Annotated in this window: 49 protein-coding genes and 1 pseudogene (2 of these 50 cut by a window edge); 26 read left to right on the top strand and 24 right to left on the bottom strand. The window is 71.4% G+C overall.

The window, feature by feature from the left end; translation table 11 throughout:
• Window positions 1-1,011 carry the 3' portion of an FAD-binding oxidoreductase gene (locus tag G3I78_RS28145; protein WP_239158079.1) on the top strand. Its footprint begins 402 nt before the window's first position, so the window shows 1,011 of its 1,413 coding nt (coding positions 403-1,413); its start codon lies off the left edge, out of view; it ends in the stop codon at window positions 1,009-1,011.
• 30 nt (window positions 1,012-1,041) lie between these two features.
• Here the strand turns inward: G3I78_RS28145 and G3I78_RS28140 are convergent, their stop codons facing one another.
• The 3 genes from G3I78_RS28140 to G3I78_RS28130 all read right to left on the bottom strand — a co-directional run bounded on the left by G3I78_RS28140 (window position 1,042) and on the right by G3I78_RS28130 (window position 3,332).
• Complete coding sequence (locus G3I78_RS28140) at window positions 1,042-2,241, bottom strand: globin domain-containing protein (RefSeq protein WP_164429453.1); 1,200 nt, start codon at window positions 2,239-2,241, stop codon at window positions 1,042-1,044.
• Window positions 2,242-2,319: 78 nt separating this feature from the next.
• Window positions 2,320-2,763 (bottom strand): Rrf2 family transcriptional regulator, encoded by a 444-nt coding sequence (locus G3I78_RS28135; protein ID WP_164429452.1) that lies wholly within the window; start codon window positions 2,761-2,763, stop codon window positions 2,320-2,322.
• Window positions 2,764-2,849: 86 nt separating this feature from the next.
• A complete protein-coding gene (locus G3I78_RS28130; RefSeq protein WP_164429450.1) occupies window positions 2,850-3,332 on the bottom strand; it encodes a MarR family transcriptional regulator in 483 nt (160 codons plus the stop codon).
• A gap of 277 nt (window positions 3,333-3,609) precedes the next feature.
• Between G3I78_RS28130 and G3I78_RS28125 the strand changes: the two genes are divergently transcribed.
• The 3 genes from G3I78_RS28125 (at window position 3,610) to G3I78_RS28115 (ending at window position 6,034) form a co-directional block, all read left to right on the top strand.
• Window positions 3,610-4,827, top strand: coding sequence for a cytochrome P450 (locus G3I78_RS28125; RefSeq protein ID WP_164429448.1), 1,218 nt, complete (start codon window positions 3,610-3,612; stop codon window positions 4,825-4,827).
• Window positions 4,828-4,906: 79 nt separating this feature from the next.
• On the top strand, window positions 4,907-5,107 hold the full coding sequence (locus G3I78_RS28120) for a ferredoxin (protein ID WP_164429446.1): 201 nt from the start codon (window positions 4,907-4,909) through the stop codon (window positions 5,105-5,107).
• 51 nt (window positions 5,108-5,158) lie between these two features.
• Window positions 5,159-6,034 carry a PhzF family phenazine biosynthesis isomerase gene (locus G3I78_RS28115; protein ID WP_164429444.1) on the top strand — a complete coding sequence of 292 codons (876 nt, stop codon included), beginning with the start codon at window positions 5,159-5,161 and terminating at the stop codon, window positions 6,032-6,034.
• Window positions 6,035-6,067: 33 nt separating this feature from the next.
• On the opposite strand, the gene G3I78_RS28110 is transcribed toward G3I78_RS28115, so the two are convergent.
• Window positions 6,068-7,990, bottom strand: a complete 1,923-nt coding sequence (locus G3I78_RS28110) for a beta-L-arabinofuranosidase domain-containing protein (RefSeq protein ID WP_164429505.1) — start codon at window positions 7,988-7,990, stop codon at window positions 6,068-6,070.
• A gap of 156 nt (window positions 7,991-8,146) precedes the next feature.
• A complete protein-coding gene (locus G3I78_RS28105; protein ID WP_343243871.1) occupies window positions 8,147-9,166 on the bottom strand; it encodes a LacI family DNA-binding transcriptional regulator in 1,020 nt (339 codons plus the stop codon).
• Window positions 9,167-9,377: 211 nt separating this feature from the next.
• Between G3I78_RS28105 and G3I78_RS28100 the strand changes: the two genes are divergently transcribed.
• Together G3I78_RS28100 and G3I78_RS28095 are read left to right on the top strand one after the other, a co-directional pair.
• Window positions 9,378-11,576, top strand: a complete 2,199-nt coding sequence (locus G3I78_RS28100; protein WP_164429440.1) for an alpha-galactosidase — start codon at window positions 9,378-9,380, stop codon at window positions 11,574-11,576.
• Window positions 11,577-11,708: 132 nt separating this feature from the next.
• On the top strand, window positions 11,709-12,335 hold the full coding sequence (locus G3I78_RS28095) for a hypothetical protein (protein WP_164429438.1): 627 nt from the start codon (window positions 11,709-11,711) through the stop codon (window positions 12,333-12,335).
• A gap of 44 nt (window positions 12,336-12,379) precedes the next feature.
• On the opposite strand, the pseudogene G3I78_RS52195 reads toward G3I78_RS28095, so the two are convergent.
• Window positions 12,380-12,791 (bottom strand): annotated as a pseudogene (locus G3I78_RS52195) (hypothetical protein); the annotation flags it as partial.
• Between the two features lie 490 nt (window positions 12,792-13,281).
• On the opposite strand from G3I78_RS52195, the gene G3I78_RS28090 reads away from it, so the two are divergent.
• Window positions 13,282-14,481, top strand: a complete 1,200-nt coding sequence (locus G3I78_RS28090) for a class I SAM-dependent methyltransferase (protein WP_164429436.1) — start codon at window positions 13,282-13,284, stop codon at window positions 14,479-14,481.
• A 133-nt stretch (window positions 14,482-14,614) separates the two neighbouring features.
• Here G3I78_RS28090 and G3I78_RS28085 read toward each other — a convergent pair whose 3' ends face one another.
• Window positions 14,615-15,622: a hydroxyacid dehydrogenase gene (locus tag G3I78_RS28085; protein ID WP_164429434.1), complete on the bottom strand. Its 1,008-nt coding sequence runs from the start codon at window positions 15,620-15,622 to the stop codon at window positions 14,615-14,617.
• A 359-nt stretch (window positions 15,623-15,981) separates the two neighbouring features.
• Here G3I78_RS28085 and G3I78_RS28080 point away from each other — a divergent pair, with 359 nt between their 5' ends.
• The 5 genes from G3I78_RS28080 to G3I78_RS28060 all read left to right on the top strand — a co-directional run bounded on the left by G3I78_RS28080 (window position 15,982) and on the right by G3I78_RS28060 (window position 23,003).
• Window positions 15,982-17,307 (top strand): sugar ABC transporter substrate-binding protein, encoded by a 1,326-nt coding sequence (locus G3I78_RS28080; RefSeq protein WP_164429432.1) that lies wholly within the window; start codon window positions 15,982-15,984, stop codon window positions 17,305-17,307.
• 13 nt (window positions 17,308-17,320) lie between these two features.
• Window positions 17,321-18,274 (top strand): sugar ABC transporter permease, encoded by a 954-nt coding sequence (locus tag G3I78_RS28075; RefSeq protein WP_164429430.1) that lies wholly within the window; start codon window positions 17,321-17,323, stop codon window positions 18,272-18,274.
• Window positions 18,271-19,170: a carbohydrate ABC transporter permease gene (locus G3I78_RS28070; protein WP_203615594.1), complete on the top strand. Its 900-nt coding sequence runs from the start codon at window positions 18,271-18,273 to the stop codon at window positions 19,168-19,170. The genes G3I78_RS28075 and G3I78_RS28070 overlap by 4 nt, the downstream gene beginning before the upstream one ends.
• 9 nt (window positions 19,171-19,179) lie before the next feature.
• Window positions 19,180-22,092, top strand: coding sequence for a Tat pathway signal sequence domain protein (locus G3I78_RS28065; protein WP_164429428.1), 2,913 nt, complete (start codon window positions 19,180-19,182; stop codon window positions 22,090-22,092).
• 119 nt (window positions 22,093-22,211) lie between these two features.
• Window positions 22,212-23,003 carry an alpha/beta hydrolase gene (locus G3I78_RS28060; RefSeq protein ID WP_164429426.1) on the top strand — a complete coding sequence of 264 codons (792 nt, stop codon included), beginning with the start codon at window positions 22,212-22,214 and terminating at the stop codon, window positions 23,001-23,003.
• Between the two features lie 6 nt (window positions 23,004-23,009).
• Here G3I78_RS28060 and G3I78_RS28055 read toward each other — a convergent pair whose 3' ends face one another.
• Complete coding sequence (locus G3I78_RS28055) at window positions 23,010-24,995, bottom strand: glycoside hydrolase family 97 protein (RefSeq protein ID WP_164429424.1); 1,986 nt, start codon at window positions 24,993-24,995, stop codon at window positions 23,010-23,012.
• A 246-nt stretch (window positions 24,996-25,241) separates the two neighbouring features.
• The gene (locus G3I78_RS28050; protein WP_164429422.1) at window positions 25,242-26,609 is read right to left on the bottom strand and encodes a glutamate decarboxylase; all 1,368 of its coding nucleotides are present in this window, start codon (window positions 26,607-26,609) and stop codon (window positions 25,242-25,244) included.
• 225 nt (window positions 26,610-26,834) lie between these two features.
• Between G3I78_RS28050 and G3I78_RS28045 the strand changes: the two genes are divergently transcribed.
• Window positions 26,835-27,221 (top strand): VOC family protein, encoded by a 387-nt coding sequence (locus G3I78_RS28045; protein ID WP_164429421.1) that lies wholly within the window; start codon window positions 26,835-26,837, stop codon window positions 27,219-27,221.
• On the opposite strand, the gene G3I78_RS28040 is transcribed toward G3I78_RS28045, so the two are convergent.
• The 4 genes from G3I78_RS28040 to G3I78_RS28025 form a co-directional block, all read right to left on the bottom strand.
• Window positions 27,211-28,194 carry an aldo/keto reductase gene (locus tag G3I78_RS28040; protein ID WP_164429419.1) on the bottom strand — a complete coding sequence of 328 codons (984 nt, stop codon included), beginning with the start codon at window positions 28,192-28,194 and terminating at the stop codon, window positions 27,211-27,213. The genes G3I78_RS28045 and G3I78_RS28040 overlap by 11 nt on opposite strands.
• A gap of 238 nt (window positions 28,195-28,432) precedes the next feature.
• Window positions 28,433-29,695 carry an amidohydrolase family protein gene (locus G3I78_RS28035; RefSeq protein WP_343243870.1) on the bottom strand — a complete coding sequence of 421 codons (1,263 nt, stop codon included), beginning with the start codon at window positions 29,693-29,695 and terminating at the stop codon, window positions 28,433-28,435.
• A gap of 129 nt (window positions 29,696-29,824) precedes the next feature.
• Entirely contained in the window at window positions 29,825-31,183 is a 1,359-nt protein-coding gene (locus G3I78_RS28030) for an amidohydrolase family protein (RefSeq protein WP_164429415.1), read from the bottom strand.
• Window positions 31,177-32,199, bottom strand: coding sequence for a CoA transferase (locus G3I78_RS28025; RefSeq protein ID WP_239158078.1), 1,023 nt, complete (start codon window positions 32,197-32,199; stop codon window positions 31,177-31,179). The genes G3I78_RS28030 and G3I78_RS28025 overlap by 7 nt, the downstream gene beginning before the upstream one ends.
• 49 nt (window positions 32,200-32,248) lie before the next feature.
• Here G3I78_RS28025 and G3I78_RS28020 point away from each other — a divergent pair, with 49 nt between their 5' ends.
• Entirely contained in the window at window positions 32,249-33,187 is a 939-nt protein-coding gene (locus tag G3I78_RS28020) for an enoyl-CoA hydratase/isomerase family protein (protein WP_164429413.1), read from the top strand.
• A gap of 141 nt (window positions 33,188-33,328) precedes the next feature.
• Here the strand turns inward: G3I78_RS28020 and G3I78_RS28015 are convergent, their stop codons facing one another.
• Together G3I78_RS28015 and G3I78_RS28010 are read right to left on the bottom strand one after the other, a co-directional pair.
• Window positions 33,329-34,087, bottom strand: coding sequence for an SDR family NAD(P)-dependent oxidoreductase (locus G3I78_RS28015; RefSeq protein WP_164429411.1), 759 nt, complete (start codon window positions 34,085-34,087; stop codon window positions 33,329-33,331).
• Window positions 34,084-35,622: a long-chain fatty acid--CoA ligase gene (locus tag G3I78_RS28010; protein WP_164429409.1), complete on the bottom strand. Its 1,539-nt coding sequence runs from the start codon at window positions 35,620-35,622 to the stop codon at window positions 34,084-34,086. The genes G3I78_RS28015 and G3I78_RS28010 overlap by 4 nt, the downstream gene beginning before the upstream one ends.
• 170 nt (window positions 35,623-35,792) lie before the next feature.
• On the opposite strand from G3I78_RS28010, the gene G3I78_RS28005 reads away from it, so the two are divergent.
• The 3 genes from G3I78_RS28005 to G3I78_RS27995 all read left to right on the top strand — a co-directional run bounded on the left by G3I78_RS28005 (window position 35,793) and on the right by G3I78_RS27995 (window position 38,896).
• Window positions 35,793-36,581, top strand: coding sequence for an enoyl-CoA hydratase/isomerase family protein (locus G3I78_RS28005; protein ID WP_343243869.1), 789 nt, complete (start codon window positions 35,793-35,795; stop codon window positions 36,579-36,581).
• A gap of 100 nt (window positions 36,582-36,681) precedes the next feature.
• Window positions 36,682-37,740 carry an alcohol dehydrogenase catalytic domain-containing protein gene (locus G3I78_RS28000; RefSeq protein WP_164429404.1) on the top strand — a complete coding sequence of 353 codons (1,059 nt, stop codon included), beginning with the start codon at window positions 36,682-36,684 and terminating at the stop codon, window positions 37,738-37,740.
• 1 nt (window position 37,741) lies between these two features.
• Window positions 37,742-38,896: an acyl-CoA dehydrogenase family protein gene (locus tag G3I78_RS27995; protein ID WP_164429402.1), complete on the top strand. Its 1,155-nt coding sequence runs from the start codon at window positions 37,742-37,744 to the stop codon at window positions 38,894-38,896.
• 41 nt (window positions 38,897-38,937) lie between these two features.
• On the opposite strand, the gene G3I78_RS27990 is transcribed toward G3I78_RS27995, so the two are convergent.
• Window positions 38,938-39,645, bottom strand: a complete 708-nt coding sequence (locus G3I78_RS27990) for a TetR/AcrR family transcriptional regulator (RefSeq protein ID WP_164429400.1) — start codon at window positions 39,643-39,645, stop codon at window positions 38,938-38,940.
• 195 nt (window positions 39,646-39,840) lie between these two features.
• Here G3I78_RS27990 and G3I78_RS27985 point away from each other — a divergent pair, with 195 nt between their 5' ends.
• Window positions 39,841-41,856 (top strand): dehydrogenase E1 component subunit alpha/beta, encoded by a 2,016-nt coding sequence (locus G3I78_RS27985; RefSeq protein WP_203615593.1) that lies wholly within the window; start codon window positions 39,841-39,843, stop codon window positions 41,854-41,856.
• Between the two features lie 50 nt (window positions 41,857-41,906).
• Here G3I78_RS27985 and G3I78_RS27980 read toward each other — a convergent pair whose 3' ends face one another.
• Complete coding sequence (locus G3I78_RS27980; protein ID WP_164429398.1) at window positions 41,907-42,953, bottom strand: cyclase family protein; 1,047 nt, start codon at window positions 42,951-42,953, stop codon at window positions 41,907-41,909.
• 134 nt (window positions 42,954-43,087) lie between these two features.
• On the opposite strand from G3I78_RS27980, the gene G3I78_RS27975 reads away from it, so the two are divergent.
• Together G3I78_RS27975 and G3I78_RS27970 are read left to right on the top strand one after the other, a co-directional pair.
• Window positions 43,088-43,483: a nuclear transport factor 2 family protein gene (locus G3I78_RS27975; protein WP_164429396.1), complete on the top strand. Its 396-nt coding sequence runs from the start codon at window positions 43,088-43,090 to the stop codon at window positions 43,481-43,483.
• Between the two features lie 24 nt (window positions 43,484-43,507).
• Window positions 43,508-43,906 (top strand): nuclear transport factor 2 family protein, encoded by a 399-nt coding sequence (locus tag G3I78_RS27970; protein ID WP_164429394.1) that lies wholly within the window; start codon window positions 43,508-43,510, stop codon window positions 43,904-43,906.
• Between the two features lie 66 nt (window positions 43,907-43,972).
• Here G3I78_RS27970 and G3I78_RS27965 read toward each other — a convergent pair whose 3' ends face one another.
• Window positions 43,973-45,586, bottom strand: coding sequence for an NAD(P)/FAD-dependent oxidoreductase (locus G3I78_RS27965; protein ID WP_164429392.1), 1,614 nt, complete (start codon window positions 45,584-45,586; stop codon window positions 43,973-43,975).
• A 180-nt stretch (window positions 45,587-45,766) separates the two neighbouring features.
• Between G3I78_RS27965 and G3I78_RS27960 the strand changes: the two genes are divergently transcribed.
• From G3I78_RS27960 to G3I78_RS27935, 6 genes are all read left to right on the top strand, one after another.
• Window positions 45,767-46,168 carry a carboxymuconolactone decarboxylase family protein gene (locus tag G3I78_RS27960; protein WP_164429390.1) on the top strand — a complete coding sequence of 134 codons (402 nt, stop codon included), beginning with the start codon at window positions 45,767-45,769 and terminating at the stop codon, window positions 46,166-46,168.
• Between the two features lie 25 nt (window positions 46,169-46,193).
• On the top strand, window positions 46,194-46,934 hold the full coding sequence (locus G3I78_RS27955) for an SDR family NAD(P)-dependent oxidoreductase (RefSeq protein ID WP_164429388.1): 741 nt from the start codon (window positions 46,194-46,196) through the stop codon (window positions 46,932-46,934).
• Window positions 46,931-48,118: an FAD-dependent oxidoreductase gene (locus tag G3I78_RS27950; RefSeq protein ID WP_164429386.1), complete on the top strand. Its 1,188-nt coding sequence runs from the start codon at window positions 46,931-46,933 to the stop codon at window positions 48,116-48,118. The genes G3I78_RS27955 and G3I78_RS27950 overlap by 4 nt, the downstream gene beginning before the upstream one ends.
• 17 nt (window positions 48,119-48,135) lie before the next feature.
• Complete coding sequence (locus tag G3I78_RS27945; RefSeq protein ID WP_164429384.1) at window positions 48,136-48,330, top strand: ferredoxin; 195 nt, start codon at window positions 48,136-48,138, stop codon at window positions 48,328-48,330.
• 35 nt (window positions 48,331-48,365) lie between these two features.
• The gene (locus G3I78_RS27940) at window positions 48,366-49,604 is read left to right on the top strand and encodes a cytochrome P450 (protein ID WP_164429382.1); all 1,239 of its coding nucleotides are present in this window, start codon (window positions 48,366-48,368) and stop codon (window positions 49,602-49,604) included.
• A gap of 61 nt (window positions 49,605-49,665) precedes the next feature.
• Window positions 49,666-50,586: an SDR family NAD(P)-dependent oxidoreductase gene (locus G3I78_RS27935; protein WP_164429380.1), complete on the top strand. Its 921-nt coding sequence runs from the start codon at window positions 49,666-49,668 to the stop codon at window positions 50,584-50,586.
• 100 nt (window positions 50,587-50,686) lie between these two features.
• On the opposite strand, the gene G3I78_RS27930 is transcribed toward G3I78_RS27935, so the two are convergent.
• The 6 genes from G3I78_RS27930 to G3I78_RS27905 all read right to left on the bottom strand — a co-directional run.
• The gene (locus tag G3I78_RS27930) at window positions 50,687-52,765 is read right to left on the bottom strand and encodes a nitrate- and nitrite sensing domain-containing protein (RefSeq protein ID WP_343243868.1); all 2,079 of its coding nucleotides are present in this window, start codon (window positions 52,763-52,765) and stop codon (window positions 50,687-50,689) included.
• A 276-nt stretch (window positions 52,766-53,041) separates the two neighbouring features.
• On the bottom strand, window positions 53,042-54,163 hold the full coding sequence (locus G3I78_RS27925; protein ID WP_164429376.1) for a PP2C family protein-serine/threonine phosphatase: 1,122 nt from the start codon (window positions 54,161-54,163) through the stop codon (window positions 53,042-53,044).
• 86 nt (window positions 54,164-54,249) lie between these two features.
• The gene (locus G3I78_RS27920) at window positions 54,250-55,209 is read right to left on the bottom strand and encodes a fumarylacetoacetate hydrolase family protein (RefSeq protein WP_164429374.1); all 960 of its coding nucleotides are present in this window, start codon (window positions 55,207-55,209) and stop codon (window positions 54,250-54,252) included.
• A gap of 25 nt (window positions 55,210-55,234) precedes the next feature.
• The gene (locus G3I78_RS27915; RefSeq protein WP_164429372.1) at window positions 55,235-56,173 is read right to left on the bottom strand and encodes a VOC family protein; all 939 of its coding nucleotides are present in this window, start codon (window positions 56,171-56,173) and stop codon (window positions 55,235-55,237) included.
• Window positions 56,174-56,177: 4 nt separating this feature from the next.
• Window positions 56,178-57,179 (bottom strand): amidohydrolase family protein, encoded by a 1,002-nt coding sequence (locus G3I78_RS27910; RefSeq protein ID WP_164429370.1) that lies wholly within the window; start codon window positions 57,177-57,179, stop codon window positions 56,178-56,180.
• A protein-coding gene (locus tag G3I78_RS27905) for an FAD-dependent monooxygenase (protein ID WP_164429368.1) crosses the window boundary here: on the bottom strand, window positions 57,176-57,432 show its 3' portion. It continues 898 nt past the right edge of the window; 257 of the gene's 1,155 nt are visible here — the last part of the coding sequence; its start codon lies beyond the right edge, outside the window — the gene reads right to left on this strand; the stop codon is at window positions 57,176-57,178. Before G3I78_RS27905 ends, G3I78_RS27910 begins: the two co-directional genes overlap by 4 nt.

Raw genomic sequence — 57,432 nt, 5'->3', positions numbered from 1 at the left:
GCGGCCGTCGGGCTCGCCTACACCGTCTACCCGGGTGAGCTGTCCGCCACCGTCGGCGGCAACGTCGGCACCAACGCGGGCGGGATGCGGGCCGTCAAACACGGCGTCACCCGCAACAACGTCCTGGGCATCGAGGCGGTCCTGCCCACCGGCGAGATCGTCCGCACCGGAGGGAAGACCTCCAAGGTCTCCACCGGCTACGACCTCACCCAGCTCATCGTCGGCTCCGAGGGCACCCTCGCCCTGGTCACCGAGGTGACCGTCAGACTCGTCCCGCGCCCGCCGCACGGCGCCACCCTCCTCGTCCCGTTCGGTGACTTCGACCAGGTCATGGCCGCCGTGCCGAGGCTCGTCGCGAGCGGACTGGCCCCGAGCATCCTCGAGTACATCGACACGCCCACCATGGACGCGATCTGCCGTATCCAGGAACTCGAACTCGGCGTCCCCGACGACATCAGGAAGGCGGACCCGGCGTATCTGGTGGTGGGCCTGGAGAGCCACGACGGGGAACGGCTCCGGGGAGACATCGAGAACGCCGGCACACTGCTGGACGACCTGGGCGCGGCGGCCGTCTACGTCCTGGAAGGCGGCTCGGCCCGCAGGCTCGTCGAGGCGCGGGAGAAGGCGTTCTGGACGGTCAAGGCCATCGGCGCCCACGACCTGATCGACGTCGTCGTACCCCGCTCGCGGATGCCGGAATTCCTGGCCCGCGTCCGCGAACTCGCCGCCGCGGCCGACTCCCGCGTCCTGGGCTGCGGACACGCGGGCGACGGCAACGTCCACCTCGCCGTGTTCTGCGAGGACCCCGAGCGGCGGCACGCCCTCCTGCACGACGTCTTCGCCGCCGGAATCGCGGTCGGCGGGGCGATTTCCGGCGAGCACGGGGTCGGTCAGGCGAAGAAGGAGCACTTCCTGACGCTGGAGGACCCCGCGAAGGTGGCCCTGATGCGCCGCGTCAAGCACGCCTTCGACCCCGAGGGGATCCTCAACCCCGACGTACTGCTCGACTAGACCGGAGGCGACCCGCCGGGGCCGCTGGCGCTACTCGCCGGCGAGCCAGAGGTCAGGGCCGAACACCTCGTAGTGCACGGCGTGCGCGGGCAGTCCGTGGCGGAGCAGGTCGCCGCGGACCCCGCGCATGAACGGCAGCGGGCCGCACAGGTACGCGGTCACCCCGGCGGGCAGGTCGAGCGTGCTCACATCGGCCAGGCCGACGGATGCCTCCTCGGGCAGACCGGCGCCCGCCTCCTCGTACGACAGCCGCAGCCGGGCGTCCGGCAGGGACGCGACCAGCCGGCGCTGCTCGTCGAGGTGGGCGTGGTCGGCCGGGGTGCGGTCGGCGTGCAGGACCAGCACCTGGCGGGTCGTGCCCCGGGCCGCCAGGTGGTGGAGCATCGACAGCATCGGGGTGACGCCGATCCCGGCGGACGCCAGCAGCAACGGACCGTCGCCGTCGGGCAGTACGAGGTCGCCGAACGGGGCGGAGACGGTGAGCGTGTCACCGGGGCGGGCGTGTTCGTGCAGCCAGGAGGACACCTCGCCCGCCGGGTCCGCGCCGCCCCGGACCCGCTTGACGGTGATGCGCCAGTGCGGGTCGTCCGGCGCGCCGCACAGGCTGTACTGGCGTATCTGGCGGGCGCCGTCCGGGAGTTCGGCCTGGACGCTGACGTACTGGCCCGGCCGGAAGGCTCCCGCGGGCGTGCCGTCGGGGCCGCGCAGGAGGAGGGAGACCGCGTCCGGCGTCTCCTCGTGCCGCCCGACGATCTCCAGCTCCCGCCAGGTGCCGCCCTCGGGCGGGCCGGGCTCCTGGTAGAGCCGGGCCTCCAGGGCGATCAGGGCGTTGGCCATCAGCCAGTACACCTCGTCCCAGGCGGCGGCCACCTCGGGAGTGACCGCGTCACCCAGGACCTCACCGATCGCGGCGAACAGATGCCGGTGGACGAGCTTGTACTGGTCGGACGTGATGCCGAGCGAGGCGTGTTTGTGGGCGATCCGGGCCAGCATCGCGTCCGGCCGGGAGTCGGGGTGCTCCACCAGCAGACCCGCGAAGGCCGCGATGGAACCCGCCAGCGCCTTCTGCTGCTCGCCGTTGGCCTGGTTCCCCCGGTTGAACAGATCGCGCAGCAGCTCGGGACGGTCGGCGAAGAGCCTGCCGTAGAACACCTCGGCGATCTCGCCGATCGCGGCGCCGACGGCGGGCAGGGTGGCACGGACGACCGGGGTGGACTGCTCGGACAGCACGACGACTCCTAAGTGGTAAATGATCTGCGTATTTAAAAACATGAGTGAGCCGGGCACCGATGGGCGCCCGGGCATGGCTCACTCGGGGCGGCGGCCGACCAGTCCGACGAGTACGGGCCCGGTGGGGGAGGTCACGAGATCCGCCACGGTCAACGGGTCGAGCGTGGCGTAGAAGGCCTCCTGGGCCTCGCGCAGCGCCCGGCGCAGCCGGCACGCGGCGCGCAGGGGGCAGGGCGGATCGCCGTCGCAGGCGACGACCTCGTCCTCGCCCTCCAACTCCCGCACCAGCCAGCCGACCGAGGCGCGCCGCCCCAGCTCGGTGAGTCCCAGCCCGCCGCCCCGGCCCCGGCGGGCCTCCAGGACGCCGAGGTGCTGGAGCCTGGTGATCGCCTTCGCCATGTGGGTGGCGGGCACGTCCATCGCCTCGGCCACCTCCCGGGTGGTCAGGGACTCGTCCTGCTCGGAGACCGCCAGACGCATCACGGCACGCAGCGCCAGGTCGGTGAACTTCGTCAACCGCACGCCACGACACTAACAAATACACATCTTGGATACCTGTTTGAGTGGGTGCGGCTTGCGTCACAGACCGCAAGGGTGATCGGAACGGCTCAGCTCTCCGGGGCGGGGCGTTCCGGTCGTGGCCACGGGCGGCCGGTGAGCCGTTCGATGTCGGTGTTGAACTGGTTCAGGTCGTCGATGAAGCGCTGGAGACGCTCGGGCGTCCAGTCGCCGACCACGCGGACGAGGCCGGTCACCACCTCCTCGCGCTGCTCGGTGAGACGCTTCCTGCCCTCCTCGGTGATCCGGTACTTGCGGGCCACCCCGCCCTGCGGATCGAGCATGCGCTCCACGAGTCCGTGGCGCAGCAGCCCCGAGGTCTGGCGGGTGAAGGTGGAGGGGGCCAGCCCGAACGCCTCGACGAAGTCCGGGATGGACATGGGGCCTTGCACCTCCAGCCGGCTGAGCAGGACATAGGCGCTGCGGTCCAGCAGATCCCCGCCGCGCGCGCCCCTCGGCGCCCTCATCTCCTGGTGCCGCGCCAGGATCAGCATCTCCCGCTCGATGCGCCGGCCCGCCTCTTGGGCATCCACGCCGCGCTCTCCTTCGTACCTCGGTGTCCGGACGACGATGTCGCCCCACCCTACGGTCGGAATGCGCCATTCCGGCGAAGTGCACGATGCACTCTTGTTGCATGATGCACGACGTCGATAGCGTCGTCGGGGTCGGCGTCGGTGCGGGTTCTCGGGGCACGCGGCGCCCTGCCCGCCCCTGCCCCCGCCCCCGCCGACGTGACCGGTCCCCCCACCGGCTCCGACCCCCACCGACTTCCGCCCCCCATCAGCTCCGACCCCCATGAGGAGACGTCACATGACCGACGGCGAACAGGTCCTGCGACTGCCCATGCCCAGCGACAGCCCTCTGGAGCCCCCGGCCGAATGGGAGGGGCTGCGCCGCCGGTGTCCGGTCGCCACCGTCGAACTCCCCAGCGGAGACCGCGCGAAGCTCCTGACCCGGTACGACGACGTCAAGGCCCTCCTCTCCGACCCCCGTTTCTCCCGCCCCAACGCGGCGGACGGCGCCGCCCGCATCGCGCCCAGGGGAGCGGGCGGACCCGCCGCCGACGGGGACGGCGCTCTGAACCTCCCGGACAAGGGCGAGCCGCACCAGCGCTGGCGCCGGCAGGTGGGCAAGTACTTCACCGCCCGCCGTATGACCGCGCTGCGCCCCGGGATGACCCGCACGGCGGAGGACCTCGTCGACGCCATGGTCGCGCACGGACAGCCCGGCGACCTCAAGGCCGCCGTCGGCTTCCCCCTTCCCGTCTACGTCATCTGCGACATCCTCGGCGTCCCCGCCACCGACCGCGACCGCTTCTCCCACTGGTCGGACGCCTTCCTCAACGTCACCCGGTACACCGGCGAGCAGAGCGCCGCCTCCCAGGCCGAGTTCATGGAGTACCTGTCGGCACACATCGCCGCGACCCGCGAACACCCCGGTGACGACCTGATCAGCATGCTGATCAAGGAGAGCGAGGGGGAGGGCGAGGGGCTGTCCGACACCGAACTGCTGGGCACCGCCATGGGGTTGCTGGTCGCCGGACACGAGACCACCGCGAACATGATCGGCAAGATGGTGGCCATGCTGCTGGCCCACCGCGACCGCTGGGAGCGCCTTCTGGCCGACCCCGCCCTGGTACGCACCGCGGTCGAGGAGGCACTGCGCTTCGACACCAACCTCGGCTTCGGCATGCGGCGTTACCTCACCGAGGACGTCGAGGTCGGCGGCGAGACCCTGCCCGGTGGCACCACCGTCGTGTGCAGCATGCCCGCCGCCAACCGCGACGAGGACGCCTTCACCGGCGCCGACGAGATGGACCTCACCCGCTCGCCCAACCCACACCTCACCTTCGGCGCGGGCCCGCACTCCTGTCTCGGCCAGGCACTGGCCCGCACCGAGCTCCAGATCGTCCTGGAAGTCCTGCTGCGCAAACTCCCCGGGCTCGAACTGGCCGTACCCGCCGAGGAGTTGCAGCTCATCGAGGGCCTTCTGGTGGGCGGCCTGACCACCGTGCCCGTCCGGTGGTGACGGCAACCGCAGGGGCCGTAGAAGCAGAAGCAGAAGCAGGATCAGGATCAGAAGGAGAAGGGGAGGCAGGAGGATGACGATGAGGATCGACGTGGACGCCGACAGGTGCTGCGGTGCCGGGCAGTGCGTCCTGACCGCGCCCGAGGTCTTCGACCAGCGCGAGGACGACGGCACGGTCGTACTGCTCGCCGCCGAACCGGCCCCCGACCAGGCGAACGGCGCCCGTGAGGCGGCGGCGATGTGTCCGGCCGGGGCCATCGCGGTCCACGAGGACGGGTGAACCGGGCCGCCGCCCAGGAATAGCTCGCGGCGCGGGCCGCGTTGCCCGGCCATGACGACGAACGCGCCGCGCCCCGAAGTACTGCGTTACACCGCCTTCTCCGATTCCCCGGAGGGCGGGAACCCCGCCGGTGTCGTCCTCGACGCCACCGGCCTGGACGACGGCGACATGCTGGCCGTCGCCGCCGAACTCGGCTACTCGGAGTCCGCGTTCCTGACCGCGCCGCCGGAAGACCTCGACGGCCCGGCCGGACGGGTGTTCACCATCCGGTACTTCAGCCCCAAGGCCGAGGTCCCCTTCTGCGGCCACGCGACCGTCGCCACCGCGGTCGCCCTCGCCGAGCGGATCGGCCCCGGGGAGCTGGTGTTCGCCACGCGCGCCGGGACCGTCCCGGTGGCGGTGACCGAGGAGGGCGGGACGGTCAGGGCCACGCTCACCAGTGTCGAGCCGCACACCGAGGGGATCGCCGACACCGACCTCGCGGAGGCGCTCGCCGCGCTCGGCTGGCCCGCCGCCGATCTCGCCCCGGCCTTCCCGCCCCGTGTCGCGTTCGCGGGCGCCCGCCATCTCGTGCTCGCGGCGGCGACCCGCGCCCGGCTCGCCGACCTCTCCTACGACTTCGCACGCCTCGAAGCCCTGATGCACCGACTCGACCTGACCACGGTCCAGTTGGTGTGGCGGGAGTCGGCCACGGTCTTCCACGTCCGCGACCCGTTCCCCGTCGGCGGTGTCGTCGAGGACCCGGCGACCGGCGCCGCGGCCGCCGCCTTCGGCGCGTACGCCAGGGAGCTCGGCCTGGTCCCCGAGGACACCGTCCTCACCCTGCACCAGGGTGAGGACCTGGGCCGCCCCGGCGAACTCACCGTGACCCTGCGGACCGGCGACCCGCGTGTCCGGGTCGGGGGTGCGGGAGCGCGGATCGCCTGACGGCTGTTGGGCGGCGGGTGACGGTGATCGGCGTCAGTGCTGCCGCGGTATCCACACGCGCATGGCGCCGGCATCACGGTTCGCCCAGGCGTAGTAGGGCACCGCGGTCAGCTCGACGGGCAGGTCCACGCGCCGGGCAGGCGCCGAGCCCGTCCGATAGGGCCACCACCCGCCGTCGTCCGTCACGAGACGCCGGCCCGGTACGACCACGGTCGTGACACCGCCGAGGAGATCGGGGCGTTCGCGCACCTCGGGCGCCGCGGAGGCGTCCAGTACGACACCGTCGAGATCGCCGCCGTTGTCGGCCCCCTCCAGGCAGTACACCAGCGGCCCGCGCTCCAGTGCCACGCATCCGCGCACCGCGTCGACATACGGGTGCGGGTGGGTCCGGCGCACGGGCAGGGCGAGTTCGAGCCGCACGGTGTCGCCGGGCCGGAAGATCCGGCGGACACGCAGCCAGCCGTGCTCCGGCAGCTCCGCGGCGGGCAGGCCGTTCACGCTCAGCCGGAACTGCTCGCACCACGCCGGCACCCGGAGCGACAGGACGCGCTCCTGGCCGGAAGCCTCCTCGACGGTGACGGTCACCGTGCCGTGCCACGGGTACTCCGTGGCCACCCGGACCGTGAGACCGCCGCCCGCGTACTGGCCGGTCGCGTACTGGTGGAGTTGCAGTCCGCCGTCGTCGGCGCTCGCGAAGAAGTGCGGCAGGGCGGCCAGCAGCCGCATCGCGTTGGGCGGGCAGCAGGCACAGCGGAACCAGGGCGTGCGCCGCGAGGTCTGGTCGCCGGGGCGCTCGTGCGCGTGGGCGCGCCGTTGCAGCGGATTGACGTACAGCCAGGTGCGCCCGTCGAGCCCCACGCCACCGAGGAAGCCGTTGAACAGGGTGCGTTCGACGAGGTCCGAGTAGCGGGTCTCGCCGGTGAGCAGCGCCATCCGCCAGCTGAAGTGGACCGAGGCGATGGCGGCGCACGTCTCGGTGTACGCCCGGTCGGACGGCAGCTCGTAGGAGTCCCCGAAGGCCTCCCAGTCGTGGCGCGAGCCCATCCCGCCGGTGACGTACGTCTTCGTGGCGACCGCGTCCGCCCACAGCCGCTCCAGCGCCTGGCGCAGCTCCGCGTCCCCGGTCTCGGTCGCCAGGTCGGCGGCTCCCGCGAGGAGGTAGAGCTGGCGTACGGCGTGCCCGGTCACCTCCTGGGCTTCCCGCACCGGGGTGTGGTCCTGCCAGTACTCCGGCCCGGGGTCCCGGTCGTGGCCGCGGTCGGCGCCCGAGGCCAGCAGACCGTGCCCGCGCCGCTCCACGAAATAGCGGGCCAGCTCCAGATGACGCCGGTCGTCGGTGGTGCGGTACAGCTCGACGAGCGCCGTCTCCACCTCGGGGTGCCCGCACACCGCGTCGACCTGCTTGCCGGGCCCGAAGACGGACTCGATGTGATCGGCGAACCGGACCGCCACGTCCAGCAGTTCACGGCCGCCGGTCGCCCGGTGATGGGCCACCGCGGCCTGGATCAGGTGCCCCGCGCAGTACAGCTCGTGCCCCCAGCCCAGCTCCGTCCACGGCTTGCCGCCGCCGAGCTGGTAGTACGTCTGGAGATAGCCGTTCTCCAACTGGGCCGCCGCGACGAGCCGGACGATCCGCGCCACCTCCTCGGCGAGAGCCGGGTCGGGAGCGTCGGCCAGCTGCCAGGAAGCCGCCTCCAGCCACTTGTGGACGTCGGAGTCCTGGAACTGGAAGTCCCCCGAGAACTCCGGCGCCGCGCCCACATCCGCGGCCGCCCTCAGATTGGCGAGGTTCCCGGCCTCCTCCAGCCGCCGTGGGCCCTCCGGGACGGACACTTCGGCGTTGGTCCTGCGGCGCGCCGCCCAGAAACCACCCGTGACACGGGCGACGGAGACGGGCCGGAGCGCTGCGGCGGAGTCCGCGCGGGGACGGACCGGCCCGGTGAATGGTGTGGACAGGGGAGCCTCCGGGAGGGAGAGAGGAGCGGGGCAGGGGAGTGCCGGGGCGTAGTAAACGATTACTGCCACGGTACGGCGATCCCGCGCCCTCGTGCAAGAGGTTCCGCGTGTGCCGGACCCGCCCGCCCTCAGCCGCCCGCCCTCAGCCGCCCGCCCTCATCCGAGCGGCCGCACCGATTCCCGGATCACCAGCTGGGTGCTCAGCACGACGTGATTGTCGGACCCGAACCCGACCTCCCGCTCCAGGGCGAGGCGTACGGCGGTGCGCCCCAGTTCCTCGTACGGGACACGGACCGTGGTGAGGGCCGGGGTCAGATCGGCCGCGAACGGCACGTCGTCGAAGCCGACCACCGACACGTCCTGCGGGACGCGCAGCCCGGCCTCGCGGAGGGCGGCCAGCGCCCCCAGCGCGACCACGTCCGACCCCGCGAACACCGCCGTGAACTCGACCCTGGCGCGCAGCGCCTCCCGGGTGCGCAGATAGCCCGACTTGCGGGTGTAGTCCCCGGTCGTGTCCAGCTCCGCGGTGCACGGCACGGCGTGGGCGCGCAGGGCGTCCTGATAGCCCAGGTGACGCTGGACCGCGCTGCTGAAGCCCGGGGCGCCGCCGAGGAACAGGACGTGCCGGTGGCCCGCGGTCAGCAGGTGCGCGGTGGCCTGGAAGGCGCCGCCGCGGTTGTCGTAGTCGACGACCGTCGCCGGTACGCCGTCCGGCAGCGGCGGCCGGCCGCACAGCACCAGCCGGGAGCCGGCGGAGTCCAGCGCCTTGGCGTAGCCCGCCATACGGCGGTGATAGGCGTCGTCCGTCATGGTGCCGCCGACGAGCACGACCGCCGCCGCGTGCTGTTCCCGCATCAGCTGGACGAGGTCGTCCTCCCGGCCGATGTCGCCTTTGGTCGAGCAGACCAGGCTGAGCCGGCCCCGGCTGCCCGCCTCCTCCTCGACTCCCGCGGCGACATGGGCGAGTGACGGGCCGGTGATGTCCCGCAGGACGAGGGCGACGGGTCCGGCCACCCGCCCGGAGAGCGCCTTGGCGTGGACGTTCACGACGTAGTGCAGGGAGTCGACGGCGGCCATGACCCGCTGCCGGGTCTCCGCGGACACCGGGTAGTTGCCTGCCAGCGTGCGGGAAACGGTTGCTACGGAAACACCGGCCTTCGCGGCGACGTCCCGGATAGTGCTGGGCCTGTCGGCGGCAGTTCGCTTCCGCTTCGGCCGCTTCTTCTCCGGGGCGCTGGAGGGGCCCGCTTCCTCGTCCGTCACGGCTCCGACGTTACTGCACGGTCCTGTCTTGTGAGTCCACGGGTGCGAAAAGTACGCTCTCGAGAGTCAGTAAACGTTTACTGAATGCTGTATCCCCCCCGCCCTCTCACGCCCCGGAGCCGCCATGTCCGCCACCCACCTGCGCTGGGGCAACGACGAGCTGTCGCTGCTCATCGCCCACGACCCGGCGCAGCCGCCCCGACTCCTCGCCGTGGGAGAGACGTCCGCCCTCCCCGACCCGGAGCGGGAGCCGGACCTCTGTGCGCGCCTCGCCCGGTCAGCGCTGCCGCTCGTCGAGATACAGGCCACGGGCAGCGGTCGGCTGGGCACGTCCGGCAAACGCCATGTGGACGGAGCCGTGGCACGAGACCTCCGGTACGCCGGGCACGAGGAGCGACGGGAAGGCGGGGCGAGCACCCTGCTCGTTCACCTGTCGGACGCCACCACCACCGCCACCGGCCTGCGCGCCACCGTCTCCTACACCCTGCGCGACCGCGTCCCCGTCCTCCACACCGAGGTCCGCGTCGAGAACACCGGGGACGGCCCGATCACGCTCGAATACGTCTCCTCCCTCACCCTGGCCAACTTCGCCCGCCTGCTCCCCGAAGGGACCCGCTGGGAGGACGGGCTGTCCCTGTGGCTTGCCGCCAACCCCTGGAGCGGGGAGTTCCGCTGGTCGCGGGCCACGCTCGGCGCGCGCGGTCTGTACGACGTGGGCATGGTCCGCTTCGGGCAGACCGGCTCCAAGAACCGGATCGCCGTCACCAGCACGGGGTCCTGGTCCACGTCCGAGCAGCTGCCGATGGGCTGCGTGGAGGACACGGCGACCGGCCGTGCCCTGCTGTGGCAGATCGAGCACAACGGCTCCTGGCACGCCGAACTCGCCGACCGCTTCGACGACGTGTACCTGGCCCTGTCCGGACCGACGGACCGCGAACACCAGTGGCGCCGCGGTCTCGCCCCCGGCGACTCCTTCCGCACGGTCCCGGTCGCGGTGGCCCTGGTGCCCGAGGGCGGCTTCGGGGCGGCACTGCGGGCGATGACCGACCACCGCCGTGCCACCCGCCGCGCCCACCCCGACCATGACCGACTCCCCGTCGTCTTCAACGACTTCATGAACAGCCTGATGGGCGAGCCGAGCACGGACGCTCTCCTGCCCCTGGTCGACACCGCCGCCGCGCTGGGCGCCGAGGTGTTCTGCGTCGACGCCGGCTGGTACGACAACGAGCCGCCCGGCACCGTCGGCCCCGGTGGGGTGCCGGGGTGGTGGGACGCGGTGGGGGAGTGGGAGGAGTCGGCGACCCGCTTCCCCCGGGGACTGCGGGAAGTGCTGGACCGGGTCCGCGAGGTGGGCATGGTGCCGGGGCTGTGGCTGGAACCGGAGGTGGTCGGTGTACGCAGTCCGGTCGCCGCCTCGCTCCCAGAGGAGGCGTTCTTCCGCCGGGGCGGTGTACGGGTCGTGGAGTGGGGCCGTCATCAGCTCGATCTGACGCACCCGGCGGCGCGGGCCCATCTCGACGTGGTCGTGGACCGGCTGGTGCGTGACCACGGGGTGGGGTATCTGAAGCTCGACTACAACATCGACATCGGCGCGGGCACGGACGGCGAAGGGACGGCCAGCCCGGGCGACGGTCTGCTCCGCCACAACCGTGCCTACCTCGACTGGCTCGACGGAGTCCTCGACCGGCATCCCGGCCTGGTCCTGGAGAGCTGCGCGGCGGGCGGCAGCCGTACTGACCACGCGACCCTGTGCCGGCTGCCCGTCCACTCGGTCACCGACCAGCAGGACTTCCGGCTGCTGCCCGCCATCGCCGCCGCCGCACCGACGGCCGTGACACCGGAACAGGGCGCGATCTGGGCCTACCCGCTGCCCGAGCACACCGACGCCGACCTCGGCACGGTCATGACGTCGGCCCTGCTCGGCCGCGTCCACCTCAGCGGCCGTCCCGACCTGCTCGACGAGGGGCAACTGGGCGTCGTACGACAGGCGTTGGACACGTACAGGACCTACCGCCACCTCCTCCCCACGGCACACCCGCACTGGCCCCTGGGCCTCCCCGGCTGGCGCGACGGCTGGACCGCCCTCGCGCTGACCCTGGCAGACGACTCGACCCTCCTGGCTCTGTGCCGCCGCGAGGGGGCGCCGGACGAGGTGACAGTGCCGCTGCCCTGGATACCGGAGGGCCGGGGACCGAGGACGCTGTTCGCCACAGGCACCGGACCGTCGCTCGACTGGGACGACCGGGCACGGGTCCTTCGCGTGGGCCTGTCCTGCGCGACGGGAGTGCTGGTGGCTTTTGCGGGCGCCGCTGGAGAGGGCTGACGTGGCCGGCCACCACGGAGGCAGGTTCCTCCGTAGTTCCACTGATGCCCTGGAGCGGTGGAGCCTTTTGCAGTGCCGGTCGTGGGCAGCGGTCGCGGGGCCCGGTGGATCCCACCAGAAAGAGATGGCGAGATGGCGGAGCAGTACCTGTCGGCGTACGCGATCAACGCGGATGTCTTCGCCGGGATCGTCGGCTCCGACGACACGCTCGTCCGTACCGCCCTCGGCAGGATCGGAGAACTCGCCAAAGCCCACAAGCTGATGCGGGCCACGGAGACAACCGAGGTGGAGCACGCGCTACGGGAGATCGTCACCGGACGCCTCGACCCGTCCCGTCCCGGCGGGTACACCTGGCTGCTGGAACTCCTCGGCCCCGCCCTCGGCACCCCGCTGGGCGCGTTGACCCTGCCGGGACGCGGATGGCACCGGCTCGACGAGGCGTTCCGCGCCTGGCAGCTGACAGCACTCGCCGACCTGTGGGGGCGGTGCTGGGCATTTCCGTGGCGTGACACGGCGCCCGACGCGGACCCCTGGCCCTTTCCCATGCTCGCGTCGAAGGCCGACCTGGACCGTATCCGCGCCGAACTCGCCCGATTCGACACCGACCGGATCCACGACGACTACGAGCTGCTCCCCAACGGTGACGACGATGACGCCGAGGAAGTCGAGTGGCTCCTCGCCACCAAGCTGCCGGCCTTTGTCGACGGAGCCCTGAACGCGGGCGGCGAGATGCTTCTCCTGCGCGACGGGTCCAAGTGATCCATCCGGCCCCGCGATGCAGCTCCGGCGGGGGCTGCGGCGCCACGGTCACCGACGTGACGGCGGCCCCTCTCGATCAGGTCCGCGACCACCCGGCGGAGCTGCGCCGCGGTGACCTCGCCGACGCCGTCCAGGACCCGGCACCAGGAGGTGCGGCCCGATTCGAGTGCGGCGACGAAGGGGTACGGCCGGCCGGGGACGAACTGGTCCGAGGAGCGTCCGCTGCGGCCGTAGAAGTCGCGGAACAGGCGGTCCGCGCTGGTCGGCGCATCGGGGCACGTCCACACTCCCGTGGTCCAGCGCCTCGTACATCCCGCCGCGCCCGCGCGGGTGCTCGGCCTTCAGCGTCAGGTCCACCGGCGAGGTCACCGGCCCGTCCGCGCACAGCAGCGCGTCGGCGAGCTCCAGGACAGGAAGCTGTGTCAGAGCCGGTGCTGTCCCAGTCGAAGGCCTGATGTGCCGCCCAGGTGTCCGGCCCGCGCCGCCGTCGGAGGATCAGCACCATGGACGAGGGGACTGTTCGGGCGTGGGATCTCGTCACGGGCGAGCACATCGGCTCACCCCTCAGCGGCAACATCGGCCGACTGGAGGACATGGCTGCTCCTGAGCAGTCAACGCAATAGCCTCAGAAGCTAAGAGACAAGCTGAGCGCCGGACCGTACGCCGACCGAAAGCCCCACCTCGGCCGGCCGACGAAGAACCCCGCGGAGCCGGTGTTTTGGCGCCCCGGTCGCACCTGTGCGAACCTGCCCCCACTCCTCCGAAAGGGCTGATCCCGATGCTCGGCATGGTTGTCTGGGACGTCCGCTCTCGCACTTCGACGCGAGAGCGGTAACAGCCAACTGCCCCTGCGCACACGCCCGTCCGACGGACCGGCGTGGGTTCGGCCTGCTCCTCGTCGAAGTGCTCTTCGTGCCCCCGCACGTTCGACCACGAGGAGTACGTGGTGTCCACCATCCACTGGACCGAAGACCACACCCACCGCTCTGCCCGCTGGCATTCCGAGAGCGCGGCCCCCTTTCCCCGCCGCACGGTCGTCGCCGACGACCGGACGAAGGCCGACGACGCCTACCGCCACGCCTGCGAAGGAACCGCCCTGCTCTGGCGGGGCGACTTCCACAACGCCCGGCACCTGCTCCAGGCCATGGGCCGCCGCATCGACCGCAAGCAGTCCAACTCCGGCACATCCCCGAACGAGTCCTTCCACCTGCACCGGCGCGCGAACAGCCACCGCGCCCGTGTCCTCGGGAAACTCCTCGTACTGCTGGACGACGACCACACCCTGAACCTGCGCCGAGCCCCCGACATCCGCCAGGCGTGCCGGGAGGCCTACGGCCCTCCGACGGAACCCACGGCTGTCTCACTCCGGGAGCTGCTGGGCGTGATCGGCGCGCACGAGTGGCGCCTGAAGGGGGTCGACGTGCCGGCGCTCGGCGCCCGCATCCACCCGCACTACGGCGTGTTCGCGCCCGTCAGAGGCGAGTACGTCGACCTGGTCGCGCATACTCCGATGCCACCTCTGCTACCTCTGTCACCCCTGCCGCCCCAGGCGTTCCTGCCACCCCAACCATCCCTGTCACCCCAGCGCCCGCACGCTCCCACTCCCCACACCGCATTCGACCTCGGCACAGGAACCGGCGTTCTCGCCGCCGTCCTGGCCCGTCGCGGGTTCGACCGTGTCGTGGCCACCGACATCAGCCCCCGCGCCCTGGCCTGCGCGCGGGAGAACGTCCACCGGCTCCGACTGGCCGACCGTGTCGAGGTGTCGGGCCCGGGCCTGTTCCCCGACGGCCGGGCCGACCTCGTCGTCTGCAACCCGCCCTGGCTGCCCGCCCGTCCGACCAGCCCCGTCGAGCAGGGCGTCTACGACCCGGACAGCACCATGCTCCGCGACTTCCTCACCGGACTGTCCGCCCACCTCCGACCCGGCGGCGAGGGCTGGCTGATCCTCTCCGACCTGGCGGAACACCTCGGACTGCGGACCCGCGGGGACCTGCTCGACACCATCCGGGCGGCGCACCTCCGGGTCGTCGACAGGATCGACACCAGGCCCCGGCATCCGCGTTCCAGGGACACCACCGACCCCCTCCACGCGGCACGAAGCGCCGAGACCACGTCCCTGTGGCGTCTGACCGCCACACAGTGACGGGCACCTGAGGCACACGACGGCTTCTTGCCGTCCGAGCCGCCAAGTGACGTGTCCCGCGGACGCGCGAAGTCGCCCACAGGACACGTCACTTGGGCGACTTCGCGCGACCGCGGGACACCGGACACGCGGTTCAGGCGCTGTTGACCAGGTCCCCCCTCCGCACCCCGTGCGCGAGCGGCAACCCCGCCCCGAGCAGGGCCAGTTCCTCGACGACCGTGCGCCCGAGCCGCTCCAGCTCGTTGCCGAGGGAGCCGGCGATGTGCGGGGTGAGGAAGACGTTGGGGAGCCGGTACAGCGGCGACTGCGCGGGCAGCGGCTCCGGTTCCGTGACGTCGAGGACCGCGCTGAGCCGTCCGCTCACCAACTCGTCCTGGAGTGCGCCGGGTTCGACGAGCCCGCCCCGTGAGGTGTTGACGAGGACTCCGCCGTCGGGGATCAGCGCGAGCCGCCGCCGGTCGAGCATGCGGTGGGTCTCGGGGGTGTCGGGGGCGTGCAGGCTGACGATGTCGGCGGTGCGCAGCAGCTCGTCCAGCGGCAGGGGCACGGCACCCAGCGCGGCGGCCTCGGCGGGGTCGACGTAGGGGTCGTACAGGGAGACCTCGAAATCGAAGGGGCGCAGCAGTTCCAGGACACGGCGTCCGACCCGGGAGGCCCCGATGATCCCGACACGTCGGCCGACGTTGCCGACGGTCGCGTAGTCGCCGTTCGCCGGGAAGACGTGCTCGGCGCGGAACCGCTCCCGCAGCCGGAAGGTGTCCTTCCCGGCCAGCAGGATCGCGGCGAGGGTGTACTCCGCGACCGGCAGGGCGTTGGCGTCGACCGCGCTGGAGACGGCGATCCCGCGCTCCCAGACCGGGTCGCCGACCCAGCCGCGCACACTGCCGCCGGCGTGCAGCAGGGCGCGCAGCCGGGGTGCGGCGGCCAGCGCGGCCGTGTCGACGGGCGGGCAGCCCCAGCCGGTGATCAGCACCTCCGCCTCCGCCAGGGCGCCGGCGGCCGCGGGATCGGCGAAGTCCCGCACGACCAGCGCCGGATCGGTGCGGGCCAGCGAGCCGAGCCGGGCCATGAGCCGGGGCGGGAAGAGCTCGGGAAGGTGCACCGGGTTCATGGCGAACACGGCACGGGGCAGCTGCGACATGGGCAGGGATCTCCGGCTCAGGGGACGGTTTCGGTAAACGTATTCCACGCTAGAGACAGTTCGGCCGGTCGGTCAATGCTCGGCACTGGATGTCCGGGAGTCGTCCTCGCGCGCCGTCAAATCGAGACATGCGCGGAAATCCCAGGTCGGAGTGGGTGTCTCGTTACTTCCGGGAAAGCCCGACGAAACACGCGAGCCCCTGCCTCTTGTGGAAAGCCGCCCAGGAGTCCTACCGTCCCACAGCAAACGGTTACACAACACGGTCACACAACAGGTGACCGTGCACCCGCTGCCCTTCTCCAGCCGCCCGCGCCCTTCTCCCCACCGCAGGCGCTGCCCCGCCCTTCCCCGGAGGACCGATGAGCACCATGCGTACGAGAGCCGTGGCCGGTGCGGCCGCAGCCCTCTCCCTCTCCCTCGTCCTGAGCGCCTGCGGTGGCGGCGACGGGACCGACTCGGCGGCCAAGACCACCAAGGGCAAGGTGCAGCTGGAGTTCTGGAGCTGGACCGAGGGCATCCAGCAGCAGGTCGCGGTGTGGAACAAGGCGCACCCCGACACCCAGGTCAAGTTCGTCAACGCCGCGGGCGACACCGTCTACCAGAAGCTGCGCGCGGCGGTGACCTCGGGCAACGCGCCCTGTCTCTCCAAGATGGACGGGATGAACCTGGCGAACTTCGCCGCCGACGGACTGCTCACCGACATCACCGGGATCGCCGCCCCGTACAAGTCCCGCTACACCACGCCCGCCTGGAACGCCGTGAGCCCCGGCGGCGCCACCTACGGCATCCCCACCGGCTCCTCCCCGCTGTTCACCGCCTACCGGGCGGACCTCTTCCAGAAGTACGGCGTCGAGGCGCCCACCACCTGGGACGACCTCATCGCCGCGGGCAAGGCCGTGCGGAAGAAGGACAAGAACGTCAAGATCTTCAACATGGCGGGCGAGGACCCGAGCACCCTGGTCGACCTGTCCTGGCAGGCCGGCGCGCAGTGGTACGGGATCGACGGCGACCACTGGAAGATCGGCTTCACCTCGCCCGAGGCGCTCAAGGCGGGCGAGATCGTCCAGCAGCTCGTCGACAACGACCTCGCCTCCAACGCCTCCTACGCCGACCCGGGCGTCTTCAAGACCTGGGACCTCGGCAGGACCGTCCTGATGACCACGTCCACCTGGCAGTTGCCGATCTACGACACCAACTTCCCCAAGTCCAAGGGCAAGTGGCAGCTCGCCGACGCGCCGGTCTTCGACACCACCGACCCGCGGACCTCCAGCAACTTCGACGTCACCGCCGTCCTCAAGGGCTGCAAGTACCCCGACCGGGCAGCCCAGTTCGCGGCCTGGCTGTCCAGCAGCAAGGAGTCGCTGACCGCGCTCACCGACCCCGCCTCCAAGTCGGGTCTCTTCCCTGCGGTCAAGGACGTCTCGCCGTACGTCGACAAGATCATCCCGACGGACATGTTCAACGGCAGGTCCGACAGCGCGAAGGTGATCACCACGGCCGCCTCCCGGGTCGGCGACCAGTGGCAGTACGGGCCCGACTACGCGGCCATGTACTCCGAGATGCAGAAGCAGTGGGGCAAGGTCATGAAGAAGGAGCTCACCGTCAAGGCGATGCTCACCGGTCTTCAGGAGTGGGTGCTCGCCGACCTGAAGAACAAGGGCGTCAAGGCCGTCGCGGCCGGCTGATCGGGAGACTGCCTTGTCCACCCTCACACGACCGCCGAAGACCGTCCCCGACTCCCCGGCCCGGCGGCCCTCCCCGCGCCGGGCCGGGAACCGGGGCGCCTACAAGGGCCTGCTGTTCCTGCTGCCCTTCCTGCTCGGCTTCGTCCTCACCTACGTCATCCCGATCGCCTACGCCTTCAGCCAGAGCCTGCACGAGAAGAAGAGCAGCGGCATCGGCTTCGGCCCGACGAAGACCGTCTACACCGGCTTCTCCCACTTCGCCGCGATCCTCTCCGACGGCACCTTCTGGGCCGGCATGCTGCGCACCCTGCTGTTCGGCGGCGCGCAGATCACCGTCATGCTGGGCATCTCCCTGTTGCTGGCCCTGCTCCTCGACGGCATCGCCGCCCGCGCGGTCCGCTTCTTCCGCGCCGGACTGCTCATCCCGTACGTCATCCCCGGCGTCGTCTCCACCCTGATCTGGCTGTTCCTCTACAGCCCGACCGCCAGCCCCATCCTCGACATGGCCGACAGCGCGGGCCTGCACTTCGACTTCTTCGGCGGCCTCAACACCTATGTCTCGCTGGGCAATCTGCTCACCTGGCAGGGCATCGGCTTCAACATGATCCTGATCTCCGCCTCGCTCCAGGCACTCCCGCGCGAGCTGTACGAGGCCGCCCGCCTCGACGGCGCGAAGGAGTGGCGGATCGCCTGGTCGGTCAAGATCCCCAACATCACCGGGATCCTGGTGCTGACCGGCATGTTCTCCCTGATCGGGCGGCTCCAGCTGTTCACCGAGCCGCTGTTCCTGCGCTATGTGGCGCCGGAGTCCATCAGCACCGACTTCACCCCGATGCTGGAGATCTTCGACCGGGCATTCAAGACCGGCGACTACCAGTACGCGGCGGCCGAGTCGCTGGTCCTGGCCGCCGTCACCGGCATCCTCGCCTTCGTCTTCTACCGCGTCACGAACAGGAAGATGTCATGAGCAGCGCCGCCACGGCCGTCCGGCCGACCAAGGCCACCGCCGCCTCCGGGGGCGGCGCCCGCCCCACCCGCCGCGCGGTGGCCCTCACCACCGGCCTGTTGACCGTCTTCCTGCTCTACTCCCTGGCGCCCACCTGGTTCCTGCTGGTGTCGTCCACCAAGAGCCAGACCGACCTGTACTCCACCTTCGGCCTGTGGTTCTCCTCGAACCACCTCGCCGACAACTTCCACGCCGTCTGGGACTACCACGACGGGGTCTTCGGCCGCTGGATCCTCAACTCCGTCCTCTACTCCACGGTCGGCGCGGCCGGTTCGACCCTGATCTCGCTCGCCGCCGGATACGGGCTGTCGAAGTTCGCCTTCCGGGGCCGCGGCGCCCTGTTCGGGATGATCGTCGGCGCCTCGCTGCTGCCCAGTACCCTGCTGGCGTTCCCGCTCTACCTCGTCTTCGCGGAGATCGGCCTCACCAACACCGTCTGGGCGGTGCTGATCCCGTACTTCATCAACCCGTTCGGGGTCTACCTCGGCAAGGTCTACGCCGACACCTCGATGCCCACCGAGCTGATGGAGGCGGCCCGCATCGACGGCGCGAACGAACTGCGCATCTTCGCCTCGATCGCGCTCCGCCTGATGCGCACCGGCGGCATCACCATCTTCATGCTCGACTTCGTCAACATCTGGAACAACTTCTTCCTCCCCCTGTTCATGCTCAACGGCGAGCGCTCCTTCCCCGTGACCCTGGGCCTCTTCTCCTGGGTCCAACAGGCGCAGACCTCCCGGGACATGAACACCCTCGTCCTCACCGGATCCCTGCTGTCGATCGTCCCGCTCGCCGTGTTCATGTTCGCGCTCCAGAGGTACTGGCGCAGCGGAATCCTCATGGGCAGCCTCAAGTAAAGGAACGCCATGCCCAACTCCCCAAGACGTCGTGAGCTGTTGAAGTACGCCGGGGCCGCTGGTGCCGCCGTCGCCGTCGGACTGCCCTCGGCCCCCGTGGCGGCAGCCGCTCCCGGAAGACACGTGCCCGCCCCGCTGGACATCGTTGTCTTCGGCGACCCCGCCTCCGAGACCGCCCACCACCTCACCCCGACCCTCTCCGACACGGTCACCGGCGGCCTCGGCCAGAGCGCCCGCGTCCTCAACCCCACCGAACCCGCCACCTATTGGGGCGGCACGCTGAAGTTCGAGGTCGCCGTCTGCCCGACCGGCACCACCTACGTCACCGTCCGGCTCTGGGGCGACGACCACGACGACACCTCCGACGAGGCAGCCTCGGGCACCAACATGTGGCGCCTCCAGCTCTTCTGCGAGGGCAAGCAGGTCGGCTACGAGGACCAGGGCGCCGTCGACAGTCTCGACATCCTCGACACCGCGCCGCGCACCCCGGGCCGCTTCTTCTTCCACACCCTGCCGCTGCCGGAGAGGATGACCGCCGGCAGGAGGAAGGTGACCCTGGAGATCCGCGCGATGGGCCGCATCTGGTCCTACGGCCAGAACGCGGACCAGCTCTACTACAAGATGACCACGCCCTCGCGCGGCATCTACCGCCTCTACACCCACACCAGCCCGTACTTCGTGCCGCCCAAGGGCGAGGTCCAGGGCACCGCGCCCACGGCGACCGCCCGCACCGGCGGCGAGGAGGTCGTCGACGCCATCAGGGCCCGGGTGCTGAAGGACCAGAACGACCTCCTCACCAACGCGAACCCGGCCACCCTCGACGGCTGGGCCATGCAGTCGCTGGCCGAGGGCTATCTGTGGTCCGGCAGCCCCGCGTATCAGCAGGACGCCGCCGTCGACCGGGTCCTCCAGGCCATCGACGGCCGCTACATGGCCTGGAAGTCCGACGCCACCGTCATGACCGGCTCCGACCAGCAGTGGCAGGGCTTCGGCCGGGTCGGCCTGGTGCTGGCCCTGCTCTGGGAACACCTGGGGGACCGGCTCGACATCCAGGTCACCGGATCGCCGTACACCCTCACGAACCCGGGTTTCGAGACCGGCGCCGACACCCCGACCGCCTGGCAGATGCCCGGCTGGGCCACCGCCGGCGGCGGCACCTGGGCCCGTGACACCACCGTCCACCGCTCGGGCACGGCCTCGCTCAGGCTCCAGGCCGGGACCGCGAACGGCTACAGCTACGTCAACTCCACCGTCAGGGTGAAGGTCGGCACCGGCACCTACACCTACGGCGCCTGGATCAGGACCGACGGCGTCACCGGCCTCGGCGCGCACATCGACCCGCTGTTCTACGACGCGAACGGCAAGCTCGTCGGCAGCGACCACAAGGTGTACGCGAGCAAGGGCACCCACGACTGGGAGTACGTCCAGTTCGTCTTCGACACCCCGGCCGGCGCGACCCAGATGGAGATGCACCTGCGGCTGTCCGGCCCCGGCACCGCCTGGTTCGACGACGTCACCCTCGTCGTCCCCGCCGACACCACCACCCCCGTGCCGCCGGTCCGCAGGGACGCCTACGTCGACATGCTCAAGTCCAGCCGCGACTACTGGCGCCGGCACTTCCCGCACTACAGCAACCAGGCCCAGATCTGCGCCATCGGCCTCTACCAGACCAACCGCGGCCTCCGCCTGCTTGCCCCCGACCAGGCCCTGCCCGAGGCCAGGGCCCGCGACTACCTCTACCAGTCGATCGGCACGGTCCCCTACCTCGGCCCCGAGGACGCCGACGGCAACCCGACCAAACCCCTCGGCGACAGCTACTACCAGGTGACCCGGACCGGCCTGACCCGCGAACTCGGCTATGTCGGCAGCTACGGCGAGGTCATCGACTGGCTCGTCATGATGTACGAGTCCGTCACCCGCGGCCACCAGGGCCAGGAGGCGCCCGAACTCCGCGACCACATGGTCAGGATGACCAAGGCACGCGGCAGCTTCCGGGTCGTCGACGTCGACAAGGACCACCACCGGATCTCCCGCATCGAGACCGTCATCGGCTGGCGCAACGAGGTCTACCCCGGCGAGACCGCGTACGCCTCGCGCACCGCCTGGGACTCCAACCCCGTGATGTCGGCGGCCGTGTTCAAGGACCCCGACATCGTCGGCTGGACCCAGGAGATGGTCGCCGACGGCCAGCTCTACCCCCAGCTCCACCTCCAGGCCACCCACACCTGGACCCGCGTCGGCCTCAACGCCCTGCGGTTCCTCTCCCGGGACTACCCCGAGTTCCAGGCCCTGCCCGCCCGCCCCGGCCGTATCCCCACCGACTGGGACCGGCCCGACTTCGTCGTCACCGACGAGCAGAACGGCTGTGTCGCGATCAAGAACGGGAAGGAACTCCTCTTCGCCTCCCTGTACTTCCGCTCGCGCCAGGGCGTGAACAACTACGCCCGCGTCCACCACGTCACCCCCGTCGACCAGCGCTCGGCGACCGTCCGCGAGCGCTCCGCCGGCACCACCAACGAGACCTTCACCGCGCGCGACTGGGTCCTGTGGGACTACGCCATCAACGACCCCGGCGCCTCCCACATCCCGCCCGGCGGCTTCCCGCCCCCCGGCGACCCCCTCCACCAGGCCCTCGAAGGGGACGTCTACCACCTCGCCCCCGTCCCCGCGGACATCCCCGACCCCACCCTCGGCGTCCACTTCGACGGCGTCGAGACCATGCTCGTGGGCCGCGCGCCCTTCTATCTGTGCGAGTACGGCGACTACCTGATCGCCATGAACACCAGCACCGACAAGACGGTCACCCTGCCCGCCCGCCAGGACTTCGGCCCGGCCCGCGACCTCGCCACCGGCAAGAACATCGGCGCGGGACAACGGCCCAGGCTGGGCCCGCTCAGCACCCTGGTGCTGTACCGGGGCTGACCACGACCTGACCACGACCAGGGCCGGTGCGGCTCCCCGAGGGACCGCACCGGCCCCTGGCATGCCGGAAAATCGCCTCCACGCTCACCGACGAGTGACGACGAGTGACAAGGACGCCCATGAACGAGCCGTACCCGCACGGCATCCCGTTGTTCCACACCGCACTCGGCCCCACCGGTGCCCCGGCCCTGCTGCTGGTGCACGGGTGGGGCGGGGACGGCAGGGAGTGGTCGCCGCACGCGGAGGCCCTGGCCGGACGGTTCCGGGTCGTCGTCCCCGACCTGCGCGGGCACGGCCGCTCGCCGGTACCGGACGAGGGCAACACGCCCGTGGCCATGGCCGACGACCTCGCCGCGCTCGTCGAAGAGCTGGGCACCGGGCCGGTGACCGCCGTCGGGCACTCCATGGGCGGGCAGGTGGTGAACCTGTTGGCCGTACGACATCCCGGCCGCGTCCGCTCGGTGGTGGCCCTCGATCCCGCGCACGGGGCCCACGGCGCCGAGGTCGACGGGATTCCGGACCGGCTCGCCGCGTACCGGGAGCGCGGAGCCCGCGAGGCCGCCGAGTTCGTGGCCGGCGCGTTCGCCCCGGACGCCCCGGCGGGACTGCGCACGGCCCACGTCCGCACCATGCTCGGCACCCCCGACCACGTCGTCGCCCAGGCGTACGCCGGCATGTACACCGACCCCGGCGCGGTCGGCGTGCGCCCGCACAGCGAGGCGTACCTGCGGCTGCGCACCCGGCCGGCGCTCACCGTGTGGACCTCGGCGGAGGCGGCCGCGTGGGAGCGCGGCACGCTGCACGTGCCCGGGTCCCGCGTGGAGCACTGGCGGGACTCCGGGCACTATCTGCACGAGGAGCATGTCGACCGCACCGTCCGGACCTTGGCCGGCTGGGCGGTCGACGGCTGACGTCGGTCAGCTCGGCCTGAGGATCACCGCCTGGCCGCCCGCCGGGGCCATGGCCGCGTCCAGAGTGGTCCGCGCGGTGACCGTCCGGGTGCCGACCACGACCGGGGTCTGGTACGGGTTCGCGCCCGGGGTGCCGTCGCCGTAGACGGTCGCCGTCCAGGTGCCGCGGCCCAGGAACGACAGGGGCAGCGAGAGCGTCCGGGACGACTCGTTCGTCATGGCGCCGAGGTACCAGGTGTCGCCGTCGCGCCGGGCGACCGCCACGTACTCGCCGATCGCCCCGGCCAGCGTCCGGCTCTCGTCCCAGGTCGTGGGGACGGCGTTGAACCAGGGCAGGCCCGGCCAGTTCGCGGGGTTGGCGTACTTGGACGGCTTGTCGTACCAGAAGAGGAAGTTGAGGGGCTGGTAGTACACCGCGGCCATCGCCATCTGGTGGGCGTTGGTCGTCCTGTCGCGCGACTGGCCGTAGCAGATGGTGTAGTCGATCGGGCCGCCGATGTTGCGGGCGAACGGCAGCGTCACGTTGTGCGTGGCCGTCGGGAACTGCTCGTTGCCGCGGACGCCCTCCAGGCTGATCCAGTTCGGGTAGGCGCGCTCGTGGCCGAACGGCCGGACGTCGTCGTGCATGTCGATCAGCAGCTCGTACTCGGCGGCGGTCCTCGCCCAGTCGGTGATCTGGTTCGTCATCGACTGGGTGCCGTCGTTGATGAAGCCGAGCTTGACGCCCCGCACGCCCCAGCTCTTGTAGAGGCCGAAGAGGGAGTCCGCGTCGGTCAGCGCGAGCCGGTTGACGTAGAGGAAGACGCCGACGCCCTTGCTCGTGGCGTACGCGATGACCGACGGCAGGTCGATCGCGGCGATCGGGGTGGTCGCGTCCGGGGTGGTGAACTCGGGGCCGTACCAGCCGGCGTCGTACTCGATGTACTCCAGGCCCCGGTCCACGGCGAAGTCGACGCCCGCGAGACCCGCGGCCGTGGTGAGTTCGCAGCGGAAGACCTTGCCCGGCCTGATCCACGAGGTGTCGGCCAGGGCGTTGGGCGGGGCCAGGTTGAGCACCAGGTCGGCGTGGTCGACGAGTTCGGCGTGGGTGGAGCCGATGACCACCGCGCGCCACGGTGTGGTGAACGGCGCCGTGACCGTGCTGGTCGTCTCGACCGGGCCGGTGCCGCGGGCGGTGTGTTCCATCAGGTAGGCGGACAGGGCGCCGGGCTGCCCGTCGGCCGAACGGAGCATCAGACGCGGGAAGTTCAGCCGCGCGGACTCGCAGACACAGGCGAGGAGACCTTCCGTGAGGTCGGCGGTCAGCGGCAGGTCGGTCAGGGGGCCGTTGTCCGTGGTGGCGGTGCCGCTGACCGGTATGGAGCCCGGCGCCACGGGGAGGTAGGCGTCCTCGTCGCGGGCGCTGTAGACGGTGGTGCCGTCCGGGAAGGCGAACGTGGTCAGTTCGTCGGCGACGGTGACGGAGCCCGGGCCGTGCAGGACGTAACGCAGCGCCACTCCCGTCCTGTACGCGCGGACCTCGACGCCGAAGCGCGTCCCCGATGCCTTGTCCCGCAGGTCCCAGCGCTGCTCCTGGTAGTGGTCGGTGACGGTGGCGGCGCGCCCGTACACCGGGTTCCAGGTGGAGCGGGTGGTCCTGGACCGGCTCCGGGTGACCGTCACGTCGGCGCCCAGGACGGTTCCGTCGGCCAGTCCGAGGCCCAGGACGGAGGTGTCGACCACGGTCCTGCCGCGATGGTGGACGGACCAGCGCAGGGCTCCGTCCACCACCGACAGCGTGACGGTGTTGCCGCCCATGCGCGCGGTCGCGCGGACCGGGCGTCTCGGCGCGGTCCGGTCGCCGGCCGCGTGGGCCTGGCCTGCGGCGCCGAGTCCCGTCGCGGGCAGGCCGACGGTGGCGGCCGTGCCCTTGAGGAGCACCCGGCGCGCGGGCGTACCCGGGGCGCCGCTTCCGTCCGGCGTGGGCTCTTCCCGGACCTCTGGACTTCTCATCGTGGCGGGGGACCTCTCCGTTGAGGGCCGCGGCGGGGCGCGGCTCGATCCGAGTGAGGGGCGGCGTAGGGAGTAAACGTTTTCTGCTGGGGAATGTTGTACGCGCCGACGGAAGCCGGGTCAAGACCCGGGGGACTCGGGGAGAGGGCCCCTGGTGTGGCGGGTGTGGTGCCAGGGCGGGTGCGGTGCCCAGGGCGGCTGAGGGCCGGGGAGCCGTCCCGGCCCTCGCTCGGGGGACCGGAGCGGCTAGCGCGCCCAGTCGGTGTGGAGCTGCCGGGTGACCTCGGTCAGGTCGGCGATGAACATGCCGGCGAGTTCCGCGGTGAACCCGGTGCGGACGACCAGGCGCAGCACGGAGACGTCGTCGCAGGGGGCGGGGAAGGTGTAGGCGGGCAGGTGCCAGCCGCGGCCCCGCATGGCCTGGGAGACGTCGAACACGGTGAAGCCTGGCGCGCCGGGCGTCAGCCGGAAGGCGAAGGCGGGGAGTTCGGAGCCGTCCGTGACCAGCTCGTAGGGGCCGATGGCCCGGATCCGGCCCGCGAGCGCACGGGCCGTCGTACGGTTCTGGGCCGCCAGGTTGCGCAGCCCCTCGAAGCCGTACCGCAGGAAGCTGTAGTACTGCGCGACGACATGGGCGCCCGGGCGGGAGAAGTTGAGGGTGAAGCTGGGGGAGCTGCCGCCGAGGTAGTCGACCTCGAAGACCAGGTCGTCGGGGAGGGCCTCGGCGTCCCGCCACAGGGCCCAGCCGAGACCGGGGAAGACGTGCCCGTACTTGTGGCCCGAGGTGTTGATGGAGGCGACCCGCTCCAGCTGGAAGTCCCACATCAGGCCCGGGTCGAGGAACGGCGCCACCATCGCGCCGGACGCGCCGTCGACGTGCACGGGGATGTCGGTGCCGGTGGCGGCCTGGTAGCCGTCCAGGGCCAGGCAGATGTCCGCCACGGGCTCGTAGGAGCCGTCGAACGTGGAGCCGAGCACGGTGACCACACCGATGGTGTTGTCGTCGCAGTAGGCGGTGAGGGTGTCGGGCGTGAGGTGGTAGCGGCCCGGCTCCATCGGGACGTAACGCGGCTCCACCTCGAAGTAGTTGGCGAACTTCTTCCAGCACACCTGGACGTTCGCGCCCATCACGAGGTTCGGGCGGGAGACGTCCTTGCCCTGTGCGCGGCGGCGGTCCTGCCAGCGGCGCTTGAGGGCGAGCCCGCCGAGCATGGCGGCCTCGCTGGAGCCGGTGGTGGAGCAGCCGCGGACCTGCTCCGGGCGCGGGGCGTGCCAGAGCCGGGCGAGCATCCGGACGCAGCGCTCCTCCATCGCGGTGATCTGCGGGTACTCCGCGCGGTCCGCGAGGTTCTTCTCCGCCGTCTCCGCCATCAACTCCCTTGCCTGCGGCTCCATCCAGGTGGTCACGAAGGTGGCGAGGTTGAGCCGGGCGTTGCCGTCGAGCATCAGCTCGTCCCGGACCCGGCGGCCGACCAGATCGGGCGGCGACATGGACTCGGGCAGTTCGTCGACCGGCAGCAGGAGGGCGTCGGCGGGCGAGTGCCCGGTGCCGGGCGACATGGTCGGGGTGTCGAACTCGGTGGCGGGCATGACGTCGGTGTTCGTGCTGGGCATGAGTGACTCGATGCCTTTCTGGTCAGGGCGGCCCCGTGTGCTTCGACGCTAGATCGCCGAGCGCCCCGACTTCTGTGCCGATTACACCGATCCAGTGATCGATTTGCGGACTGATGAACCGGATTTTCCCTTGTGCATACTGGACGCCACTTTTGGCGCACGGTTTCCGTCCGCCCGCGCCGAAAACAGGGTGACCGCCCTGCGCGGGGCGGGCAGCATGGGGGGATGGCGCGACTCCACGACCTGGTCTTCGACTGTGCCCGTCCCGCTGCCACGGCCCGCTTCTGGGCCGCCGTCCTGGACGGCCACGCCGTCGCGCCCTACGACGACGAGGAACTGGCCCGGCTGCGCGCCCTCGGCATCACCGACACCGAGGACGACCCGACCGTGCTCGTTGTGCCGGACGGCGGCGGGCCCCGGCTGTTCTTCCAACTCGTGCCGGAGGCCAAGACCGTGAAGAACCGCGTGCACCTGGACCTGACCGCCGCGGACCCCGAGGCGGAGATCCGGCGTCTGACCGCGCTCGGCGCGACGGTCCTGGCCCGTCACCCCGGGCATGTCCTGCTGGCCGATCCCGAGGGCAACGAGTTCTGTCTGATGCTCAGCGGCTGACGGGCGCCCGCTCGTCCAGCAGGCCCTCCTCGCGCAGGGTGTCCCAGACCTGGTCCGGGATGTCCGTGCCGAACACCGCCGTGTTGCGGCGCACTTCGTCCGCGGTGCGCATGCCGACGACGATGCCCGCGACCGCCGGGTGGCGCAGCGGGAACGCCATCGCGAGCTCCGGGAGCGTGACGCCGTACGCCTCGCAGACGTTGGCGACACGGTGGGCGCGGCGCACCAACTCCGGTGCCGCGGGCAGGTAGTCGAAGGTGGCGCCCTCGGCGGGGCGGGCCGTGGCGAGCAGACCGGAGTTGAAGACGGACGCGGCGAGCACCGAGACCCCGCGGTCCGTGCAGGCGGGCAGGAACTCGTCGAGGGCGCTCTGGTCCAGCAGCGTGTAACGGCCGGACAGCATCACGACGTCCACGTCCGTCTCCTTGACCAGCCGGGTCAGCTTGCCCGGGTGGTACATCCCCGCGCCGATCGCGCCCACCAGGCCCTGCGCGCGCAGTTCGGCCAGGGCCGGGAAACCCTCGCGCAGCGCGTCCTCGAAACGGCCCTCCGCGTCGTGCAGGAACAGCACGTCGACCCGGTCCACGCCCATCCGCTCCAGCGAGTCCTCGACGCTGCGCCGCACGCCGTCCCGCGTGAAGTCCCACACCCTGCGGTGGGTGGCGGGCACCGCGAAGCTCTCGTCCATGCGGCCCTCGGGGTCCTGCGGGACCAGCAGCCGGCCGACCTTCGTGGACAGCGTGAACTCCTCGCGCGGCCGGTCCTGGAGCAGGGCGCCGACACGGCGTTCGGAGTGGCCGATGCCGTAGTGCGGCGAGGTGTCGAAGTACCGGATCCCGCTGTCCCAGGCCGCCTCCAGGGCACCCGCGGCGGTCTCGTCGTCCAAGGGCGCGTAGAGGCCGCCCAACGGCCCACCGCCGAACCCCAGTTCCGTGACCTGCACCCCGGTCGTCCCCAGCTGGTTCCGCCTCATCCACCGTTCCCCTCGTCCGGCCGACATCGCGCGATCATCCTGCCGTGACCGGGCCCCGCACCCAAGCGGTTTTCCGGACGGCCCACTGTGGCCACGGCGGGACCTCGGGTACGCGACGGCCTTATGCGGGGCGGGAGTTGGGGTCCGGTCCCGCTGCTCTCGGCGCATGGCGAACACGTACGGGTGGCGCGGCGATCTCCCGGGTGCCGCGCCGAGGGCTCGACACCCGTCCGCTCCGTCAGGCGTCCTCCGTCACCTGCGCGGGCGCCAGTTTCCTCGACTTGTCGAAGTGCACGACGTCGGCCAGCGTGCCGCCCAGGATCGCCGCGCGGTCCTCGTCGGAGACCGTGTCGTCGAAGTTCTCCGCGATGCACTCGGCGCTGCTGCGGAAGGTGCCCTCCGCGTGCGGGTAGTCGTTGCCCCACATGATCGTCGAAAGCCCGGTGATGTGACGGGCCTTGACCGCCGTCGGGTCGTCCGCGAACTGCACGTGGATCTGGCGCTGGATGTACTCGCTGGGCTTCAGCGGGTAGGGCCACTTGTCGTTGACGGTGAACAGCCGCCCCATCGCGGGCTGGTCCTTCGGTGAGCGGCTGTCGTCCCAGAACCCGAGCCACCAGTCGGGGTCCTGGCCGGTGCCGGTCCGCCAGGCCTTGTCCATGTGGCCCATGTAGGAGACCAGCCAGCCGGCGCTGAACTCGATGAGGTTGAAGTGGAGCCGGGGGAACCGCTCGCAGACCCCGCCGCCGACGAGCTGCGCGACGATGCGGCGCGGGCCGCCGTCGCCGCCCCCGCCGGCCAGCAGCCGGCCCGACACCATGTCGTCGGTGAGTTGGCCCTTGCCCATGTTGACGGCCGTCATCATGCCCCGCACGGTGACCGCCGTCTCCGACACGGCCTCCTTGACCATCACCCCGCCGGTGGCGACATGGAAGAACACCGGCATCCCGTGCGCCTGGGCGGCGGCCCACACCGGGTCGTAGACCGGGGAGTAGTACGGCGCCGGCGGGGTCTCCGGCAGCAGGATCGCGCCCAGGCCCAGCCGTGCGCAGCGCTCGATCTCGGCGACCGCCTCGGGGATGTCGGTGAGCGGGATCGCCGCCGTCGGACGCAGCCGGTCCCTGTACGGCAGGAAGCGCTCGGCGATGTAGTCGTTCCACACGCGGGCGTGTGCCATGGACAGTTCGTGGTCGTCGGTGAACAGGACGAACAGCGACAGGTTGGGGAACATCACCGACGCGTCGACACCGTCGAGGTTCATGTCCCGGATGATGTGGTCCGGCTCGCCGTCCGGGGTCTCACCGCCGTGCTGCCGGTACTTGGAAATGGTCCAGCCGTCGAAGCCGATCGTGTGGAGCTTCTTGAACTCCGTGTGCCCGCCCTCCACGATCGGCTCGTCGAGGGTGAACTCCTCCTCCCAGAGGGCCCTTTCACGCAGCTGCCTGGGGAGCCGGTCCTTGAACAGGTCCACCGGCTCGATGATGTGCGAGTCCCCCGACACGACAAATTCCTTGAACACGGGTCGTACCTCTCTCCGAGCTGATTGTGAGTACCGACCGGTCGTTCCACAATTGATGGAATCAGATGTACCCTTCTCGATTCCGTGCGTCAAGGGAAAGGGACGCGGACGTCAGGACACCGGTCGTCCGCCGACGAGGACGGTACGGACTGTCTCGCCGGACAGCGTGGCGAGGACCTCGCGCAGGGGCACCCGGAGCAGACACAGGTCGGCGGCCGCACCCACGGCGACCGTGCGGGCCCGTGCGGGCCGCCCCGGCTCGCCGAGGAACAGGCCCAGTGCGGTCCGTGGGGTGATCGCCTCGCCGTCGTCGCGGGCCACGGCCGCGCGCATCACCGCCCAGGGGTCGGCGGTGCCGTACGGCGCGTCGGTCCCGGCGGCGACCGGGACACCGGCCTCGGCCAGGGTGCGGCAGCGGTACAGGTGGGGCCGGTCGTCGAGGTCGGTGTCCGTCGCGTAGGCGGCCGCCCGCTCCACCGGGAAGTGCGGCTGCGTCACCACGGTCACACCGAGCCGCCGCAGCCAGGGGATCGTCTCGGCCGGGATCACCGAGCCGTGCTCGATCCGGTCGCCGGGTACCGGGCCCGCCTCGTCCAGGGCGAGCAGGGTCACCAGCAACTGCACCCGGGTCACACAGTGCACGGCGACCGGCCGGGGCCGTACGGCCGCCATGGTCGCCGCGAGCGCGTCCGGCGTCGGCAGGGTCGTGTCGTCGAGCATCAGCTTCACCGGCGGGTCGACGCCCATCACGACCAGGCGCTGTGGCAGCACCGACAGCAGCTGGGTGAGCCCCGGCCCGGGACGCGGATCGGCGTTGGTGAACCCGGTGACCCCCAGGGCCGCCGCCCGTCGTCCCAGGCCCTCCAGATCCAGCGGGACCGGCGGGGTGAACCCCCGCAGCCGTTCGTCCTCCCGCCAGAACCGCCCGTCTCCCTCAGCCCTCAACCCGGCCGCCCGCAGCGCCGCGCTGTTCCACACCCACAGCGCCCCGGTCCGGTGCTGCACCCTCACCGGCCTGTCCGGCGCGATCTCGTCCAGCACCCGCCGGTCCAACTCCCCGGCGACGCTCTCGTGATACCCGACGGCCCGCACCCACGCCCCGGCCACGCCACCTCGCAGCGCCGCCGCGAACTGCTCGACACCGCGCACCTCTTGGGGACCCACCCGCACGGACGCGGCCTCGGCGGCGAGGGCCGCGAGGTGGATGTGGTGATCGTGCAGACCGGGGAGGAGGGCGCCGCCTCGACCGTCCAACTCGTCTTCAGTGGAGTGGAGTTCGGTGAGGTCCTTGTCGCGAGGGCGGTCTGCGGCTTCGGACAGGGACGCAGGCGCGGCACCCCGCCCCGCCGCCCGCGCCCCGGTCTCCGCACCCCGCCCCGCCGTCCGCGCCCCGATCTCCGTGACCCGCCCCTCCTCGACGCGCACATCCACCAGGCCCCGGCCCTCGACCTCGACGTTCCTGATCAGCACGGTCGGCGCTCCCCCGCGGCGGAGTCCGCGAGGGCCGCCGCGCAGGCCGCCATCGACACGCACAGCAACTCCCCGCCGCCCCGGGCCAGGGAACGCGCGGCGGCGTGGGCGGCGAAGACGCCGGTGACAGGGTCGGCGAGCGCGTCGCCGAGGAAGAGCGGGTCTCCGTCGGCGTCGGCCGACGTCAGACCGCCGGCCACCGCCGCGTCGTCCCCGAAGGCGATACGGTCGTCCGCGCGGCCGTAGCCCGTGATGCCGACCCAGACCCGCCCGGGCCGGGCCGCCAGGAAACGCTCGGCGTGGATGCCGAGCCTCCGCAGCGCCCGCGGCCGGGACGCCTCGATGACCACGTCGGCCCCGGCGACCAGTTCGGTGAGCGCCTCGGACGGGAAGTCCACGACCAGGCTCTCGTGGCCTTCGTGCAGCCGGCGATAGAACTCCGGAGAGCCGAAGCGCGCCCCGTCCGGCCTGGTCGAGCTCTCCACCTTCACGACCTCGGCCCCCGCGAGCCCGAGCAGCCGGGCGCACAACGGCCCCGCCCAGAGGGCGGACAGGTCGACGATCCGATGCCGAGGCCGATGCCGAGGCTGCCCCAGGCGCTCGACCAGGACAGGTGCGCGGCCGTCGCGGGCCGAGCCGAGTTCCGCCGCCGCGATGCCGAGCAGCTGTGCGTTCCGGGCGACCTCGGCCGCCGTGACCCGCTCGGCGGCGTCGGACAGTTCGGCGTCCGGCGAGCCCAGCAGCGCGACCAGCGCGGGGACGGCGGCCGTGTCGTCCGGCCGGGCCAGGTTGACCGCCGCCCAGCCGTCCGCCGTCCGCAGGAGCCGGCAGGAGCCGCCCGCCGAGGTCCGGCCGGGGAGCGGGTGGCCCATCAGTTCGGCGCGCAGGAAGAGCACTGTGGGCAGGTCGACCGGTACGCCGGTCAGTTCGGTGAAGTCGTGTGCCGCGTCGGCGAGCGGGGCGAGGAACGGCTCCACCGGCTCCAGCCAGTGGTCGAGAGCAGCATTCTTCAGCAAGTGAACGCCCTTCTCCGCGCAGGCGGTTTCACATTACACTCCGGTGCTCATGCAGCCGCCCTTCCTGCTGGTCGACCTGGACCGCACAGCGCCACCGAGCGTGGGCGAGCCACAGGACCGGGTGCTGGTGGGTGTGGCAGGCGACCGCAGGGAACCGCCGGAAGGCTTCGACATCCTGCTGACCGGCGCCTCCGACCCGCCCCGACCGTGGGTGTCCTGCGCGGACCCGTACGCCACCGCCCGTCGACTGGAGGAAGTCGTCACGGCCCAGCCCGCCGCGGCCCTCGCGCTGGTCCAGGTGCTGCGCATGGGCGCCCGGCTCACCGGACCCGACCAGCTGGTCCTTGAGTCCCTCGCCTATTCGACCCTCCAGGGCGGCAGCGGTTTCCGGGACTGGCTCGCCGCCGCTCCCCGCCGAACCCCGCGTCCCGCCACCGAACCGGTCCGGCTGGCGCGGGACGGCGCACGGCTGACCGTGACCCTGGACCGGCCCTGGGTGCGCAACGCCTTCGACGCCGCCACCCGCGACGCCCTGTGCGAGGCGCTGCACCTCGCGGTCGCCGACCCGACGCTCACCCGGGTCGACCTGCGCGGCAACGGCCCCGCGTTCTGCAGCGGGGGAGACCTCGCCGAGTTCGGTACGTCCCATGACCCCGCCCTGGCCCACCTGGTGCGCGTCGGGCGCAGTCCCGCGGCTCTCCTCCAGCGGTGCGCCCCCAAGGTGACGGCCCATCTGCACGGCGCCTGTGTCGGCGCGGGCATCGAGCTCTCGGCGTTCGCGGGCCGGGTGCTCGCCGCGCCGGACACGGTGGTCCGGCTGCCCGAGGTCGGCATGGGGCTGATCCCGGGCGCGGGCGGCACGGCGAGTCTCCCGGTGCGGATCGGGCGGGAGCGCACGGCCTGTCTCGCCCTGTCCGGCGGAGAGTTGACAGCAGACGAGGCCCTTGCCTGGGGGCTCGTCGACGAGGTCACGGGCGACGCTCGGTAGAGCCCGCCGTCCATCCGGAGCAGCGCACCCGTCCCGTCGTACGGCTGGAGAGGTCGTGGGCGAGGTGTGGCGCCGTGGAGACGGCCTTCCCGGGTGCAGCCGACCCCGATCTGCGCAGCCTCAGCCCCCCCGCCCCCTCGCTCACCAGGCCGACCACCCTCCGTCCACCGTGACCGTCGTCCCCGTCACGAACCGCGACGCGTCCGACGCGAGGAACACCGCGGCCCCGCCCAGCTCGTCGGGGCTGCCCACCCGGCCCAGCGGAGTGGAGCGCACGATCCGTTCGCCCCAGCGGCTGTCCAGCAGCCCGGAGCTGAGGTCGGTGTGGAAGTAGCCGGGGGCAAGGGAGTTGACCCGCACCCCCCGGTCGGCCCACTCCACCGCGAGGGCCCGGGTCAGCGCCTCGACGCCGCCCTTGCTCGCGGCGTACGCGGCGATCCGCTCGAAGCCCGTGCTCGCGTGCACGGACGAGACGTTGACGATCGACCCGGAGCGCTGCTCCAGCATCACCTTGCCGGCCTCGCGGCAGCAGTGGAACGTGCCCTGGAGGTTGACGTCCATGACCTGCCGCCAGTCCTGGTCCGTCACGTGCTCGCTGCGGGTGAAGTGCGGGCTGATCCCGGCGCAGTTGACGACCGAGTCCAGCCGGCCCGACCACCGCGTGATCCGCTCGACCATGTCCCGCACCGCGTCGGAGTCGGCGACCGAGCCGGGCACGACCAGCACCTTGCCGCCGTCCCCGGCGAGTTCGGACTCCAGCCGCGCCAGGTCCGACGCGGTGCGCGCGGTCACCGCCACCGCCGCGCCCGCCTGGCACAGGGCGACGGCGATCGCCCGGCCGAGTCCCTTTCCGGCCCCGGTCACCCACACGGTCTTGCGGTCCAGGCGCAGGTCGTTCACGAGGGCTCCTCGGCGGGAAGGTCGCGCAGGGTCCGCTTGAGGACCTTGCCCGAGGGGGTACGGGGGAGTTCGCCGACGAAGTCGAAGCGCGCGGGCACCTTGAACCTGGCCAGCCGGGCCCGGCAGAACTCCCGAAGCTCCGCAGCCCCCGTGTCCGTCCCCGGCCGCAACACCACGAAGGCGCGCGGCACTTCGCCCCAGCGGGGGTGCGTCAGCCCCACCACGGCGGCCTCCAGCACCGCGGGGTGCTCGTACAGCACCCGCTCCACCTCGGGGGTCGCGATGTTCTCGCCGCCGGAGACGATCATGTCCTTCTTGCGGTCGTCGATGTAGAGGAAGCCCTCCTCGTCGACATGGCCGATGTCCCCGGTGTGGAACCAGCCCTCCCGCAGCGCGGCCGAAGTGGCCTTCTCGTCCCGCCAGTAGCCCGCGAACACCTTCGGCCCGCGCAGGGTGATCTCGCCCAGCTCCCCGGCCGGGACCTCCTTGCCGGTGTCGTCGACGATCCGCACGCGCGTGTGCGGCACCGGACGCCCGACCGAGCCCAGCTTGGCCAGAGCGTGCTCGCGGTCGAGGAACGTGTCGCCGGAGACCGTCTCGGTCAGCCCGTAGGCGTCGGCGAACCAGGCGTTCGGGAACGCGGTCATGATGCGCCGCAGCACCGGCTCGGGCGTCTTCTCGCCGCCGCCCAGGACGAAGCGCACGGAGGAGGTGTCGTAGCCTTCCCGATCCGGCACCTCCAGGACGGCGTTGACCATCGCGGGCGCCAGCCACACATTGGTCACGCGGTGCTCCTCGATCGAGCGCAGCGCCCCGACCGGGTCGAACTTTCTCTGCAGGACCACTCGTCCGCCCGCGTACAGGACGCCGAGGGCCGGCATGTCGAGTCCGCCCACGTGGTAGAGCGGGCCGCCGATCAGCGTGGTGTCGGCGGCGGTCAGCCCGAAGTGGACGATGTGCGCCAGGTTCTTCGCCTGCACATTGCCGTGGGTGACGCACACCCCCTTGGGGCGGGCCGTGGTCCCGGAGGTGTACATCAGCCGCTGGAGGTCGTCGGGCCCCGTCTCCACGGGCTCCACCCGGGCCCCCGGATGCCGGGCGAGCAGCTCCTCGTACCCGGTCCACGGCTCGGCGACGCTCTCGCCGCCGACCTGGATCCGGTGCTCGAGATCCGGCAGCTGCGCGGCGATCCGGTCCGCCGCCCGCCCGAATTCCGGCTCCGTCACGAGGACCTTCGCCTGCGCGTGCCCCAGGATGTACCGCCATTCCTCCTCGGACAGCCGGTAGTTCAGCGGCAGGAAAACCGCGCCGAGGCGTCCCGCCGCGTACACCAGCTCCAGGAATTCCGGCTGGTTGTAGAGCAGCAGTCCCACGACGTCACCGCGCCGGACGCCCAGCTCGGCCAGTCCCGCGGCCAGCCGGTTCACCCGCTCGTGCAGCTCCCGCACGGTCAGGCGCTGCTTTTCCTGTACGACGACCACGGCCTCGGGCCGCTGTGACAGGTGGTAATCGAGGATGCTGGCGAAATTGTGCACGGCAACTCTCTCGGCTCGGCGGCCGGGAATGTCCCGACCGGTCGGTTGCTCGCTCCCAAGATTTAGTGTACCTCTTGGTCTATAAAACCTGATCGCACTCTACGACGACGCGCGTCGAGCGACAACCCGTCCGACCACCGGCGATGCCGCTCCCCGCGGAGGAGGGCCTCGTGCCACGTATCCGCCTCGACACCGACGGACCCGTCGTCACGGTCCGCCTCGACAACCCGCCCATGAACGCCTTCGACGACCGCCAGCGCGACGAGCTGGCCGCTCGTGCGCGCGAACTGGCGGACGCCCGGGGCGTACGTGCCGTGGTCCTGCACGGAGGGGACCGGCTCTTCGCGGCCGGCGCGGACATCAAGGCCCTGTCCCTGATGGACCCCGAGGAGGTGCGTGTCTGGAACCGCGCGCTCCAGCGGACCTTCGACGAGGTCGCCCGGCTCCCCATGCCGGTGATCGCCGCGATCACCGGCTACGCCCTCGGTGGCGGCCTGGAGCTGGCCCTCGCCGCCGACTACCGCGTCGCGGCGGACGACGTGGTCCTCGGCCAGCCCGAGGTGCAGCTGGGCATCATGCCTGGCTCGGGCGGCACCCAGCGCCTGGTCCGCCTGATCGGCCCGTCCCGGGCGAAGAACCTCCTGATGACCGGCCGCCGGGTGGACGCGGAGGAGGCCCTGCGACTGGGCCTGGTCGACGAGGTGGTCCCCAAGGACACGCTCCTCGACACCGCCCTCGCCTATGCCCACCGCCTGGCCGAGGGCCCACCGGCAGCCCTGGAGGCCATCAAGGAAGCGGTCGACCACGGTGCCGACACCGGCCTGTCGACCGGCCTGGCCCTGGAACGCTCCCTGTTCACAGGTGTGTTCGCCACTCAGGACGCCACCCACGGCATCAGCTCCTTCTTGGAGCACGGCCCGGGCAAGGCGAACTTCAGGGGCCCCGAAGGGGCCCTGTAGGGGCGCGGGGAACTGCGCGACCGGCCACGAAGAGCCCGCACCCGGCAGACGGCGATCCGCGGCACTCACACAAGGCGTACGACACGAAGGGGACGGACAAATGAAGGCGTTGCGCTGGCACGGCCCGAGGGACCTGCGGCTGGAGGAACTCCCCGACCCGCGCGAGCCACAGCCCCACGAAGCCGTCATCGACGTGACCTGGTGCGGAGTCTGCGGCACCGACCTCCACGAGTACCTCGAAGGCCCCCACATGATCCGCAACGGGCCCCACCCCCTCACCGGGGCCAGCCCCCCACTCGCCCTCGGCCATGAACTCAGCGGCACAGTAAGAGCGTTGGGCGCAGAAGTACCCGGCATCACCGTCGGGGACCGTGTCACCGCAGACCCCGTATGGCGCTGCGGAGTCTGCTACTGGTGCGTCAGGGGCGAGTACCACATCTGCCCCAGGAGCGGCTCCGTCGGCCTCGCTTCCCCCGGCGCCTTCGCCGACCGCGTCACCGTCCCGATCGCCGGCCTGACCCGCCTGCCGGACAACGTCGACGACGAGTCGGCGGCCGTGGCCGAACCCCTCGCCGTCGGCCTGCACGCGGTGACCCGTGGGGGAGTACGCCCCGGCGACAACGTCCTGGTCGTCGGCGGCGGCCCGATCGGCTTCGCCGTGGTCCTGGCCGCGAAGCTCGCGGGCGCCGCCGGTCTCCACGTCAGCGAACCCCTGAAGGAGCGCCGGGACCGCCTCCTCGAACTCGGCGTCACCGAGGCCTACGACCCGCGCGAGACCGACGTACGCCGGGAGCTGTTCCTCAAGACCGGCCGCATCGGTCCTGACGTCGTCATCGACGCGACCGGCGTGCCCGCGCTCGCCGCGCAGGCCGTCGCCACCGTCCGTCGTGGCGGACGGGTCGTTCTGGCCGGTGTCGGGCACGGCAAGGTCGAGTTCGACATGGGGCAGCTCGTCTTCTACGAGCGAGCCGTGCTCGGCACGCTCGGCTACCACCACGACATCCCCCGCGTGATCGACCTCATGAGCACCGGACGCCTGGACGCCGCACCTCTGATCACCGGACGTTTCGCGCTCGCGGAGGGAGCCGGGGTCTTCGCGGACCTGGCCGCCGACCGGGCCCGCCACCTCAAGGTTCTGTTGACCCCGAAGGGACTGTGACATGGATTTCGACCTGCCGGAGGAGACCCGGGACCTCCAGGACATGGTCCGCGAGTTCGCGGCCAAGGAGATCAGCCCGCACGCGGCCGAGTGGTCCGAGAACGAGCACTTCCCCACCCACGTCTTCACCAAGCTCGGCGAACTCGGCCTGATGGGCATGCTGGTGCCCGAGGAGTACGGCGGAGCGGGTTCCGACACCGTCTCCTACGTGGCGGTCATGGAGGAACTCGGCGCCGCCGACCAGTCGGTCGCCTCCTCCTGGAACGCGCACTCGACGATCGCCACCCTGCCACTGCTCGCCTACGGCACCGAGGCCCAGAAGCGGCGCTGGCTCACCCCACTGGCCAGTGGGGAGGCGATAGGCGCCTTCGGCCTGACCGAGCCCGACGCCGGCTCCGACGCCGCCGGCATCGCCACCACGGCCCGCCGTGCGGACGGGGGCTGGCTGCTCAACGGCACGAAGATGTTCATCACCAACGCCGGCACCGACATCAGCCAGGGCGTCACCCTGCTCGCCACCACCGGCAAGGGCGCGGACGGCCGCAAGGGCTACGCCACCTTCTACGTCCCCACCGGAACCCCCGGCTACAGCTGCGGCCCCAAGCTGAAGAAGCTGGGCTGGCACGCCATGGACACCCGGGAACTGGTCTTCGACGACTGCTGGATCCCCGAGGACCATCTGATCGGCGAGGAGGGCGGCGGGCTCCGGCAGTTCCTGTCGGTGCTGGACAAGGGCCGTATCAGCGTCGCCGCCCTCGGTCTGTCGCTGGCCAAGGCGGCCCTGGCGCTGGCCCTCAAGCACGCCACCGAACGCCATCAGTTCGGGCGCCCGCTCTCGGACTTCCAGGCGGTCTCGCACAAGCTCGCCGACATCGGCACCGAGGTCGAGGCGGCCCGCTGGATGGTCTACCGGGCGGCCTGGCTCGCAGACCGGGGACGGCCGCACAGCACCGAGGCCGCCATGGCGAAGCTCTACGCCTCCGAGGTCGCCAACCGGGCCGCCTCCGAGGCGGTGCAGATCCACGGCGGCTACGGCTATGTGCGGGAGTCGGAGATCTCCCGGTTCTACGCCGACGCCAAGATCCTGGAGATCGGCGAGGGCACCAACGAGATCCAGCGCAACGTCATCGCCCGGGCCCTGGTGAAGGGCGTATGACGAGTGTCCCGCGGTGCGCCGGAGCGCACCGCGGGTCCCGGTCAGCTCCCGACCGCGGCCGGCTCCCAGACCGCCTCGGGGTCGAGCGGCAGCTCCGGCCGGTCCCGCGTGAACTGCGCGGCCTTCGCCTCGGTGTCCTTGAGGGCGTCCTCGGTCGCCCCGAAGCCGCGGAACAGGGTCGCGCAGTACTCCCGGGCCAGATAGGGCGGGTCCCAGCGGCCCCCCGGCCTGACCCACTGGTAAGTGTGGTTGTGCAGGTTGAGGAACTGAAGGGTCGCCAGGCGCGGTTCGACCACGCGGAAGCTGCCCCGCTCGGCGGCGTCGATCAGCAGCCCGGTGATCAGGTGCTCGAAGTCGGAGCGCTGGCCCAGCAGGGTCTGGAGCTCGGGGCCGGTGAGGCTGCGGTAGTCGTGCTCGTACACCCAGATGTGGTCGAGCCGGTGGAAGATGATCGTCAGCAGCGACTCGGACAGCAGCCGCAGCCGTACCAGCGGATCCACGTCGAGCTCGGCGATCTGGCGGGCCCGGGACAGCAGCGGGCTCATCACCCGGCCCTGGATCTCGATCAGCAGGTTCTCCTTGGAGCCGATGTAGTAGTACAGCGCTCCCTTGGCGAGCCCCACGGCACGGCCCAAGTCGTTGACGGAGGTCGCCGCGTAGCCCTGGCGGGCGAACAGCTCGGCGGCCGTGTCGATGATCTTCTGGCGCCGGACCTCGAAGTCCGGCCCGTGGCCTGGCGGTCGTGGCATCGCATCTCTCCCCTGACGAGACGACGGGTCGAACCGACCCAACCCCGGGGCACGCACCGGGCGCTGCGGGGGCGTCCGGGGGGACAGCGGTCCCCGGGATGTCGTCACTCTAGTTTGCTAGACCAAACGGTACATTAAAAGACGGACTCGGACGGCGCGGGGCGCGCCGTCCGCGCGAGCATTGCGAGGACGCCCATGACTCAGGCACCGCAGTTCATCGACGCGGGCACGGGGACCCGATCCGCGCACGCGGAACAACTCCTGGAAATGTACCGGCGGATGCGCCGGATCCGCCGTTTCGAGGAGCGGGCGTCCGAGCTGTACAAGGCGACGGAGATCCCCGGCTTCCTGCATCTGTCGATCGGCCAGGAGGCCACCGCCGTCGGCGCCTGCTGGCCGCTGGGCGAGCGCGACGGCATCACCTCCACGCACCGCGGCCACGGCCACGTCCTCGCCAAGGGCCTGGACACCGCGTCGATGATGGCCGAGCTGATGGGCAAGGAGGCGGGCACCAACCACGGCCGCGGCGGCTCCATGCACATCGCCGACCCGCGTCTCGGCATCTACGGCGCCAACGGCATCGTCGGCGCCGGCCTCCCGATCGCCGCCGGGGTGGCCACGGCAGCCAAGCTGCGCGCGGCCGGGGACGTGGTCGTGGCGTTCTTCGGCGACGGCGCGGTCGCCCAGGGCATGTTCCACGAGGCCGTGAACCTGGCCGCCGTGTGGGACCTGCCGGTGGTCTTCCTCTGCGAGAACAACCACTACTCGGAGTTCTCGCCCGCCTCCGAACAGCACCGCGCCCCGCTCTCCGCCCGCGCCGCCGGATACGGCATCGGCTACGCCCACGTCGACGGAAACGACGTCCTGGCCGTCGCCGGGATGATGACCGACGTGGTGGAACGCCTGCGCGAGGGCGGCGGCCCGGTGCTCGTCGAGGCCGAGACCTACCGCTGGCACGGCCACTACGAGGGCGACCCCGAGCGCTACCGCACCCCCGAGGAGGTCGCCGCCGCCAAGGAGCGCGACCCCCTGATCGTCGCCCGCCGCCACCTCGCCGGGGCCGGCGTCGACAGCGCCCTCGTGGACGCCGTGGACGAGGAGATCGACAAGGAGATCGAGGCGGCCGTCCAGTGGGCGCGCACCCTGCCCGAGCCCGCCCCGGAGACGCTGTACGACTTCGTCTCCGCCCCGCGCACCGCCGTACCGGAACCCGCTCCCGCCTCCGCCTCCGCCTCCGGCGAGATCTTCCGCTCGATGGACGCCGTACGCCTCGCCCTGGAGCACGAACTGAGGACGGACCCCTCCGTGTTCGTCGCCGGCATCGACGTCGGCGCCGGAGGCAACGTCTTCGGCCTCACCCGCGGCCTCGCCGACGCCTTCCCGGGCCGGGTGCGCGACACCCCGATCAGCGAGAGCGCCGTCATCGGTACGGCGGTGGGGGCGGCCATGGCCGGGATGCGGCCGGTCGTCGAGATCATGTACATGGACTTCATCGGTGTCTGCCTGGACATGCTGCTCAACCAGGCCGCCAAACTCCGCTTCATGACCGGCGGCCGGGCCTCCCTGCCGCTGGTCGTGCGCACCCAGTTCGGCGCCGGACGCTCCTCGGGCAGCCAGCACTCCCAGAGCCTGGAGGCCCTGCTCGCGCACATCCCCGGCCTGACCGTGGTGATGCCCTCCAACCCGGCCGACACCTACGGCCTCCTGCGCGCCGCCGTCCGGGACCCGAACCCGGTGATCTTCGTCGAGAACCGGCTCCAGTACGGCCTCAAGGGCCCCCGCCCCGACGCGGACCACCTGATCCCGCTCGGGAAGGCGAAGGTCGTCCGCGAGGGCACGGACGTCACCCTCGTCTCCTGGTCCCGGATGGTTCACGACTGCCTCGCCGCCGCCGAGACCCTGGCCGGTGAGGGGGTGAGCGTCGAGGTGATCGACCTGCGCACCATTGCCCCGCTGGACCGCGAGACCGTGCTCGACTCCCTGGCCAGGACGAACCGGTTGGTCATCGCGCACGAGGCGGTGAAGGACTTCGGCGTCGGCGCCGAGCTGTCCGCCCTCGCGGTCGACGAGGGGTTCTGGCATCTCGACGCACCGGTGACGAGGGTGGCCCCGCCGCCGGTCCCGGCGCCCTACGCGCCCTCGTTGGAGCGGACATGGCTGCCGTCCAGGGACACGATCGCGGCGACGGTACGGCGGATCGCGGCCGTCTGAGGCACACGCGGAAGGGGCCCTCCTCGGAGGGCCCCTTCCGCGTCGATACGTCAGACCGTGGCGACCGGCGTCAGTGGACTGCCCTGGGTGCCGGGCAGGTTCAGCGGGGGAGCGGTCAGCAGGAAGCGGCTGCGGTCGTGCTCGCGCAGCCAGGCCGCGAGGTCGTGGAGGTACCACAGCTCGCCCAGCGGCACGCCCAGCTTGAACAGGCACAGGTGGTGGATGGGCAGCAGGGTGTGCCGGCCCTCGGCCCGGGTGACGCCCACGCCCTCGACCGCGTAGTTGTCCGCGATCAGCGCCGACATCTGCGAGTCGGCGATCCACTTCAGGATGTCCGGGTCGTCCGCGTCGAGGTAGGCGGCCGTCTGGTGGATGGCCACCGGGTCCGGGTTCTTGTTCCAGGCCAGGACCTGGGTGGCGAAGCCGGTGTGCAGCAGGACCATGTCACCGGGCTCCACGACCACGTCGTCCGCGGCCATGATCTCCTGGAGCTGCTTGAAGCCGACCGGCTGGTAGCCGGTGCCCAGGTGGTGGGCGAGGTCGATCAGCACGCCCCGGCCCTGCACGCCGTGCTGCGCCATGTGCTCGAGACCCAGGTGGCGGGCGAAGCTCACGCTCCCGCTGCCGTCCCCCTTGGCGTCCTCCCGCGGGCCGACCAGGTCGGTGCCGGGCCGGTAGCCGTTGTAGTAGACCGGCTCGGCCTCGCCGTCGCCGTCCGCGTCGAACTCCGCGCCCTGGTGGGCCAGCGAGTCCCACTGGGTCGAGTACTGGAGCCACAGCGTGACCACGTCGTCGGACCACACGTCGATGAGCGAGGGGTCGATCCGGTCCCGGGCCACGACGTTGTAGAAGACGTCCTGGTTGTGCTGGAGGTCCTCGGTGGGCCGCAGGATCGGCGGGTAGCGGCGCTGGTTCAGGGCCGTGCCGCCCGGATAGTCGAGCGGCAGGCTCAGGCTGAACGTGACGCCGTGCTCGACCTCGCGCACCCCCTGGAGCACCTTCTCCGGGGTCAGCAGGTTGATGCGCCCCAGCTCGTCGTCCTCGCCGAACTCGCCCCAGGTCGAACCGGGCGGACGCTGCTTCCAACGCTTGCTCACGATGTTGCCTCCTCGTGCGACGGTCCCCGTTGACAGCCGTCAGTATGCTATTGAGATTGGACCGAACGGTCAACAAATCTCTCGATTGATAATAGACTGAGTGGTCGAAAGATGCTTCGATCTTGGAGGACGAATTGAGCGAATCCACAGCGGCGTGGGTCGCGGCCGGTGTGCGGGCCGTGATAGGCGCGCACACCCAGGCGCAGGACGCCGGCCGCACCGACGACATCGTCGCCCTGTACACCCCCGACGCCGTGCTCGAACTGCCGGGCATGGAACCGGTCGAGGGGTATGACGCCCTCCGCGAGGCCTTCAAGGCGTGGGAGCCGGCGCAGCCCCAGCTGCACCTGGTGACCAACACCGTCGTCACCGCCACGGCCGACGGCGGGGCGACCGCCACCAGCGACGTGGCCTTCCTACAGCGCGGCGAGACCGGCTGGGCCGTCCAGCTCGTCGGCCACTACGACGACACCCTGCGGCTGCACGAGGGCGCCTGGCGCCTGCACCGCCGCAGCACCACCTTCCAGTAGCCGACCCCCACCCTCGGGAGCGAGATGAGCACTTCGATCGAGGCGTCGGCCGCGGCCGACGTCCAGGCCGCCGTCGGCGCCTACGCCCAGGCGCTGGACACCGGCCGCTTCGCCGACCTGGCCGACCTGTTCTGGCCCGACGGCGTCGCCGAGATAGCCGGCATCGGCACCTTCGAGGGCCGCGAGGCCATCCGCGAGGGCTACACCGCCTTCGCACCGAGTCAGCCGCAACTCCACCTGACGGCCAACACCGTGGTCACCCAGGTGACCGACGACGAGGTCAGCGCGGTGAGCGACCTGGCCTTCCTCCAGCGCGGCGAGGCCGGCTGGGCGGTCCAGATCGTGGGCCGCTACGACGACACGCTGACCCGGCGTGACGGCGTCTGGCGGTTCCGGAAGCGGGTGACGACCTTCCTCCAGTAACCGCACGGACAGCACAGGGCCCCGCCGGGACGGACATCCGATCCCGGCGGGGCCCCGCGACGGCGCTCAGGCGTCCTGCCCGGCTGCCTTGGAGAAGCCGAAGGTGTCGAAGCCGTTCGCGCCGACCTCCTTGATCAGCTCCTGGAGCTTCCACCGCCCGGTGGGGTTCAGCAGCTGACGGACCGGCTTGCCGGGGATGTTGGCCCCGTAGAAGTAGCTGCTCTTGAGGAACGACGACTGCCCCGAGCTGTCGTTGACCAGGTCGGTCCACTCCCGCTCCGCGCCGTCGGTCACCTCGACCACGTCATGGCCGTGCTCACGGGCGTGCACGAGGACGTCGGTGACGAAGTCCACCTGGTCGCCCGAGTAGCGCGGGTTGTTGCCGAGCGCGCCGTGCGGACCGCCGGGGAAGAAGAAGTTGGGGAAGCCGGCGACCGCGACCCCGAGGTACGTCGACGGGCCGTCCTTCCAGTACTCCTCGAGCGGCAGGCCCCCGCGCCCGCGCACCCCCAGCCGGTTGAGCGCGCCGGTGCCGAAGTCGTAGCCGGTCGCCCAGATGATGACGTCGAACTCCCGCGTGCCGTCACCGGTCTCGATGCCGGTCTCGGTGATGCGGATGATCGGCGTCTCGTTGATGTCGACCAGCTCGACGCCCGGCTTGTTGAACGCCTCGAAGTAGCCGGTCACGAAGGGCGGTCGGCGGCCGCCGTAGCCGTGGTCCTTGGGGATCAGCTTCTCGGCGGTGTCCGGGTCCTCGACGATGCCCCGGATCTTGGCGGCGATGAACTCGCACCACTCCTGGTTCACCGTCGGGTTGGTCGTCATGTCGTAGTAGTGCTCGGACAGCTTGGTGAACCCGGGGCCGTTCCACCGCTGTTCGTAGAACTCCTGGCGCTGCTCGGGGGAGTCGTCCAGGCCCGAGCGCATGGTGATCTGGTGCAGGAACCCGCTCACCGAGGTGTTGAGCGTGTCGCGGATCGACTCGAAGTCCGCCTTGAGACCGGCCTGTTCCTCGGGCGTGATCGGGGCGTTGTTGAGGGGCGTGGCCCAGTCGGCGACCTTCTGGAACACCGTGAGCCGCTCGACCTCGTCGGCGATGGCCGGGACGATCTGCACCCCGCTGGAGCCGGTGCCGATCTGCGCGACCCGCTTGCCGGCGAAGTCGACCGGCTCCTTGGGCCAGCGGCCGGTGTGGTGCTGGTCGCCGCGGAAGTCGGCCCGCCCGGGGATCTCCGGGACGAACGGCACCGACAGGATGCCGGTCGCCGCGACGACGTAGCGCGCGCGGTGCTCGGTGCCGTCGTCCGTCGTCACGGTCCAGGCGCCGGCCGCCTCGTCGAAGACGGCCGAGGTCACCTTGGCGCCGAACACCATGTGCCGGCGCAGGTCGAAGCGGTCGACGACGTGGTTGAAGTAGCGCTCGATCTCCGGCTGCCCCGCGAACCGCTCCGACCACTCCCACTCCTCCCACAGCTCCTTGGAGAACAGGTAGCCGTAGGTGTAGCTCTCGGAGTCGAAGCGGGCCTCGGGGTAGCGGTTCCAGTACCAGGTGCCCCCCACGCCGGTGCCGGCCTCGATCAGCCGTACCGAGAAGCCTTCCTCGCGGGCCCGGTACAGCTGGTAGATGCCGGTGACACCGGCTCCGACGACCAGAACGTCGACCTCGGTCGATCCGTTCATCTGCCCTCCAATGTGACAGGGGCTGCTGCTCCCGGATGATTTGTCCGACCGGTCGGTCGAATATTGAGAGCGAGAGTAGATGAGCCGATGGGCTCGATCAATAGGTATTGATTGTACCGACCGGTTGAACTAACTTTCGCTCAGGGCGATGGACGCCTTCTCGCGAAGCAGGAGCCGCGTATGACCGACAACGACGTCTTGGAGCCCGCGGTCGGGCCCGATCTGCGTGCCGCGGGCCTCAAGGCCCTGCGGGAGGCGCTGCCCGGCGTGTTCCCCGAAGGCGACATCGACCTGCGGGACGGGCAGCTGGGCGAGGACCTCGTCGAGATCGGTCTGACGACCGTGTACGGCGCCCTCTGGGCCCGCGAGGGGCTCGGCAGCCGGGACCGCAGCCTGGTCACCCTGGGCGTCCTGATCGCGCTCGGCGCCGAGACGGAACTGCGCACCCACTTCCGGATCGCCCTGACCAACGGCCTCACCGAGGACGAACTGGCCGAGGTCATCTACCACTCCGCCGGATACGCCGGCTACCCCCGGGCGACGGCCGCCCGCACCGCGGCCCGCGCCGCACTGGCCGGATAGCGCCCCAGGCACACGAGGAGCACGCATGACACTTCAGGGAAAGGTCGCGGTCGTCACGGGCGGCGCCCGCGGCATCGGCCAGGGGATCGCGACCGTACTGGCGGCCAAGGGCGCCGCGGTCGCCGTATGGGACCTCAACGCGGAGGGCGCCGAGAAGACCGCCGCCGCGATCAACGAGGCGGGCGGCAATGCCATCGCCGTCGGCGTCGACGCCGCCGACGCCGGAGAGATCGCCGCCGCGGCGGCCCGCACCCGCGCGGAGCTCGGGCCGGTCACCGTCCTCGTCAACAACGCCGGGACGACCGCCTACCAACCGTTCACGGACATCGCCGAGGACGCCTGGGACCGCATGATGGCGATCAACCTCAAAGGACCGTTCCTGGTCACCAGGGAACTCGTGCCCGACATGGTCGCGGCCGGCTGGGGCCGGATCGTCAACATCTCCTCCTCGTCCGCGCAGACCGGCGCGCCCGCCATGGCCCACTACGCGGCCTCCAAGGGCGGCGTCATCGGACTGACCCGGGCGCTGGCCGTCGAGTACATCGACAAGGGGATCACCGTCAACCACGTGCCGCCGGGCTTCATTGACACCCCGCTGGTCCGCCAGGGGCCCGTCGACGTGGAGGCCATCGCCGCCACCATGCCGATGAAGCGGGCCGGCACCCCCGAGGACGTCGCCCACGCCGTGGCCTACCTGGCCTCCGAGGAAGCCGGTTACGTCACCGGCCAGACGCTGAGCACGAACGGCGGGCGCTACCTCGTATGAGCACGGAGAACATCCTGGTGGTGGGCGCGTCCGCGAGCGGACTCGCCACGGTGGAGGCGCTGCGGCGCAAGGGCTACACCGGAGCGCTCACGGTCCTCGGCGACGAACCGCACGCGCCCTACGACCGCCCGCCGCTGTCCAAGCAGGTCCTCGCCGGCGACTGGGAGCCGGCCCGCGCCCAACTGCGCCCCGGTGACTTCCTCGCCGGACTGGACGCCGAGTTCCGCCTCGGCGACCGGGCGGCCGCGCTGCACGTGCCGACCCGGACCGTGCGCACCGAGGCCGGGCACGAGCTGAGCGCCGACGCGATCGTCATCGCCACCGGGGTACGGGCCCGCAGGCTTCCCGGTCAGGACGCCCTGGCCGGAGTCCATGTGCTGCGCACTCTCGACGACTCGCTCGCCCTGCGCGCGGACCTGCTGGCCGGCTCGCGGCTGGTGGTCGTCGGCGAGGGCGTTCTCGGCTCCGAGATCGCCGCCACCGCCCGCAGGCTGGACCTCGACGTCACCCTCACCGGACCGCTCGCCGCGCCCATGGCCCTCCAGGTGGGCCCGCTGGTCTCGGGCGTGCTGGCCGAACTCCACACCGAACACGGCGTACGGCTGCGGCTCGGCACCGGAGTCACGGGCCTGACCGGCGCGGACGGCCGGGTCACCGGCGTCGAACTCGGCACCGGCGAGGTGCTCCCGGCCGATGTCGTGGTCGTCGCGATCGGCGCCGTACCGGCCACGGACTGGCTCGCGGACAGCGGGCTCGAACTGGACAACGGCGTGGTGTGCGACTCCCGGTGCCGGGCCCGGGAGGGGATCCACGCCGTCGGCGACGTGGCCCGCTGGCACCACGAGCACCTCGGCCGGCTGGTCCGCCTGGAGAACCGTACGAACGCCACCGAACAGGCCATGGCCGTCGCCGCCGGCATCCTCGGCGACGAACGGCCCTATCTGCCCGTCCCGTACTTCTGGACCGACCAGTTCGACGCCAAGCTCCAGGTCCACGGCTTCCTGCCCGCCGACGCCGAAGTGGACGTCGTCGAGGGCGACTTGGCGGCCCGCCGCTTCGTCGCCCGGTACCGCGTCGACGGCCGGGTCACCGGTGTCCTCGGCTGGAACATGCCGAAGCAGACCCGGCTGCGCCGCCAGGAGGTCGTCGACGCCCTCGAGACCGCTCCCGCCCCCACCCACTGAACGACCAGGAGAGACCCATGAAGGTTGTCGTCGACGAGGAGAAGTGCGTCGCCGCCGGACAGTGCGTGTCCGCCGCCATGGACGTGTTCGACCAGCGCGAGGACGACGGCATCGTCGTCGTCCTCGACGAGAACCCCCCGGCGGAACTGGCCGACGACGTCCGCAACGCGGCCGCGGTCTGCCCCGCGCTGGCCATCCGCATCGAGGAATAGACCGCCGAGCCCCCCCCACAGCTGGAGGAAGACCCATGGCCGAGGCCGCCACCCACCCCGCTCCCGACGAGCGGATCTACGACTACCAGGACGACCGGGACGCCAAGTGCCCGTTCGCACCGCCGCCCGGACTGCGCGCCCTGAACGACACCTCGCCCGTCACCCGGGGCCGGATCTGGGACGGCAGCACCCCGTGGCTCGTCACCGGCCACGCGGCGCAGCGCGCGATCCTGTCCGACCCCCGGGTCAGCTCCGACGACAAGCTGCCCGGGTTCCCCTTCCCGAACCGGCCGATGGCGGAGAGCGCCCACCTGCACCCGCTCACCATCTTCAACGCCGACGGCGCCGACCACACGCGCATCCGCCGCATGATGACGCGCCCCTTCACCCGCCCCCGCATGGAGGCGCTGCGGCCGGAGATCCAGCGCATCACCGACGACCTCATCGACAAGATGCTCGCGGGCCCGAACCCCGTCGACCTGGTCCACGCCGTGTCGCTCCCCCTGCCCTCGCTGATGATCTGCGCGCTGCTCGGAGTGCCGTACGACGACCACGAGTTCTTCCACGAGCACGCCTCCTTCGCCACCCGCAGCGACAAGACCACCGAGGAGCAGAACCAGGCCAACGCGGCGCTCGGCGGCTACCTCGCGGCACTCCTCCAGAAGAAGATGGAGGAGCCCGGCGAGGACGTCCTGACCGACTTCGCCGGACGCGTCAAGGACGGTGACCTCACCCTCCCCGAGGCCACCCTGCTCGCCATGATCCTGCTGATCGCCGGGCACGAGACCAGCGCCACCATGATCACGGTGGGCACCGCGCTCCTCATGGACAACCCCGAACAGCTGGGCGCGCTGCGGCAGATCGAGGACTCCAAGGACGTGGCTCCCGCGGTCGAGGAGATCCTGCGGTATCTCACCGTCGCGCAGTTCGGACAGCGCCGGATCGCCGCCGAGGACTTCGAGTTCGAGGGCGCGGACATCAAGGCCGGTGACGGCATCGTCGTACCGCTGCCCGCCGGCAACTGGGACCCGGACGCCTTCCCCGAGCCGGAGAAACTCGACCTCACCCGGGACGCGCGCCACCACCACGCGTTCGGCTGGGGCATCCACCAGTGCCTCGGCCAGCAGCTCGCCCGCATCGAGCTCCAGGTCGTCTACGGCACCCTCTACCGGCGCGTCCCGACCCTGCGCCTGGCGGTCGACCGCGACGACCTCGACTTCCGCCCGTCCGACGCGCTCGCCTTCGGGATCAGCGAGCTGCCGGTCACCTGGTAGGTCCCCTCAGCCCAGGGCGCCCGGAGCCGCCGGACACCGCCCGAGAACGTACGGAGTCACCATGAGCGAGTTCAGCTTCGACGGACGCGTGGCGGTCGTCACCGGCGCGGGCCGCGGTATCGGCCGGGCCCACGCCCGGCTGCTGGCGGCCCGGGGCGCCAAGGTCGTCGTCAACGACCTCGGCGGCTCGATGGAGGGCGAGGGCACCGACACCGGGCCCGCGCAGCAGGTCGTCGACGAGATCAGGGCGGCCGGCGGCGAGGCCGTCGCCGACACCCACGACGTGTCCACGGAGGCGGGCGGCCGGGCGATCGTCGACTCCGCGATCGAGCACTTCGGCCGGATCGACGTCCTCGTCAACAACGCCGGCATCATCCGCTGGGCGGGCCTGCCCGAGGTCGACCTCGACAACCTCGAACGCCACCTCGCCGTCCACCTGCTCGGCTCCTTCAACACCCTGCGGGCCGCCTGGCCGCACTTCGTGGCACAGGGCTACGGCCGGGTCGTGCTGACCACGTCCAGCGGAGTGCTCGGGCTGCCGAACAACCTGTCGTACGCGGCGGCCAAGGGCGGCACCATCGGCCTGGCCCGCAGCGCGAAGCTGGCGGGGGAGCCGCACGGCATCAAGGTCAACCTGATCGCACCGGCCGCGATGACCCGCATGGGCGGCGGCCCCGAGGAGGAGCCCGCCGAGGCCGCGCCCGGACAGCCGTACATGCCGTCCGACGCGGTCGCGCCTATGGTCGCCTACCTCGCGCACGAGAGCTGCCCGGTCAGCGGGGAGATCTACACCGCCGGTGCGGGCCGCTTCGCGCGCCTGTTCATCGGCTCCACCGAGGGCTACGCCCACGAGGGCGGACCCGCCTCGATCGAGGACGTCGCCGGGAACTGGGACGCCATCAACGACGAGAAGGGCTACTACGTCCCCGCCGACCTGATGGCGTGGTCGGGAGCCTTCCTCAAGCACCAGTACGGCGGCTAGGAAGCGGCCCCGACAAGCGTGCCCGTGCCGGAGCCGTCCTGCCCGTGATGCTCCGGCGCGGGCACATCGGCATGCCCTGAGCAGTGGTTCCGGGTGCCGCTCAGGACCGTGGCCGGGGTGCCGGCTGCTCGTCCCACGACTCGTAACCGCGCCCGGGACCGCCTTCGGGGAAGCCGCCGTCCGCGAAGGCCGCCAGGGCCAGGGTGTCGTCGTCGTTCTGCGCTCCCGCGCCCCGGTAGGTGATGGTGTCGGGCAGCATCGCCAGCGCGGTCGTGCCCTGGCCCTCGTCGGACGGGCGCAGCTGGACCCGGATGCCGTGCCGGTCCGCGAGGCGTCCGACCACGTACAGGCCCATGCGCTGGGAGATCGCCACGTCCACGGTCGGCGGGTTCGCCAGGTTGTGGTTGATCTCCGCCAGCTCCTCGGGCGGCAGCCCGATGCCCCGGTCGTGGATCTCCACCATGATCCGGCCGTCGGGCAGCCGTGCCGCGGTCACGCGGACGAGGGAGTGCGGGGAGGAGAAGGTGGTGGCGTTCTCCAGGAGTTCGGCGAGCAGATGCACCAGGTCGGTCACCGCACGGCCGTGGATCTCCGCCTCCGGGACCCCCGACGGCTCCACCCGCTCGTACTGCTCGACCTCCGAGGACGCCGCGCGGATCACGTCGACCAGGGGCAGCGGCTGGTCCCACTGCTGGGCGGGGGTCTCGCCGCCCAGCACCAGGAGGTTCTCGCCGTTGCGCCGCACGCGCGTGGCGAGGTGGTCCAGCTTGAAGAGGTTGGCCAGCTGGTCCGGGTCGGCCTCCTTGCCCTCCAGGCCGGTGATCAGGGCGAGTTGGCGCTCGATCAGCGACTGGTTGCGGCGGGCGAGGTTGCCGAAGATCGTGTTGATGTTGGCGCGCAGCAGGGCCTGTTCGGCGGCCAGCCGGACGGCCTCGCGGTGCACGTGGTCGAAGGCGCGGGCGACCTCGCCGATCTCGTCCGTGGTGGTGATCGGGATCGGCGCCACCAGCGGGTCGACCCGGCCCGGGATGTCCCGGGTGAGCTGCGTCAGCAGGGCCGGCAGCCGCTGTCCGGCGATCTCGTGGGCCGAGGCGCTCAGTCTCCGCATGCTGCTGCTCATGGTCCTGGCCACCCACGCGGCGAGCAGGAAGGCGACGAGGACCGCGGCGACCACCAGCGCGGCGTTGACGATCGCGTCCCGCCGGGCGTCGTCCGCGATGTCGTGGGCGTCCGCGAGGGCGGTGTCGGTGAGGTACACCTCGACACCGCGGTACGCGTCGAAGCTCAGCGTGGAGGCGGCGAAGAAGGTCTCGGCCGTGATGCCCCGCGCGGCGAGCTGCGTGGCCGTCTTCCCGGAGGCGATCTCGGCGGCCATGGTGTCCAGGTCCGGCGGGGCGACGAAGGTCTTGCCGGCCGCCTCGGCCCGCTCCTTCGCCGCCTGGACCTGCTCCTTGCCCTGCTTCTCCGCGTCGGTCAGCGCCTTGCGCAGCCGGGCCATGTCGGCATCGGTGCCGGCACCGGCGTACTCCTGGAGCGCGACCTGTTCGAGGTAGACGTAGGAGCTGAACGAGCCGAGCTGGGACTGGAGTTCACCCTGGGCGAGCTTGTCGCGGTCCTCGACCAGGAGGTGGGTGCCGATGGCCCGGATCAGGGACTCGGCGGCCTGGGTCAGGGAGACGGCGTAGAGACTGCGGCCGAAGCTCGCCTGGTTGGTGCTGCCGAAGCCCAGCTCGTTGGAGATCTCCATCAGCGGGTGCTGGACGGCGTGGTAGCTCTCCTCGGTCTGCACCCCGGTCAGCTTCGCGGTGAAGGCGTCGGCGCGGACCGCGGCGAGCTGCTTCTCGCCCGCGCGGACCAGCTCGACGCGGCGCAGCAGGCCCGGGGTCCGCGGCATCCGGGCCACCGCCGCGTCGAACGCCTTCGCGTCCGCGTCGGTGACCGCCCGGGCCTTGGTGACCACGCTCGACGTCCGGTCGCCGTCGACCAACGGGATGACCGACACGTCCCGTTCGTTGATCGCGTCGCTGGCGTACTTGTTCGCCGCCTGCACCAGCTCCGCCACCCGCACCGCGTCGTCGGCGGCCTGCCAGGTGTCCACGGAGCGTTTGACTCGCACGCCGCCCAGGACGAGCGCGACGAGCACCGGGATGAGCAGGATGGCCTGAAGCTTTCTGGCCACACGCCAGTTGCGGGTCACGAGTCCCCGGCGGGGAGCGGATGAGGTCTTCGACACGATCGTCCTCACGGTCACGGTTCGCGTTGCTGCACTCTCTCAACGTGTCGCCCATGGGAAGTTGTTCAGATCGACTCGGTGACCGATCCGGAGGGAGGGTGCGCAACACGAGCATCTTCGGCCAATTCCTAGCACCGTGAGTTCACTTGGGGCTCGGCTTTTGTCGAATGTTGTGAGGAAACAGTGGCCGTTGGTGAAGTGGTGAAGTGGTGAAGTGGTGGGTCAGTGGCGTCGGGAGCGGCGGACCGTGAGGACCGCCACGTCGTCGTGCGGGCCGCCGCGGTCGGCGAAGGCGCGGGCGTCGTCGTGCAGGGTCTGCGGCAGATCGTTGGCGGAGAGCGCCACGTACTTCGCCAGCCGCTCGTCGACCGGGTAGAAGGTGCCGTCCGCGGAGCGCGTCTCGGTGAGACCGTCGGTGCTCAGCACCAGCGTCGCGCCGTCGGGGAAGTCGAACCAGCCCACGGTCGTCGGCTCGTCGGCGAGTTCGGCGAGGCCCAGCGGGACACCGGTGTCGAGGTCGGGGACGCTGACCTCGCCGTCGTACAGGACGTAGGGCAGGACGTGTCCGCAGTTGACGGCCTGCACCTCGGTCTCCGCGTCGACCCCGACGACGAGGGCGGTGACGAAGCGCTCGTCGTCGCCGGTGTGCGTGGCGTAGGAGTTGTGCCGCACGACCGCCGCGTCCAGGGCGTCGGCGAGCGCGGTGAGGGTCGGCTCGCGGTGCGCGGCCTCGCGGAAGGCGCCGATGACGGCGAACGCGGCCCCCACGGCGGTCAGCCCCTTGCCCTGCACGTCCCCGATCAGCACCCGGGTCCCGAAGGGCGAGTCGACCACGTCGTAGATGTCGCCGCCGACCAGCCGGTCCTCCTGGAGCGGCTCGTACACGCCGTTGACCAGGACGTCGTCGGTCAGCAGGGGCAGCGGGTGCAGGATGTGCCGCTGCATGGCCGCGGCGGTGGAGCGCAGGCGCAGCATCGCGTGCTCGCGCCTGATCCGCCGGTGACAGCCGTAGACGGAGGTCGCGGCCAGGCCGAGGGTGAAAAGGATCAGCAGGAGCCGGTCGAACCAGTGGCCCGCGTCCCGGTCCCGCAGCAGCACACTGGCGGTGACGACGACCGTGGTCCACACGGCGACGAACGTCGTCTGGCGGACCGTGCCCAGCGCCGAGGCGGCTCCGGGCAGGAACACCAGCAGCCCGAGCAGCCACACCTCGGACCCGGACAGCGCGCCGAGCAGCTCCACCACGCCCGTGATCGTCACCACCGAGGCGACGAGCTGGGTGTTCCCCGGAGGCTCGATGGTGTCGAAGGCCTCGCCGGATCTCTTGCGGCGAATACCGGTCATGCGTGCTCCCGGGGAGGTGGTGATCTCCCTCTACGGTATGCAGCTCCGCTGTGAGCCCGCGCGCCGCCCCGCCCTAGGTTGAAGTTTCAAACACGCTGGGTCGAAGCTTCGGTACGGCGCCGGGCGCGCGGCACCGGCACCGGGTCCACCCCCTCCACCACCGTGTTGGTGAGGCTGCCGACGCCCTCGACGGTCAGGGTGACCGTGTCGCCCGGCTTCAGCGGCGGTGGGTCCTGCTCGCCGCGCAGCCCCCACAGCTCCGCGAGGCAGCCGCCGTTGCCGCAGGTGCCCGAGCCGAGGACGTCACCGGGGCGCACCCAGGTCCCGCGTGAGGCGTAGGCGACCATCTCCTCGAACGTCCAGCTCATGTGGGACAGCAGATCCTCGCCGACGGTCGCACCGTTCACCGAGGCCGTCAGCGCCAGCCGCAGGAACCCGTCCGCGTCCCGGTACCCCTCCAGCTCGTCGGCGGTGACCAGGTACGGGCCCAGCGTGGTGGCCGTGTCCTTGCCCTTGCAGGGGCCGAGGCCCACCCGCATCTCGGCGGACTGGAGGTCACGGGCCGACCAGTCGTTGAGCACCGTGTAGCCGACGATGTGCTCCCGCGCCTGTTCGGGGGAGAGGTCGCGGCCCTCCCTGCCGATCACGGCGGCGACCTCCAGCTCGAAGTCGAGCACGGCCGACCCCGGTGGCACCGGGATGTCGTCACCGGGGCCGTACACCGCGTACGGGTTGGTGAAGTAGAACGTCGGCGCCGCGTACCACTGCTCCGGCACCCCGGCCGCACCGTCCACGGACCGGCGGACGCCCTCGACATGCTCCTCGAAGGTGACGAAGTCCCGCACGGTGGGCGGCTGGAGAGGCGGCAGCAGCCGCACCTCGGACACATGGGGGCCGGCCGGGACGTCGGGCGGTCCGGGCAGCCCGCCTCCCTCGGCGAGCAGAGCGGTCAGGGACCGGACACCGGGCAGCGGACGGAGGCGGTCGTCCTCGTCGACGACGGCCACCTGGTGCCGGCCGCGGTGTTCGTACGTTGCGAAGCGCATGGCGGATCCTGTGGTGGAGGCGGGGTCAGACCGGCGGGGCGACGAACACGCCCCGGTCGACGTCGTTGAAGGACTCCTTGGCGACCAGCTCGTTCATCGGGTTGGCCGTGCCCCACTGGTCGGTGACCTCGGGGCGGGAGAAGTCGTAGACGTGCGGATGCCAGGTGTCCTCGTCGAGGACCTCCAACTCCGTCGTGTACTCGACCGTGTTGCCGTGCGGGTCGAGGAAGTACGTGAAGGTGTTGTTGCCCGCCATGTGCCGGCCCGGCCCCCAGACCTTCTTGAAGCCCGCCCGCATCACCCGCCCCGAACCGCGCATGTACTCGTCCAGCCCGCGCATCTCGAAGGAGACGTGGTGCAGCGAGGTGTGCGGACCCTTCGCCAGCGCCATCGAGTGGTGCTGATTGCTGATCCGCATGAAGTGCATGACCTCGCCCATGCGCGGCGAGTGCAGGGTGTCGGAGAGCCGGAAGCCGAGGTGCGTCGCGTACCAGTCCCGGGTCCTGTCGAGGTCCGGCGAGTTGAGGACGACATGGGAGAGCTTGACCGGGATGGCCTCCTTCTCCTCGATCTTGCGGTGCTGCCGTACCTCGACGTCGGCGGAGACCTCGATGGTCCGGCCGTCGACGTCGAAGAAGCGGAAGCCGTAACCGCCCCCCGGGGTGTCGACCTTGCCCGGCCGGGAGATCAACTGCACTCCGCCCGCGAGCAGTTGCTCGGCGAGGGTGTCCACGTCGGCCGCGCTCGCGGCGCCGTAGGACACCAGGTCGAGCCGCTTCTCCTCGGCCTTGCGCAGCCGGATCACATACTGCTCGGGGCTGCCCTCGGCGGCCAGGAAGGAGATCCCGGAGTCCTCGGCGACCTTGGTCAGGCCCCAGACGCCGGCGTAGAAGTCGAGCTGCTTGTCGTAGTCCGGCACGGCCAGGTCGACGTGCCGCAGGTGGGTGAGCAGGCGTGCGCCCATGGTGTCAGTCCTTCCGGAGGAGGGCGGCGGCGTTGCCGCCCCGTACGGCGTGGAAGTGGTGCTCGGGCAGGTCCGCGGCGCGCAGTGCGGCGAGCGGGTCCTCGGTGCCCATGTCGAAGGGGAAGTCGGAGCCGAGCAGGACCCGGTCCGGCCCGGCGACACGGATCAACTCCAGCAGTACGTACGGGTCGTGGACCAGGGAGTCGAAGTAGAGCCGCCGCAGGTAACTGCTCGGCTCCCGCGCGCAGCCGAGGGCGTCGGGGCGGGCCCGCCAGGCGTGGTCGGAGCGGCCGATGTGGGTGGGCAGATAGCCGCCGCCGTGCGCCGCGATCAGCTTCAGGCCCGGATGCCGGTCCAGGACGCCGGAGAAGATCAGATGGGAGAGGGCGACGGCGTTCTCGACGGGCTGGCCCACCGTGTTGGACAGGTACCACCGGTCCAGGCGCTCGTCGAGCGTGCAGCCGAAGGGGTGCAGGAGGACGAGCGCGCCAGTCTCCGCGGCCCGGGTCCAGAAGGGCTCGTAGGCCGGGTCCGACAGTTCGCGGCCGGGCGCGTGCGAGGAGATCTCCACGCCCCGCAGCCCCTGGTCCAGCGCGTGGTCGAGCAACTCGGCCGTCAGGTCCGGGTGTTGGAGCGGGACCAGGCCCAGGCCGTGCAGCCGGTCGGGGGCCTTCGCGCAGTGCGCCGCCGTGGTCTCGTTGGCCGACCGGCAGATCCGGTCGGCGAGTTCGGGTCCGGCCCAGTAGTGGTAGTGCGACGGCGACGGGCTCACCAGCTGTACGTCCACGCCCTGCGCGTCCATCGCCGCCAGCCGCACCGAGACGTCCGTCAGCCTCGGCACCCGCGCGCCGACCATGGGCCCGTTCACGGCCAGCGCCGCCGGGCCGTTGCGGCGCGCGTCCAGGGCGCGGGCCTCGGCGAGACCGGGATGACCGGCGACCGCCTCCTCGACCTCGGGCAGCAGCAGGTGGGCGTGGACGTCGATCGTCGGGGTGGGATCGGTCACGGCAGTTCCTTCAGGACGCTCAGGGTGCGGAACATCAGCCCGGGCACGTCGGCGTCGCGCTCGCCGTCCAGCAGCCACCGGGCGAGCTGCACGGAGGCGTCGACGACCATGCGCACCCGGGCCATCCGCCGGGCGCGGTAGCCGGTGAGGAGCCGGTCCAGGGGCGCCGGGCCCCAGTCGTCGGAGCCGGCCGCGGCCAGCAGCTCGGCGAGGACCAGGACGTCCTCCAGGGACATCGCCGCGCCCTGGGCGA

This window comes from Streptomyces sp. SID13726 (genome assembly GCF_010548375.1).
Taxonomy (GTDB): Bacteria; Actinomycetota; Actinomycetes; order Streptomycetales; family Streptomycetaceae; genus Streptomyces.
This window is presented reverse-complemented; position numbering and strand designations above follow the sequence as displayed.

Coding starts and splice junctions, on each gene's coding strand:
- G3I78_RS28115 (WP_164429444.1), top strand. CDS start 5,159: ATGACGACGAACGCGCCGCGCCCCGAAGTACTGCGTTACACCGCCTTC.
- G3I78_RS28100 (WP_164429440.1), top strand. CDS start 9,378: ATGTCCGCCACCCACCTGCGCTGGGGCAACGACGAGCTGTCGCTGCTC.
- G3I78_RS27925 (WP_164429376.1), bottom strand. CDS start 54,163: ATGACCGGTATTCGCCGCAAGAGATCCGGCGAGGCCTTCGACACCATC.
- G3I78_RS27990 (WP_164429400.1), bottom strand. CDS start 39,645: ATGCCACGACCGCCAGGCCACGGGCCGGACTTCGAGGTCCGGCGCCAG.
- G3I78_RS28020 (WP_164429413.1), top strand. CDS start 32,249: ATGCAGCCGCCCTTCCTGCTGGTCGACCTGGACCGCACAGCGCCACCG.
- G3I78_RS27940 (WP_164429382.1), top strand. CDS start 48,366: ATGGCCGAGGCCGCCACCCACCCCGCTCCCGACGAGCGGATCTACGAC.
- G3I78_RS28095 (WP_164429438.1), top strand. CDS start 11,709: ATGGCGGAGCAGTACCTGTCGGCGTACGCGATCAACGCGGATGTCTTC.
- G3I78_RS28085 (WP_164429434.1), bottom strand. CDS start 15,622: ATGTCGCAGCTGCCCCGTGCCGTGTTCGCCATGAACCCGGTGCACCTT.
- G3I78_RS27970 (WP_164429394.1), top strand. CDS start 43,508: ATGAGCACTTCGATCGAGGCGTCGGCCGCGGCCGACGTCCAGGCCGCC.
- G3I78_RS27950 (WP_164429386.1), top strand. CDS start 46,931: ATGAGCACGGAGAACATCCTGGTGGTGGGCGCGTCCGCGAGCGGACTC.
- G3I78_RS28055 (WP_164429424.1), bottom strand. CDS start 24,995: ATGAGAAGTCCAGAGGTCCGGGAAGAGCCCACGCCGGACGGAAGCGGC.
- G3I78_RS27995 (WP_164429402.1), top strand. CDS start 37,742: ATGGATTTCGACCTGCCGGAGGAGACCCGGGACCTCCAGGACATGGTC.
- G3I78_RS27960 (WP_164429390.1), top strand. CDS start 45,767: ATGACCGACAACGACGTCTTGGAGCCCGCGGTCGGGCCCGATCTGCGT.
- G3I78_RS28060 (WP_164429426.1), top strand. CDS start 22,212: ATGAACGAGCCGTACCCGCACGGCATCCCGTTGTTCCACACCGCACTC.
- G3I78_RS27985 (WP_203615593.1), top strand. CDS start 39,841: ATGACTCAGGCACCGCAGTTCATCGACGCGGGCACGGGGACCCGATCC.
- G3I78_RS27955 (WP_164429388.1), top strand. CDS start 46,194: ATGACACTTCAGGGAAAGGTCGCGGTCGTCACGGGCGGCGCCCGCGGC.
- G3I78_RS27965 (WP_164429392.1), bottom strand. CDS start 45,586: ATGAACGGATCGACCGAGGTCGACGTTCTGGTCGTCGGAGCCGGTGTC.
- G3I78_RS27915 (WP_164429372.1), bottom strand. CDS start 56,173: ATGGGCGCACGCCTGCTCACCCACCTGCGGCACGTCGACCTGGCCGTG.
- G3I78_RS28050 (WP_164429422.1), bottom strand. CDS start 26,609: ATGCCCAGCACGAACACCGACGTCATGCCCGCCACCGAGTTCGACACC.
- G3I78_RS28080 (WP_164429432.1), top strand. CDS start 15,982: ATGAGCACCATGCGTACGAGAGCCGTGGCCGGTGCGGCCGCAGCCCTC.
- G3I78_RS28045 (WP_164429421.1), top strand. CDS start 26,835: ATGGCGCGACTCCACGACCTGGTCTTCGACTGTGCCCGTCCCGCTGCC.
- G3I78_RS27945 (WP_164429384.1), top strand. CDS start 48,136: ATGAAGGTTGTCGTCGACGAGGAGAAGTGCGTCGCCGCCGGACAGTGC.
- G3I78_RS28125 (WP_164429448.1), top strand. CDS start 3,610: ATGACCGACGGCGAACAGGTCCTGCGACTGCCCATGCCCAGCGACAGC.
- G3I78_RS28000 (WP_164429404.1), top strand. CDS start 36,682: ATGAAGGCGTTGCGCTGGCACGGCCCGAGGGACCTGCGGCTGGAGGAA.
- G3I78_RS28070 (WP_203615594.1), top strand. CDS start 18,271: ATGAGCAGCGCCGCCACGGCCGTCCGGCCGACCAAGGCCACCGCCGCC.
- G3I78_RS28040 (WP_164429419.1), bottom strand. CDS start 28,194: ATGAGGCGGAACCAGCTGGGGACGACCGGGGTGCAGGTCACGGAACTG.
- G3I78_RS28120 (WP_164429446.1), top strand. CDS start 4,907: ATGAGGATCGACGTGGACGCCGACAGGTGCTGCGGTGCCGGGCAGTGC.
- G3I78_RS27920 (WP_164429374.1), bottom strand. CDS start 55,209: ATGCGCTTCGCAACGTACGAACACCGCGGCCGGCACCAGGTGGCCGTC.
- G3I78_RS27935 (WP_164429380.1), top strand. CDS start 49,666: ATGAGCGAGTTCAGCTTCGACGGACGCGTGGCGGTCGTCACCGGCGCG.
- G3I78_RS28065 (WP_164429428.1), top strand. CDS start 19,180: ATGCCCAACTCCCCAAGACGTCGTGAGCTGTTGAAGTACGCCGGGGCC.